This window comes from Salimicrobium salexigens (assembly GCF_900156705.1).
Taxonomy (GTDB): domain Bacteria; phylum Bacillota; class Bacilli; order Bacillales; family Halobacillaceae; genus Salimicrobium; species Salimicrobium album.
Map to the genome: position 1 here is coordinate 115343 of NZ_FTOK01000006.1, position 57671 is coordinate 173013.

Genomic DNA, 57671 nt, shown 5'->3' on the forward strand with positions numbered 1-57671 from the left:
CCGGTGAAGAGCTGGCGCGCTTCCACGTCAGGCGGGATCTGCGTCCGGGGGAAGGGTACTGGTTTAATTTCCATTATCATGTGAAAGAAGACGGGTATGAAAACCACCACCCGTTGGGAGAAATATACTGGGATAAAAACACACCACCGAAGTGGATGTCGTAGGAGGATGAGCATGAGTACATTTCAGAAAAAGCTTGAGCAGTATGCAGATGTTGCATTGCAAAAAGGTATCAACATACAGGAAGGACAGGGGATTATTATCAACGCCCCGATAGAGGCTGCCGATTTTGTGCACATATTAAGCGCAAAAGCATACGGACGCGGTGCGAAAGATGTACACGTCCAGTGGGGGGATAACGTCCTCACTTATATGAAAATGAAACATGCGGCAGACGAAGTGCTTGAGAACTTCCCGCGCTGGCGGGCCGAGGGTCTTGAAGAAATGGCGAAGGACGGATATTCGGTAGTGAACGTCTACGGACCTGATCCGGACCTTTTAAAAGATGTGGACTCGGAAAGAGTAGCGAAAGCCAATAAAGCGAGTGCCGAAGCGCTCACCACCTACAGGGATTATATTATGGAAGATAAAATAACCTGGACGATCGTAGCTTTCCCTCATCCGGACTGGGCAAAGAAACTTTTTCCGAATGAGCCGGTGGCATCAGCTCAGGATAAACTGTGGGAACAGATTTTCCATATTACCCGGATTGATAAAGAAGACCCGATGAAAGCCTGGGATGAGCACAATGAGAACCTGCGTAAAGCGAGAGAGCTGCTGAATGATAAACAGTTCAAAAAGCTTCACTATAAAGCGCCCGGGACGGAACTTACGATTGAGCTTCCGAAAAATCATATTTGGGCCGGCGGCGCTGCCGAATCTGTGAAAGGCGTGAAGTTCAACCCTAACATGCCGACAGAAGAGGTGTTTACGATGCCTCATAAATACGGAGTGAACGGAACGGTACGGAGCACGATGCCGTTTAATTACGACGGGAACCTGATCGAGAACTTCTCGCTTACATTCGAAGAAGGGAAGGTCGTAGATTATAAGGCGGAATCCGGGGAAGAGTCCCTGAAATATCTTCTTGAAACGGATGAAGGAGCGAAACGTCTCGGCGAAGTTGCTCTCGTCCCTGTCGAATCACCGATTTCCGAGTCCGGTCACGTCTTCTACAACACGCTGTTCGACGAGAATGCCTCCTGTCATATTGCTCTCGGAAAAGCTTATCCGACCAACGTGCAGAAAGGTTCGGAGATGAGTGCGGATGAGCGGGATAAAAACGGAGTGAACGACAGTCTCGTGCACGAAGACTTCATGATCGGTTCGGCTGAACTGGATATTGACGGAGAAAGAGAAGACGGTACGTTTGAACCGGTGTTCCGCAACGGCAGCTGGGCCGGGGATTTCAGGAAGTAAAAACGGCACCGGAATCGAACGTGTAAGTCATTGTAAAAGCCCCCTGACAACATCTTGTTGCAGGGGACTTTTTCGTATTTATGACTTTATTGAAACGTACGGATCTTTCGTCTCCGGGGAAGTTTCGCTTCAATCAGAGGCGACGCCGCTTTCATCATGAAAGTGGAAGAGAAGAGATAGACGATTCCGAGCGATACGAAAAAGACTCCGAATACGTCCAGCCAGTGAGTATATGTGAAAAATTCTGTTTCCCGGAAAAACTGGATGACGAATCCGTGCAGTAAATACACGTAAAGCGTCCGCTGACCGAGTTTCGTGAAAGAGAAATGGCGACTCGGAACCCAGGCCAGCACGGATACTGTCATGGCAGCAGCAAGTACGTAGACTCCGAGACGGACCCAGCCTCCGGATTCAGGACTGCCGAGAGTGGCATAGGATTTGGAACCGAGCAGCCAGTCGGAACTGAATTCCGGAAAAAGAACGATCAGCGTACCTATAATCCCCATGGTCACGAGTGAACCGGCACGCACGGAAGTGCTCTGCCATATTTTCACCTGCCGGGTAGTAAGCCAGTATCCCGCAAGAAAAAACGGGAAGAACACGAAGGTGCGCGACAGACTGTACGTATGGCCGATGTCGCTGAAATATCCGATGATCAGACCGAGCTCAAGCGAAATAAGTATACCGAGAAGTGGCGGCAGCTTTTTGAACCCGATGAGCAGAATATGCCAGCAGAACAGACTGATCAGGAACCAGAGAGACCAGTGCGGATGAAAGAACCCGTTGTACCACCCCTCGTCCCCGAGAGCGTAGTAATAGCCGCTGTACACGGCCTGAAAAAGAAAATAGGGAAGCAGCAGTTTCTTCATCATTTGCAGTATATATTTTTTGTCCCTCGACCCTTTGGCAAAAAACCCTGCAAGAAGAATGAAGGCAGGCATGTGGAAGATATAGATGAATGTGTAGAGAATATATACAAAGACGGAATCATTCGTCATCGGCTGTATCGCGTGTCCGAATACAACGAGTACGATCAGAAACAGTTTCGCATTATCGAAAAAAGCATCGCGTTCCATGTGCGTCTCCCGCCTTTTCTATAAGCATTAGTGTTATTTATATCGTACTACTTACCGGGGAGTTTGTGTATAAGTAAAAAAACAATGTTAGCAGAACGTAAAAGAGCTGTAACAGGAAGATATATCTTTATTATGAAAATAAGCAGAGACGACAGCCGGTCCGACTGTCATCTCTGCTTTTATTTAAAATATCAGATGGGCGATCAGTGCAATTACCGGCAGGGTGATAATCGTCCTCTCCAGATAAATGATGAACAGATCTTTGATACCCACGGGTACTTTCGATCCGAGGAGAAGCCCTCCGACTTCCGACATGTAAATCAGTTGTGTGACGGACAGGGCGGCAATGACGAAGCGGGTCATTTCACTTTCAATGGAAGCACCGATCAGTGCCGGCAGGAACATATCCGCGAACCCGATCAGAATGGTTTCGGATGCAGCCTGGGCCGACGGAATCTGCAGCAGTTCAAGAATCGGGATGAACGGTACACCGAGCCATGAAAACAGCGGTGTGAACTCCGCCAGTACCAGAGCTACCGTGCCGAGAGCCATAACGATGGGAGCCACGCCCATCCACATATCGAGGATGTTCTGCGCTCCGTTTTTAAGGAATCCGGTGACCCCCGGGGACTGGTTCCCCTGTTTGACCGCCTGCTTATAACCGTAGGCGAAGGCGTTCTCCGATTTTGGAACATCATCGCCGTTCCCCTGAGGTTCTTCCGTAACGAACGTGTCCGGTTTTCGGGAAAGCGGAGGTATACGCGGCATAATAAGTGCTGCCACTACCCCGGCGACAACTATCGTTCCGTAAAGAGGGAGAAACATGTGGCCGAGTCCGAGTTCTTCGATGACGACGATCGTAAACGTTATCGATACGACGGAAAAGGTGGTACCGATGACGGCAGCTTCACGTTTCGTGTAGTATCCTTCCTCGTATTGCTTACTCGTGAGAAGCACACCGATCGTCCCGTCACCAAGCCAGGAAGCAAGTGAATCGATCGAGGAACGCCCCGGAAGTGTGAAGAGCGGACGCATAATTTTCGTCAGCAGCACTCCGAAGAGTTCCAGCAGCCCGTAATTCAATAGCAGGGGCAGGAACAGTCCGGCAAAGAGGAATACTGTAAACAGCACGTGAAGAAGGGAATCGAGAAGCATGCCACCGGTATTTTCCGAAATGATCGCTTCCGGGCCGATCTGGAAATACACCATCAGGGCAAAAATCATTCCGAGAACCCGAACTCCTGTCCAGAAAGGGGTGACGTCCAGCAGTGAAGTGAAGAAAGGAGAGGACTTAACGTTTTTACGCCCTCCTGCTTTTACCCAGACGGTAAGTACAGCCGTAAGAGAAATGATGAACGTCATTATTAAAGATAAATAACCTGCCAGTGCCTCTTCAAGCCATCCGGCGAAAATAGCGACAAGTATGGTGAGGGATTCACCGGAGGGGGTGGGCACCATAAACAGAATCACACCGATAAGAGAAGGTATGATGAATTTTAAATGAGCAGATAAGGGGAAAGTGTGTTTATTCATGAGAGCGCTCCTAACTGAGTATAATTATGCAATAAAATAGATTTTAATACATAAACGTCATATTGCCAAGTATTTTATGACTGCTTTTATGTTATTCGACGGCTATGACGGGGAATCCTTCTTCGTAGACAGAATCTTTCGTAAAAAGGGAGAGAGTGACGTGGACTATAAACAGAAGCCTGCTATATATATTGAAAGAGACGTGGACATCAGCAGGGAGTACTTACATCGACTGGAGGAATACGTAAATATTACCGGGAATCGCCATGCCGACGGGAGCAGCTCCGCTTCTTTTCTGATTCATGCGAGCCTTGAAGATCTCGATGACTTCTGGACGAAAATGTTTACGCTGCATCGCCTGAGAAAAGTGTTCGAGCAGGAATCAAAACGGCGGCTGTTCGATTTTCAATCGGATCATAAATATTTACTGATGGCGTACTCCCCGGGTATACAGAAACAAATGGGTCGATTATTGGCCCGGGGAAGAGAGACCCCGTTCTTTGAGCTGGCCGAAGATTATCGCCAGCTTCTCGAGAAAGCTGTGGAGACTCCTCCGACCCGGGCGAGACACGTCAATGCCTGTGAACATATTGCGGGACACGTAAAGCGGCAGTTATCCGAAGAAGAAAAAGAACTGCTTCAGAGAAAACTGAAGCAGTTCGTGGATGGTGCGATTTCTTTGGATGAAGTAAGAGCATTACTGAAAGATTTCGGTCATAAATATGAAGATGACTACGTACTATCCCAGGCTTATCTCTACCCTCACCCTTTCGTTTTTGTGTAATGAGTGAGAATCCGGTCCACCTGGCTTCCGAAGGCCTCCCCGAACATATTCAGGTGAACGAACAGATAAAACAGCTGGTATAAAGGTTTCACGTCCTGATAATAGTCGGGGAGAGGGGTGTACGCGGCATACGCCTCATAAAAATCCCGGGAATATCCTCCGAACAGTTCGGTGAAAGCGAGATCCATCAGTCTGTCTCCGTATAGCACGGAAGGGTCTATCAGGTAAGGCGTGTCTTCGGGACCTGTCATCCAGTTGCCGCCCCAGAGATCACCGTGGAGAAGGGAACTTCCGGGGTCTTCGGGGATCCACGTGTCCAGATGCTCCAGAAGCTGATGGGCACGTTTTTCTCTGTCCGGCGGAAGTTTCCCTTTTTCTCCTGCCAGTTTAATCTGTGGAAGAAGCCGTTCGCTCCGGTAATACTCCAGCCAGGACGGATACATATGATTCTCCTGCAGAATTTCCCCGATGAACGTGGGCTGATCGAAACCGTAGGCACTGTTTTCCCTGGCATGCATACGGGAAAGCCGCTCCCCGAGTCGGCTTTCGGACAGCGGGGAGGGAGTGCCGGCCGGGATATATTCCAGAACGAGCCACGCTTCCTCATCGTTTCCTCCGTGATGATAAACTCGCGGAACGTCGATCGCGCCGGTCTGCCGGAGGAGCTCAAGACCTCTCGCTTCCGTCTGGAAGAACCGGGAAGAGGCTCCTTTATTTCTTTTCGCAAAATATTCCTGCGCTGTCGTCCGTACATAAAAAGCTTCATTGATGTCTCCGCCGCTTACCGGTTTTTGCTTTATAATCGGTGTGGTGTCTCCTGTAGATTTTAAAATATCTCCAAGATAGCTCATGCGTTCCCTCCTTTTCCGCCGAGATCAGTGGACAAGTTTCGGAGGCGGCTGTGTTTCGATCGTTTTGTTGTAGGCATAAATGGTATGCCATTCATAAAAACCGAACTGTCTGTACAAATTCTCGGCTCCGCTGTTAGCTTCCCGCACGGAAATCGTAATATAGGAAAAGTTTTCCCTCCGGAATCCGAGAGAAAGGGCATAGGTGAGCAGGGCACTGCCGACGCCCTCTCCCTGTTCTTCGGAAGCTACGTTTACGAAACAGATTTCCCCTTCTTCTTCGGGGAGTATGGTTTCCAGATACAGATAACCGGCGAGATCATCGCCGTCGAAATATCCGAGCAGGTGGTGGCCGTTTTCACGGGAAAATGTGAGCATTTCATCCGTCGTATAGTAGGCCCCGGCCGGATGAATCGAATCGAGCTCTTCGCGCCGGGATTCATCCAGCGGAGCGATTGGAGCATCCTCCGGTTCCCGGGTGAAGGATTCTTTATCAAGCCGGAGCGTCTTCTCTATATTATAAAGTTCAAATTCATAGTGTTCCGCGAAGGTGAGAAGTTCCGTGTTCACATCGAAACAGGCAAGCTTCGCCGCATCAAAATACATTTCGAGCGTAAGAGAAGCCTTCTGCCATAACCTCTCGATAATCAGAGTTTCCTGTTTTGTCGCGAATGGGCCGAGAAGTCTGCACACTCTCTGTTCGAAAAAAGGGAGTATGCCGAGGAAGCCGACGATTTCTTCCCCGTCCCATGCTACAAATGCGAAGGGATCGTTCAGCTGGGTAAGCCCCCAGATCTGTTCGAATATCTCTTTCGGATCCGAGGCCAGCCAGGCGACGAAGTGTTTATCATCCCCGTTCATCCGGTGCAGCCATTCGGATACCGGACGTAAGTCTTTCACTTCCAGTTCTTTTATCATCAAGGGAAATCCCGTCCTCTCTAAGTACGTTCTCCCACTATCATGGCAAAAATCATCTCAAATGAAAAGTAGAATCAATCATCCGGGCGTCCCCGCGAAAGGAGAATAGTTTTTCGTTCCTTTCACGTGCCGTTCACTGAGAAAACAGAGTGGCGAACGTAACGAAAAAAAGCTTCGTCCGACATAAAAAATCTGCTGAACATACCGGGCTTTACGAAAAAATAAAACCGGCCCTCCGAAAGGGCCGATTCTGCTTATTTCTGTTTGTTTTTTCCGTTGTTCCCGCTGTTACCATTATTCCCATTATTGCCTTTATTCCCGTTTTCTTTGTAGGAAATTTCATATTCGAAATTCACATACTCCGTGCTGTCCTGCGGCGCAGCGTAATGAGTGGTCATGTACGTTTTGCCGGGACGGAATACCTGCTGAAGTTCGAGGGCATCCTTGTCTGTAATATTGAACGGGTCGACGTGTACGACCTGATACTTTCCGTTATTCTTCTCTTTGAAGAAAGAAACGCCGTAGTTCACGTAGTTTTCGTTCAGTTCCGCCTGGGAAGTAAAGCCTTCCGTACTCTCCCCGGTGTAAGAGACTCCTGCTTCCGGAACTTCAATGTTGTCGAGATACCAGCCTTTTTCGGTGGAACCCCAGTCCGTAAGGTAACGGAAGGAAATCAGTACTTTCTCTCCGGCATATTCAGAGAGGTCGAATGTTTCGTTTTGGAAGGAATCATTGCTTCCGGTGAAACCTGGAACGTTTTCTTTGATCTTCGGATACCCCTGATCGGTTACGTTACTCGTCGTGTTCCCGTTGGAGAGGGACGTCCACGTATCGCCGTCGTCGGTGGATACCTGAACCATTCCGAAGTCCCAGTTCTCTTCAATCTGATAGTAGTGATCAAAAGAAAGAGTGGCTTCGTTAAGTCCTGAAAGGTCCGCTTCGAAAATCATCGCGTTATCCATTTCATCGCCTTTGGTACTGTAATATACATCATTGCCTTTATTCAGCGGGTCTTCTGTCGAGGTCCATTGGAAAGGAAGGAAATCGACGCCGTTGAAATCGAACGATTCCACATTTTCTCCCGGTTCAAAATTGAATTCTTTGAAGTCGGTCCCCCAGGCAGGTACGCCTTCTTTTTCATAGTCTTCGGCTTTTTCGAAGTTCACGGTTTTTTCGCGTGTCCCATCTTCTGTCGGAAGGTCACGCAGATCCACGTTTTCAAATCCGTATTTTCCGCCTTTGAACTTGTTGTCGTCCATGACGAGTGCGGAAGTGAAGTCCTGATATACTTCCTCGAACGACTTATTGATACCGAATTCTTCATATGCTCTTCTGTAGCTGTCGATGCTGTTGATATCGCTTGTAGCTACAGAACGGATGAATTCCTGACCGAACTGTTCGTAGTTGTAAAGAGTGAACAGCTGCACGAGACCGTAGTCCGCAATCGTTTCCGGCCCCGTTTTTGCATCTACGTGTTCATCCCAGGCAGTAAGAGAGTTCTCCGGATGATCGAGCAGGAAATTGATGGAGCCGGCATCTACGCCGTAGCCGCCCAGGTACTCGGAGAACGTGGACATCCCTTCGTTCACCCAGGACGTTTCGTCGCTGTCATTATCAGCGTGGATCAGGTGCTGAAGTTCGTGGATGGTGGTCGAGAAAAAAGATTCTTCCAGACGCTCGCCCCAGTCCCGGGAATCGATCGTTACGATGTTACGGTCCGTATACTGTTCGATCGTCTGCCAGAAAAAGCCTGCGACGAAGAACGGGTAGTCCGGATCGTTATAGTTGTCGTCTTTGATATTGTTCACGAGAATGGTGATTTTCTCATCATCTTCGGTCTCGTAATAACCTTCAGGGACGACGCCGAGATCCACCAGCTGGGCATTCGTCCCGTCGAGCGGATCCTGCTTACCGAAAAATTCGGTAGCTTTCGGATAAATATTCGTATCGAATTCTTTTGTAAGTTTATCTACCTGTTCCTGATTGATTTTATGTGCGTCACGCGGGTCACCTTCCGGGAAAGAAAGATCATCCGCTACCCACACTTCCACATGCTCGCCCGAACTGCGGAGAGTGAAATCCTTGAATCCGAGATCCCGGTCAAGAAACTTTTTCGTTCCTCCATCATATGTAAATCCGGAATCTCCACTTCCGTTTTCCGAACCTTCCTGTTCATTAAAGTTAACATTTTCTGCATTTTTTCTGATCGTTTCGATAGCTTTCTCATCGAAACCTTCCTGCTCGGATTTTTGCCTAAGCATGCTGTCGATGTGCATTTTGTCCGTGTAGCGTTCCTTGTTCCAGTTCGTGTAGTCTTCGGTGGAAGATGTTTCGGCACTTACTGTCGGAGCAGCGAGTACCATTGACAGTGCCCCGGCGGTCAGCCAGGTGGATAATTTCCTCATTTCCAGACCCCCTGTATCGATTTTGATTGCAAAACCTATTATGCACATAAATGATAAAATTTTCAAAATAATTAAAATAGTAAAAAAGTACAGGTGTGACAGTTTTTGTTCTTTTGGAAGAAGTATGCTCATTATTTCATTGTAAAAAGTTAGTTCTTTAGTTGTGTCAAAAGGTAAAAAAAGTAAATAAACGAGTCTTTAAGCTCAAATTCATGTTTTTTTATGGTTGAAAGAAAGCTGGAAAGGGAAAGGGTCATTACACTTGCAAGAGGGGGGAAGGCATTGGAGTCGAAGAAGTACATAGGGATTTATAGAATGTATATAATTATCTGGATGTCCATAAAGTTTTTGTGGAAAATATTCTGGTTCCAGAAACTGAACAGAATATGGGATCAGGAAACGGAAAGAAAGTGGGAAAAACTACTGAAAGAACTGGCTACCGAATACAGGCAGCGCGCCGTTTATCTGGGAGGACTGCTTATCAAGTTCGGCCAGTTCTTAAGTTCACGCGGTGACTTACTCCCTTCTTCTTTCATACGTGAACTCGAAGGTCTGGTCGATCGTGTCCAGCCCGTACCTTTTGAGTATTCGAAAGGGATTATAGAAGAGGACTGGCAGGAGTCCATGGACAAATATATCGCCTCCATCGATGAAGACCCCATCGCTTCCGCATCAATCGGGGAAGTGTATAAAGCTTATCTTCATGATGGCACCCCTGTGGCAGTCAAAGTTCAGCGATATCGTGTAAGAGAAATTTTCCAAACGGATTTCAAGGCGATGAGAGTGGTGTTCGGGATACTCAACCGCTTTACTATTTTCGGGAAGAAAGCGGATCTGCCTTCTCTATACAAAGAAGTCGTAGCTGTGATGAGCGACGAACTCGATTTCACGATGGAGCTGGAGAACGGGAATTACTTCCGGAAAAGGTTCGAGAATCATTCCAACGTGTACATACCGGAATATTTCACCGATCTTTCCACCGGCCGTGTGCTTGTGATGGAGTGGGTGGAAGGCACGAGGGTAACGGATATTTCCTTCATCAAAAGAAATGACCTGGACCGTGAGAAACTTGCCCGGACTATATTCGACCTTTGTGTGGAACAGTTCGTCAATGCCGGAATGTTTCATGCGGACCCGCATGCGGGAAATATAATGATTAAAGAGGACGGTACCGTAGTCGTTATCGATTTCGGTATGGTCGGAAAAGTGAAAAGGGAAGACGTCGATCACATCCGCTCTATGATCGAAGGATTCATTATCGATGATTATGACAGAGTGGTGGATTCGCTCAGAGAAATGAACTTTCTTCTCGATGATGCAGATACGGAAGCGATGAAGAAGATGATGCGCCGACTGGTGTCGATGTATTTGAGCGAAGATATGAGTAAGATGGATGCAACCGTCATGAACGATATTCTGGAAGATCTTCAGGATTTCGTTAAGGACCAGCCGATACAGCTCCCGGCCGACTACGCTTTTCTCGGAAGGGCGGCGTCCATGATTTTAGGGGTGCTTACGGCTGTATATCCGCAAATGGACCTCGTATCGTGGGGCAAACCGGTGATCAACGAATGGATGACGGGCAGTCAGTCCAAATTCGGGTTTTATAAAAATATAGTAAAAGAGACGGGTCAGCCTCTCCTATCCCTGCCCCGGGCACTCGTGGAGTTTCTCGAAGACGGGGATAAGGAGCGGGAATGGCAGCAGACGAAGCAGCAGCAGACGTTGTGGCATCATTTTTATTTTTTCTATGCTGCTGTCACTTTTTTAATCGGGAGTACCATCCTGGTCGCCTCCTTCTTTCTGCCAGCGAGTTTGGAGGAGATCCCGATCTGGGTGTTATATCTAATATCAGGCGTGAGTTTTGCCGGAACTTTTCTGTTTTCATGGAAACATGCAAGTATGATCAAAAATATTTCCTAGGAGGAGTGATAAAATGATGGACAAGTGGATGAAGCGTGGATTTTATCTCGGTGTCGGAGCAGCTATAAGCGGCAAGGAAAGGTTCGAGAAGTTGGTGCAGGACATGGTCGACAAAGGGGAAATGACCCCGAAAGAAGCGAAAGCGATGATGAATGAATGGGTGGAGAAAGGTCAGAACGCCGACATGGACTTCACGAACCAGACGCGGACTATGATGAAAGACCGGCTGAAGGAAATCGGTTTTGTTACGGAAGAAGACTACTATAAACTTGAAGCCCGGGTGGAACGTCTGGAGAAACTCCATCGCGAAAATGAGAACGACAAAGAAATATGAGCTGTGCGGAGCCGTGTTCCCGGGAAAAAAGGGAGGGCGGCTTTTTTAATGTCTTATATTTAATATTCATAACTTAACATGAATAAACCGAATAGTTGGAAAAAGGGTGAACCCGTGTCGTAACCGGGGGGGATATGTGGTATGATGGTGCATATTCAATGTGGAGGAGGTTTATTATGGCTCGTGAACAGTGGGGGACGAAACTCGGGTTTATGCTTGCAGCGATGGGTTCGGCTGTAGGTCTCGGAAATATATGGCGTTTTTCATTCGTAGCCGGAAACAACGGTGGCGGAGCGTTTCTGCTTTTATATCTTGTATTTGTATTTTTAATCGGAATTCCGCTTCTGTTGGCAGAAGTCAGTATCGGGAGGAAAGCGAAAAGTGATGTGATCGGCTCGTATCAGAAGCTTGCGCCCGGGACGCCGTGGTTTCTGACCGGGTTCTTCGGGGTCTTCAGCGCTTTTCTGATTTTGAGTTTTTATGCAGTAGTCGCCGGCTGGTCGCTCTACTACCTGTTTCACTACATCACAGGTGACTTCTTTCAGGCTCCTGCAGAGGGGGGATACGAAGGGGCTTTCGGCGGGTTCATTACGCAGGAGTGGCAGCCACTTTTCTGGTCCGCTCTATTTATGACTATGACCATCGTGATCGTATTCAGCGGAGTGAAGAAGGGGATAGAAACGGCGAATAAAGTATTCATGCCGCTTCTTGCTCTGCTGCTTCTGGCCCTTGCAGGGGTCAGCCTTTCGCTGGACGGGTCCATGGAAGGACTGAGTTTTCTGTTTCGACCGGACTGGTCGGCGCTGACCCAGCCTTCGATTTACGTGCAGGCGCTCGGTCAGGCCTTTTTCTCCCTGAGTCTTGGTATGGGGGCGCTGCTTACGTACGGCAGCTACCTGTCGGACGATAAACGGCTGCCGGGGGCTGCCGTCGGAATCGGTCTGATGGACACGTTTTTCGCCGTCATTTCAGGAATCGTCATTTTTCCGGCGGTGTTCGCCTTTAATATCGATCCATCATCAGGACCGCCGCTTGTGTTTATAACGCTTCCTTCCATCTTTGAACAGATGCCGCTTGGGGGGATAGCGGGGCTGCTGTTTTTCTTCGCTCTGTCGCTGGCAGCTCTCTCTTCGGCGATTTCCATACTCGAAGTGCCGACAGCTTACTTCATGCGCCTTTTCCGCTGGAGCAGAACGAAGGCAAGCGTCATTGTCGGGGTAATCATGTTCTTTCTCGGCATCTCCGTATCCCTCGGTTTCGGAATCTGGTCCGGGATAACGCCGATCGGAGAGAGGAACATCCTCGACTCGATGGACTACATCGCCTCCAATATCCTGCTCCCGCTCGGAGGACTTTCCATGGCGCTGTTTGTCGGCTGGTACTTTACGAAGGCTACAGCACTGAAAGCCGTGGACTTCGGTGATAATGTCATCGGGAACGTCTGGTATGGCCTTGTGAAGTATCTATTACCCGTTATGATCATCATTATTTTTATAAGCAGTGTTCTGTAACCTATGAGTCCGGAGCGAAACGGATCTTCATCAAATGAACAATGATTGATTTCAGGAAGAACAACACGGATAGATCTGCGTGTTGTTCTTTTTTGCCTGTCCGGTTTTATCCCCTGTTCCCTTTGAAAATATTATCGAATTTTTGTCATAGGTAATCCCGTGGCAATCGTGATAAACTGACAGATGGAAAGGATGTGTAGCTGATGAGCATCTCCATGCAACAATTACTGCAGCGAATGAATAAGGAAATAGAGGAAGCCATGCTCAGGCACGAAGACCCGGTCCGGGTCAGGGAACATGCCCGGGCTGTCCGGCTGCTGTGTGATCTGGTGCTCGAAGAGGAAAGGCAGGAGTCCGCCGGGGCACCGGAAACTGCGAAGAAGAACGATATGCAGCCGACGGCGGAAGAAATGAGGAAGATGATGGGGGAAGACCCGCCGGAGCGGAAAAGCACAAATGATAAACTGGATCACGACGGAGCGAACGGTTCGTCTATCTTTGATTTTTGATAAGGGGGAAGAATAATGAAACTGTTTTTATTGCTGGGAGTCATTAACGGCTTTCTTGCTGTGGCACTCGGAGCGTTCGGGGCACACGGGCTGGAAGGAAAAGTGTCCGAAAAAGGACTCGGTCAGTGGGAGAAAGCGGTGAACTATCAGATGTTCCACACGATGGCGCTGTTCATAACGGCGCTGCTGCTCGGTAAGGGTGCATCCGGAATGTTCACAGGAGCCGGGTGGCTGTTTTTTGCCGGCATTCTTCTGTTTTCCGGAAGTCTTTATGTATATGCCGTAAGCGGTGTGAAAACATTTGCCATGATCACTCCGTTCGGTGGAGTCGCTTTCCTTATCGGATGGGTACTGCTCGGTATTGGAGCGATGAAAGTTCTGTAGTGAGAAAATGTTGCAATTGAAAATCCCGGACTGACAGTGTCAGGCCGGGGTTTTGTTTTGCGGAAAAAAACGTTTTATGCTTCGAAGAACGTCTCCGCTTTTTCTTTTGTAAGGAGGTTGCCGATGAAAAAGGAACCGAAGTCACCATAACGGGAAGTCACTTCGTCAAAGCGCATCTCATAGACGAGCTTTTTGAATTGAAGAACGTCGTGCGCAAATAGGGTCACGCCCCATTCCCAGTCGTCAAAACCGATCGATCCGCTGATGAACTGACGGATTTTACCGGCGTACTGACGCCCGGTCATGCCGTGCTCGTACATCAGTTTCGCCCGCTCGTCCTTCTCGAGAACGTACCAGTTGTCATTCCCCTGACGACGCTTATCCATAGGGTAGAAGCAGACGTGTTCCCATTTCGGAAGTTTCGGCTTCAGACGGCCTTCGATTTCCGGATCTTCCGGATTCTGGTCGCCTCCCATGTAGTTGGAGAGTTCGATGACCGACACGTAAGAGTAGGCCGGCGTCATGAATTCCGCCAGTTTGGATTTATTGAAAGCCGTCTCGATTTCGTTGAGTTCTTCCATAGTCGGGCGCAGAATCATCATCATGAGATCAGCTTTCTGGCCGACAATCGTATAGATAGCGTGACTTCCTTCGCGGTTGTCTTCTTTCGTCTCAAAGGTCTCCATCAGCGCCTGAAATTCCTGAATCGCCTGCTGGCGCTCTTCGGCACTCGCGTACTTCCAGGAAGTCCAGTCCATCGTACGGAAATCGTGAAGGACGTACCACCCGTCCATTGTTATAACCGGTTCTGGCATAGTCGAATCGCTCCTTTATGGTTGATATAATTATGTCCTTATTCAATATAACATACGAGTGCCGGAGGGGCATGTGAAGTACTTTCCTGTAAACGATTTTTCCGATTTCTGTCACATATTCGAAAGAAGATTAGGGAACAGTGAAAATAAAGAGTTGTTACTGACGGCCGTTTGCGTGTATCGCTTTTCTTTTAAGCTGGCACGTTTTATCATATGATACAGACATCAAAACAGGAGGGGTACACATGAGTGATCTTTTTGACACACTGAAAGGCAAAATAGAAGGCCAAGGAAAGCGGATCGTCTTTCCGGAGGCCGAGGATGAAAGAATTCTGGCGGCTGCAGGCAGGCTCGGAGCGGAAGGATATGTCCGTCCTGTATTAGTCGGAAATGAAGATGAAGTGAAACAGAAGGCGGAAACGAACGGAGTCGATCTCAGCAGCGTGGATATCGTGGATCCGGAAACTTATGGAAATATGGATGATATGGTCCGGCGTTTTGTGGACCGGCGAAAAGGTAAGGCGAGCGAAGAGGAAGCCCGCGACATTCTGAAAGACGGTAACTACTTCGGTACCATGCTCGTATATATGAACGAAGCGGACGGACTGGTAAGCGGAGCAGTACACTCCACAGGAGATACGGTGCGCCCGGCTCTTCAGATTATAAAAACGAAAGAAGGCATCAACAAGACGTCCGGAGTATTCGTCATGGTCCGGGACGAGGAAAAATACATTTTCGCGGACTGTGCCATCAATATCTCCCCGGACAGTCAGGATCTGGCCGAAATCGCGATGGCCAGCGCAGACACTGCCGCCCTTTTCGATATCGACCCTCGTATAGCTATGCTCAGTTTCTCCACGAAAGGTTCGGCCGTCTCTCCGGAAACCGAAAAAGTGGGAGAAGCTCTCGAGATTGTGAAAGAGCAACGGAGCGACCTTCTGATTGACGGGGAATTTCAGTTTGACGCCGCTTTCGTTCCTTCCGTCGCTGAAAAGAAAGCGCCGGATTCTCCACTTGAAGGAAAAGCGAACACGTTCATCTTCCCGAGCCTCGAAGCGGGAAATATCGGCTATAAAATAGCCCAGCGTCTCGGTGGTTTTGATGCTGTCGGACCCGTGCTTCAGGGACTCAATCAGCCTGTGAACGATTTGTCGAGAGGCTGTAATGCGGATGATGTGTACAAGCTTGCCATCATAACAGCCGCCCAGTCTGTAGAGTAATATACAAAAAGCGTGGTGCCGATAGCGGGCACCGCGCTTTTTTAGCAGCTCAGGATTTCTGGTCTTTTTACACTCTTTTGTTTCTGGACACCATCTGTTCTGTCCGTTTACTGAGCCACTCTACTTCCTGGTCCGTAAGCGGGTAGGAAATGACGCTGTCACTGTAATGACGGAGACGGTCTTTGATCCGTTCCGTGATCGATTCTATGGTAACCGTTTCTTCCAGCAGTTCGTTGAGCGAAGCCATGACGGACGGATCGATATCGGGAAAAGAGAATTTTGTCTCCTCCCCTTTTTTCGCTGTGTCGTAAAAGTTCCGGATCAGCTCTGCCCGCTGCTGTCCGCTTCCTGTCACATCAAGGTAGATCTGTACGGCGAATCCGCCTTTTACACGGCGCTGGGATATACCTGCAAACTTCCGCCCGTCTATACTCAAGTCATAGTCGCCCGGACAGTAGGAGCGGGAAATCTCATATACATCGATGTCGGCATCGATAAGAGAGCGGATGAATTCGACCATAACGTCGTACCCGCCATGAATATCGACTCCTTTCGTCTCCGGAAAGATGAGGGAAAGGTTGAGTACTCCTTCGTCCAGTACGACGGCGAGACCTCCGGAGTTTCGGACGACGACGCTGTACCCTTCTTCTTCCAGGTAGTCGATACCTTCGGAGATGTAGGGAAGGCGCGCGTCGGGTATGCCGAGGACGACGGTTTTCGGGTGTACCCACAGACGGGCAGTGGCCGGGCTCGTCCCTGCCCCGACAGATGTCGCCAGCGCATCATCATAGGCGAAGGACGGCAGGGCGGATGTATGAAGTTCCGGGTCGCTGTGGTCCACGAGCCTGTATTCCGGTTGCTGCAGTATGGATGAAATCATTGGTCGGTCTCCTTTTGCATTCAGACTGCCACCATTATAGCAAATTTTTTTTGTGTTTGTAGAACGGGAGGAAAAGCGGATTTCACGGCTCTCCCGTATTGTCAAGACGTTTCTTTCCGGCCCGCAAAAGGCTATACTGGACAAAAAAGGAATGGAGCAGACACATGGCTTATCGTGATGAAAAATTAGACGAAGAGAAAGTATTCAAAGATCCGGTCCATCGCTACGTCCACGTCAGGGACCGTGTAATCTGGGATCTGATCGGTACCCGGGAATTCCAGCGGCTGCGCCGCGTTAAGCAGCTCGGAACCACGTACCTTACGTTCCACGGAGCGGAACACAGCCGCTTCAGCCACTCTCTCGGGGTATATGAAATCGTCCGGCGCATCCTTGAGAACTTCCGTGATCACAAAGACTGGAATGAAGACGAGCGCCTGCTTTCCCTATGTGCGGCCCTGCTGCATGACCTCGGCCACGGCCCTTTTTCCCACTCGTTCGAGAAAGCTTTCAGGCTCGATCACGAAGATTACACGCAGTCGATTCTGCTCGGTGATACGGAAGTGAACCGGGTGCTGTCCGGAGTGGAAGAAGGGTTCCCGAAGAAAGTGGCGGATGTAATCAACAAGACGTACACGGATAAGCTCGTCGTCAGCCTCATTTCCAGCCAGATCGACGCCGATCGCATGGATTACCTCCAGCGTGATGCTTATTTCACCGGGGTCAGCTACGGTCATTTCGATATGGAAAGAATACTCCGCGTCATGCGCCCGCTCGAGGATCAGGTGGCGATCAAGGAAAGCGGTATGCATGCGGTGGAGGACTACATAATGAGCCGCTATCAGATGTACTGGCAAATTTATTTCCACCCCGTGACCCGCAGTGCGGAAGTGATCCTGTCGAAGATTCTGAAGCGTGCCAAGGAGCTGTATAAAAACGGCTACGAGTTTGAGCTTAAACCGGTACACTTCTTCTCCTTTTTTGAAGAGGCGCCTTCTCTCGAAGAATATCTGGATCTGGATGAGAACGTAGTGATGTACTACTTCCAGATGTGGATCAGGGAGAAAGACCCGATTCTGAGCGATTTGTGTGAACGGTTCGTAAACAGGAAGCTGTTCAAATATATTGAATTCAACCCGAATCTGCAGATGAACGCCTGGCGGGAACTGTACGATTTATTTGAAGAGGCGGGAGTCGATCCGCGCTTTTATCTTGAAGTGGATTCAAGCTCCGATCTTCCTTACGATTTCTATCGTCCGGGAGAAGAAGGAGAAAGACTGCCGATTCATCTTCTGCAGCCGGACGGGGGACTGAAGGAACTGTCCCGGCTCTCCGAAATCGTCGAATCGATTTCCGGAAAGAAACGGACGGACCATAAACTCTATTTTCCGGCGGATACGGTTGAGCAGATCAGTGATGAGAAAACGAAGCAGCGGATTAAAGGAATTCTGTATGGCAGGGAGGAACAGTAATGCTCGAGAAACATGCGAGACTAATGCACTTTTTTAACAGTTGTGAGGAAGTAGTGGGACGAAAACGTCTTCAGAAAATGATATTCATTATGAAAAAATGCGGGGTTCCTTTTGAAGAAAAGTATGAGTTCCATTTTTACGGTCCTTATTCGGAGGAACTGACGCTTCGTATAGAAGAAATGTGCAACCTCGGTTTCATTTCGGAAGCGATGGAGGAAAAGCGGAATTATTACCAGTACCGCTATAACCTTACGGACTCCGGACACGATTTTCTGGAACATGCGGATATTGAACGTCCGGAACTCGGGGGATATATCAGTGCAATGAATGAAAAAAGTTCCAGGTTCCTTGAACTGGTGTCGACGATGCTCTTTTTTGAACACTTGCCGAAAGAGGAAATTGAAGAGAAGGTATATACGGTGAAAAGCAGACAGAATTACAAACAGGAAGAACTGGAGGCAGCGTGGGCTTTCATCCGGGAATTGCGTCCTGTTTCCTGATACCCCCGTGCACAAAAACGAGTAGTGTGATAAGATAGGAACAAATGTTCGTGTTGGAGGGATGATGATGAATCAGGAACCGAAAGATCGCGGCTCCATCAAATGGACTTCACTCATGCTGCCGGAGCACATCGAGATGCTCCGTAATCTCTGGAAAGAGGACGAGCGGGTTGAACAGGGGCATATGGAAGAACAGCAGGCGGCCGGAATCGATTTTTTATTGCAGCACGCAATGAACGGGCAGGTTCCTGTCTGTATTGAAATGGACGGGGATGTGCATGAAGTGGTGCCGCTTCGTTTCCACAGACGAAGCGGGGAGCTGGAGTGCCGTGATATCCACGGCGGCCGGCTGCTGCGACTCAGTCGCGATGAAGTTACCGACGTATCGATGTGAACAGGAAAGTACGGTCCGGGAGCTTTTATCGGCCGCCTGTGTCACAAAATGTTCACTTTTCCAGGCCCTCCCGACTTGAAAAATATCACCCGCAGTAATATATTTGAAGTAGCATGGAAAATGCTTTTACTAAGACAGAAAGAGGACCGGCTGAATCGTCAGCCGGTCTTTTTTCTATTCGAATGACGAAACGCAAGTGCTTCAGAGGGCGCACAAGCGTAAACCGGGGGCTTTGGCGGAACCGATAACTCGTGCTAAAATAGGTGGGATGAAAGTGAAATGATCCGGATGCACCCCGTCGCTTCGTTCAAAAGCCGGGGGCAGAGAAAGGGAAGGCTTTATGAATAAAAAACTGTTATGGATACCTGTAGTTTATGCGATTGTTATGGGAACGCTTCTGGTGGCGACCATCGGATATTCTTTTACACCTGTTCCTTACGAACATTCGATAGAAAACAATACGTGGAAAGTTGAGTACAAAGGGGAAACGTGGGAGACGAGTGCAGAAGAGCACGTGAACGAAGCACTCCGGGCTTCTGTCATCAGCAACAGGGAAAAGGAGCAGTGGACCCGGGACATCGTGGCCGTCGGAGCACTGCTGCCGTTTATTCTCTTCGCTTTTCATAAAAATTACCGTCCCTTCCGCAATAGAGTGCCCTACAAGTGGTATGCAGGCCTCATAGCGGGTGCGGTGGTACTGTACAGTATCTTCAGCATTACGACGCACGTGGATATCCATGCGGAACTGCAGGAGACGATCGACTATTTACGGGAAACAACTTGAGTTTTTACTGCACTCTTCTTATAATGGATTAGTTATAAACGGGACGAAAAAAGGAGCGATTACAGCATGACAAACGTAGCTGTTACGTTAGAAACGCACATCCGGGACGGTTCGGACTCCGAGCAGATGTCCCTGTCGGAAAAGGGGCGCTTTTTCAGAAAAGGGAATATGGACGTAGTGACTTTCAGGGAACACCCGGAAGGAAGAGAGCCGGTGGATACGATGGTGACCATCAAACCGGGTCATGTAAGCATTAAACGCTCCGGTGGCGTGGAAATGCGCCAGTTGTTCGAGGTCAACACGGAAACCGAGAACACGTACGTACATGAATACGGAAAACTTTTCATGAGCACCTGGACGGAACAGCTGGAATACCGTCCCCCGGGCGACTCAGGAAACGGTGAGCTGTTCATTGTCTATAAGATGACGGTCAATGAAGATGTCACACAGAATCACCAGCTGAAATTAACGCTTAAGGAGGAAACGGAATGAACATTGCAGAAAAGACGGAAGCAAAGATCAAAGAAGAGATCGTCCGCGCCGTGGAAGCAGCGGGGCTTGCTTCTTCCGAAGAAATCCCCGACGTGGTGCTCGAGCAGCCGAAAGATAAACAGCACGGGGATTATGCCACGAATATGGCTATGCAAATGGCGAGGATCGCAAAAAAGAATCCGAGAGAGATCGCAGGGGACATCGTAGAGGCTTTCGATAAGTCGAAAGCTTCGATAGAGGAGATGGAAATCGCCGGTCCCGGGTTCATCAACTTCCGCATGAACAATACGTATCTCGCAGAACTCGTTCCATCTATCCTCGAAGAAAAAGAAAGCTACGGTAAAAGCGGAGAAGCCCGCAGGGAGCGTATACAGGTGGAGTTCGTATCTGCGAATCCGACAGGAACGCTGCACCTGGGTCACGCCCGTGGAGCAGCCATTGGAGATGCGCTTTGTAATATCCTTGAAGCGGCCGGGTACGACGTGGAGAGGGAATACTACATCAATGATGCAGGGAATCAGATTTCAAAACTCGCAGAATCTGTAGAAGCCCGCTACATGCAGGCGCTCGGAGAAGAATACGCGATGCCTGAAGACGGTTATCACGGAGCTGACATCATTGAGCTCGGGAAGCAGCTTGCCGCAGAAGAAGGTGCCAGGTGGACGGAGGTCTCCGGAGAAGAGAGACACCGTCATTTCCGTGAATCCGGCCTCCGGTACGCACTCTCCCGTATAGAGAAGGACCTTGGTGATTTCCGCGTCACTTTCGACGAATGGTTCTCCGAGACGTCCCTGTACGAGGAGAACAAAATCGAAGCGGCTGTCGAAGAACTGAGAGCGCGGGATCTCGTGTATGAGCAGGAAGGGGCGACGTGGTTCAGAACTACGGAGTACGGAGACGACAAAGACCGTGTCCTCGTGAAAAACGACGGCACCTATACGTATCTGGCTCCGGACATTGCTTATCACAAAAATAAGCTTGACCGCGGTTTTGACACCCTCATCAATATTTGGGGCGCCGACCACCACGGGTATATCCCGCGGATGAGAGCGGCCGTCCAGGCGCTCGGCTATGCCAAAGAGACGCTTGAGGTCGAAATCATCCAGATGGTCAACCTGTTTGAAAACGGGGAAAAAGTGAAGATGAGCAAACGTACCGGCAAGGCCGTTACGCTGCGCGAACTGATGGATGAAGTCGGAGTGGACGCCATGCGCTATTTCTTCGCAATGCGTTCGAGTGATTCACACCTCGACTTCGACATGGATCTGGCCCGTTCCGAGTCCAACGAAAACCCGGTCTACTATATACAGTACGCGCACGCACGTATCGCAACGATGCTGAAACAGTCCGAGGAGAAGAATCTTCGCTCCGATGAGTTCGACGGTACGCTGCTCACTTCGGAGAAGGAGATCGATCTTCTGAAGCGTCTCGGGGAATTCCCGCAGATCGTGGAAGATGCTGCAGTGAACCGGACGCCTCACCGCGTCACTCAGTACGCGTTCGATCTTGCATCGAACCTCCACAGCTTCTATAATGCGGAAAAAGTTCTGGATGCCGGACATCCTGTGCGTACGGCTTCCCGAATCAAGCTGATGGAAGCTGTAAAGCAGACGCTTAGAAACGCTCTTGCTCTCGTCGGCGTCGAAGCCCCCGAAAAAATGTAGGCACAACCGCCAGCCTTCTGTCCGGGCGTAAATGATAATATATAAAAAAAGAGTGATGTTCTTCGATTTATAGAAGAACATCACTCTTTTTGTTTTTTACAGAAAGAAGGTCAAAGCATCCAGCGAAACGGTTTGACGAGCTGCGTTTTCACTTTCGTGGCTACAGAAGGGTTAGCAGCCTGTTCCTTACCGTATACGAGAGAGTTTTCTGTATCTTTGAAGTACTCGGAACGCAGATGCCGGACGAAACTTTCTTCGAAAATGGAGATAGTCACTTCCTTATTCAGAAACATACTCCGCTTATCGAAATTCGCCGTACCGATATCGGCGGCTTCTTCGTCAACAAGAACGAGCTTCGCATGATAGAAGCCTGCGTTGTAGTGGTAGACGTTGGCTCCGCTAAGGACAAGTTTCTGAAGAGACGGGAAACCGGCCTCTTTTACGAAAGCGTGATCGCGTTTCAGCGGAAGCAGAATATGGACGTCCACCCCGCGCTCCAGCGCCTTGAGCAGTTCCCGGTGAATCCTTTTGGTCGGGATGAAGTAGGGGCTGCCGATGAGAATTTCCCTCCGGGCCCGCCTGATCATCGTAAGGAAAGTATTCTCTACTCCTATTCCGTCGAACGCTACAAGCTGGAAGGGGTGTTTTCCTCCTTCCCGGTAAGCGACGGAAGGAAGAGCCCCCCCGGTATTGTACGTCCAGTCACTCGCGATGATCCGGTGCAGATCGCGGACAATCGAACCTGTCAGCCGCAAATGATAGTCGCGCCAGTCGATGAACTGGGAACTTTTTCCGATATACTCCCGGCCGACGTTGAAACCGCCCACGTAGCCGATCACTCCGTCGATGACCACCATTTTCCGGTGGTTCCGCCGGTTGAACGTATAGAAGAAAAAAGGGAACTTCGGCGTTTCAGCGAAGGCTACGTCCACGCCCGCTTTCTTCAAAGATCGGTATTCCCGGCGAAGCGGCGCGCTTACGAGCCGGTCAACGAGAAGGTTGACCCTTACACCTTCCTCCGCTTTCATTTTGAGGAGTGTCATAAACTTGCGGCTGATGATATCCCGGCGTACGAGATAGTAGTATACGTCAATCTGTTCCTGGGCCTGGGAAATCTCTTCGAACAGATCCTCAAAAAGCGGAGTACCGTTTTTGTAGAAGCGGTAGTTCCCTCTCGTCTGTTCGAACGCAAGCGTACGGTTATGTTTGCGCTGACTTCTCCTACCGAGGATCAGATCGAGCACGATCCATAGTAAAAGTGAAATGATAATTTTAATAGTGCGCAACTCTCCACCTCCAAAAATCCATACCTTGATTGTAACTGAAATTATAGAGATATACACGTATCTTCATTCACAAATACAGGAAGAAAAAAAGCGAAACATGTTGACTGAATGCTCATTCAGTTTTATAGTAGAGTTAACTGGAACATGAAAGGGGTTTCAATACAGAAAATAGGAAAGAGGGGGAAAAGGATGGATCCTTTACTGTTGGTGAACTGGTTGTTTTTTCTCGGAATAACGATTTATGCGCTTTATCTGTTCGCGCGTATCGTTCAGACGAGAATTGCTTATATCCGTATGGGGAAGAAGTTTGAATTCGACGGAAAGATCAAACGTCGTCTTCAAAAGATAGGTATTTACGTTTTCGGTCAGAAAAAATTGCTCAAAGATAAGAAATCCGGAGCAATTCACGTCATGATGTTTTATGGATTTATACTTGTACAGTTCGGAGCGATCGATTTTATTTGGAAGGGGCTGGCGCCTGATTCACACTTGCCGCTGGGTCCGTTGTATCCTGCCTTTACGTTTTTCCAGGAACTCGTAACACTCACTATCATCGTTGCCGTCGTCTGGGCTTTCTACCGTCGTTACATAGAGAAGCTCGTCCGCCTGAAGCGCGGCTGGAAAGCCGGTCTTGTACTTATTTTCATCGGAACACTGATGGTGACGGTACTGGCCGGAAACGGTATGAACATTATCTGGCATGGCCATGAAGCAAGCGTCTGGGAACCGGTGGCCAGTGCTATCGCACTCGGATTCGGATGGCTCCCGGAAACAGCGGCAGCCGCAGTATTTTTCGTTATGTGGTGGATTCACCTGATTACGCTGCTCAGCTTTCTTGTATATGTACCTCAGTCGAAACACGCTCACCTTATTGCAGCTCCGGTCAACGTCTTCCTCAGTCGTGAGGATGCACCTGGGAAATTGAAGCCGATCAATTTCGACATTGATGATGAAACGGACGAGGAAGATGTGTCCTTCGGTGTCGGAAAAGTGGAAGAATTCAACCAGCTTCAGATGATCGATCTGTATGCGTGTGTGGAATGCGGGCGCTGTACGAACGTCTGTCCCGCTTCCGTATCCGGGAAGATGCTGTCTCCGATGGACCTTCTCGTTAAGATCCGTGACCACCTGACCGAAAAAGGGGCAGCGGTCACAGGGCGCGAAGCGTGGGTGCCATCCTACGCATTCTCCGGAACCGAAGGTAATATGCTCGCGTCGATGGCCCGCAATGAACAGAACGATGCTGTCGACCGCGTGAACGAAACGAACCTGATCGGGGACGTCATCACCGAAGAAGAACTTTGGGCATGTACGACGTGCCGGAACTGTGAAGACGCCTGTCCGGTCATGAACGAACACGTCGATAAAATCATCGACCTGCGCCGCTATCTCGTAATGACCGAAGGGAAAATGGATCAGGATGGTCAGCGTGCTCTTATGAATATCGAGCGTCAGGGGAACCCGTGGGGACTTTCCAAGAAAGAACGCGAAAACTGGCGTGACCTTGATGAAGAAGCATACATTCCGACGGTGAAGGAATTGAAGAAAGAAGGCGAAGAATTCGAGTATCTGTTCTGGGTAAGCTCTATGGGATCATATGATAACCGCAGTCAGAAAATAGCTATGGACTTCGCTAAACTTATGAACAAAGCGGGCATCAAATTCGCTATTCTCGGAAACAAGGAACAGAACTCCGGAGATACGGCCCGCCGCATGGGGAACGAATTCCTGTTCCAGGAACTTGCGGAGAAGAACATCAAAGAATTCGAAAAGAACGACGTGAAGAAGATCGTCACGATCGATCCTCACGCCTACAACATTTTCAAAAACGAGTACCCGGACTTCGGTTTCGAAGCGGAAGTGTATCACCACACGGAACTGCTTGCAGAGTGGCTTGAAGAAGGCCGCCTGAAACCGGAAGCACCGGTCAATGAAAGAATTACGTATCACGACAGCTGTTACCTCGGTCGATACAACGAGGTGTATGAACCGCCTCGTGAAGTACTTGAAATGATTCCGGGTGTAGAAGTTGTGGAGATGCAGCGTAATCGTTCCAACGGCATGTGCTGTGGAGCGGGTGGTGGAATGATGTGGATGGAAGAGAAGACCGGAAACCGCGTCAACGAAGCCCGTACCGAACAGGCACTTGAAGTGGAACCGACTATGATCTCCAGTGGCTGTCCGTTCTGCCTGACTATGCTCTCCGATGGTACGAAAGCGAAGGAAGTCGAAGAAACAGTCAGCACGATGGACATCGCGGAAATACTTGCAAAATCCATCTTTGAAAAAGATAAAGCGGGGGCTTCCGCTTAGAAACACCGGAATAAGCAGGCCGGCCATCCGGAAGAGGTTTTCCTTCCGGTGGTCCGGAAGGCTTATAACGTGAGTTTCTGGAAGCCCGTGAGCTGGCATGAAAAAGATAAAGCGGGGGCTTCCGCTTAGAAACACCGGAATAAGCAGGCCGGCCATCCGGAAGAGGTTTTCCTTCCGGTGGTCCGGAGGGCTTATAACGTGAGTTTCTGGAAGCCCGTGAGCTGGCATGAAAAAGATAAAGCGGGAGCTTCCGCTTGGAAACACTAAAGCGAAAAATGTCCGATCCGTAAAATAAAAATCAAAAAATTGTGGAAAGTGTACAGAAAGTTTTGTACACTTTCCTTATGAGAGGAAATTGAGCGAGCGTTCAATAGGATTATTTGAAAGCGTTACCACTACAGAGGAGGAATTATTAATGGTAAAAACAGTGATTGTTGATGGAGCACGTACCGCGTTTGGCAAACTCGGAGGAAGTCTCTCTTCTTTATCTGCTTCGGATCTTGGCGGAAAAGTCATTGCGGAAGCTATGCAGCGTGCCGGCGTAGAAGGTAAGGATATTGGAGAAGTCATTATGGGAAGCGTACTTCAGGGCGGACAGGGACAGCTGCCTTCAAGACAGGCGGCCCGGAATGCGAATATACCGTGGCATGTGAAGACGGAAACCGTCAACAAAGTTTGTGCTTCCGGTATGCGCAGTGTAACGATGGGTGATCAGTTCATCCGTCTCGGAGAAGAGGAGATCATCGTCGCGGGCGGCATGGAAAGTATGAGCAGTGCTCCGTATTTCCTTCCAAAAGCGAGGTTCGGCTATCGTATGGGCGATGGTGCCGTGAAAGATATGATGCTTCACGACGGTCTTACCTGCTCTTTCGAGGGCATCCACATGGGAAGCTACGGCAACCGTACGGCTAATAAGCACGACATTTCCAGAGAAGCCCAGGACGAATGGGCGGCGCGCAGTCACGAACTTGCCGGTAAAGCGATCGAATCCGGCGTGATGAAAGAAGAGATTGTGCCGGTTGAAGTACCGCAGCGAAAAGGTGATCCGATCAGTATCGATACCGATGAAGCACCGAGACTGGATACGACAGCGGAGAAACTTAAGAAGCTGAAACCTGCTTTCGACCCGGATGGCAGTATTACGGCAGGTAACGCACCTGGTGTGAATGACGGAGCCTGCGCAATGGTACTGATGAGTGATGAGAAAGCGAAGCAGCAGAACGTTAAGCCGCTTGCCACAATCATCGCCCACGATGAAATTGCAGTGGAAGCTCAGGATTTTCCTGAAACACCGGGACTCGTCATTAACAAAATTCTTGAAAAAACAGGCAAAAAAATGGAAGATATCGATCTGTTTGAAGTGAACGAAGCTTTTGCGGTCGTGTCACTGGCCGGCGGTAAGATTGCAGGACTTGATACGGATAAAGTGAACGTCAACGGCGGTGCCGTGGCGCTTGGTCACCCGATCGGTGCAAGTGGTGCCAGAATCATTCTTACACTTGCCTACGAACTTCGTCGTCGCGGCGGCGGTACCGGAATCGCTGCTATCTGCTCCGGCGGAGGCCAGGGTGATGCGGTTATGATCGAAGTGGAGGGAGCTTAATCATGAAGAATATTTTCGTTATAGGTGCCGGTCAGATGGGCGCCGGAATTGCACAGGTATTTGCTTCGCACAATTTCTCCGTGAAGTTGTTTGATGTAAACGAAGAAGCGTTGAAAAAAGGGATCGAAGGAATCTATAAGCGTCTTGACCGTGCTGTCGAAAAGGAACGTATGACAAAGGAAGGCGCGGAGCAGGCGAAAGCTCACCTCGAGACCGCTTCCGGTATGGAAGACGCTGCCCATTGTGACTTTGCAATCGAAGCCGTAGTAGAGCGGATGGATGTGAAGGAAAAAGTATTCCGTCAGCTCGATGACATTATGCCGGACCATGCCATTCTTGCGACGAACACCTCGTCTCTTCCGATCACGGACGTGGCGGCGGTAACGAATCGTCCGTCACAGGTTATAGGTATGCACTTCATGAACCCCGTACCGGTGATGAAACTGGTGGAAATTATCCGTGCGATTCAGACGAGTGATGAGACGTTCGAACGGGTGGAACAGCTGGCGGAACAGCTGGCCAAAACACCGGTGGACGTGAGCGATTACCCGGGATTCGTGGCCAACCGGGTTCTTATGCCGATGATCAACGAAGCGGTTTTCACTATTTACGAAGGTGTGGCTTCAAAAGAAGACGTGGATACCGTTATGAAGCTCGGCATGAACCATCCGATGGGACCGCTCCAGCTGGCGGATTTTATAGGCCTTGATACTTGTCTGTCCATTATGGAAATACTTTACGACGGATTCGGCGATTCGAAATATCGTCCATGTCCGTTACTCAAGAAATATGTAGCAGCCGGCTGGCTCGGGAAGAAATCCGGGCGCGGTTTTTACGTTTATGAATAGGAGAGAACCGAATGTTTTTAACTGATGAACAGCAGATGATGAAGAAAATGGTCCGGGACTTCGCTGAGAACGAAGTCGCCCCGGCCATAGAACGCATGGAAGCGGAAGACCGCTTTCCGATAGAAGTAGTGAAAAAGATGGGAGAACTCGGCCTGATGGGCATACCGATCCCTGAAGAATATGGCGGCTCCGAGATGGATTTCACCTCGTACATTATCGCCATCAATGAACTGTCGAAGGTTAGCGCGACAGTCGGGGTGATTCTGTCCGTTCACACTTCAGTGGGCACGAACCCGATTCTTTACTTCGGAACGGAAGAACAGAAGAAGAAATACATTCCGAAACTGGCAAGCGGGGAGTATCTGGGAGCTTTTGCCCTCACGGAACCAGGCGCAGGGTCAGACGCTGCCAGTCTGAAAACGAAAGCGGTCAGAGACGGGGATTCCTACATCCTGAACGGCTCTAAAGCGTACATCACTAATGCCGAGGCGGCAGATACTTTCATCGTATTCGCCCGTACCAACCCGGAAGAATCGAGGAGCAAAGGCATCAGCGCTTTTATTGTGGAAAAAGACACTCCCGGTTTCACTGTCGGAAAAGTGGAAAGAAAAATGGGGCTGCACGGATCAAGCACGTGTGCCATCAACTTCGAGCAGTGCCGGATACCGAAAGAGAACCTGCTCGGGGAAGAAGGGAAAGGGTTCGACGTTGCGATGGCCAACCTTAATACCGGAAGAATCGGCATCGCGGCTCAGGCACTCGGGATAGCGCAGGCTTCTCTGGAACATGCGGTAGGTTACGCGAAAGAACGGGAACAGTTCGGCAAACCGATTGCCAAACACCAGGGTCTCTCTTTCAAACTTTCGGATATGGCTACGGATGTCGAAGCCGCCAAATTGCTGGTGTATGAAGCGGCCCGTCTGCAGCAGGCACAGCAGCCATGCGGCAAAGAAGTGTCGATGGCAAAACTTTATGCTTCCCGTGCTGCGGTTAATACTAGTATTGAAGCTGTCCAGGTATACGGCGGCTACGGTTATACGGAAGACTACCCGGTAGAACGGTTTTTCCGTGATGCCAAAGTTTGTGAGGTTTATGAAGGTACAAGTGAAATTCAGCGGATGGTCATTGGAACGCACTTGATGAAATAATAAGCAGTCGAACTGAAGAAAGGGGAACAGGTATGAACTTTCAATTGACAGAAGAACAGCAGATGCTCAAAAAAATGGTACGTGACTTCGCGGAGAATGAAGTAGAGCCGACAGCGGCGGAACGGGACGAAGAGGAAAGGTTTGACCGCAATATTTTCGATCAGATGTCCGAGCTCGGTCTTACAGGCATTCCGTGGCCGGAGGAATACGGCGGAATCGGATCCGATTTCGTAAGCTACGCGATTGCGGTGGAAGAACTCTCCCGCGTCTGTGCATCGACCGGTGTGACGCTTTCTGCCCACATCTCCCTTGCCAGCTGGCCGATTTACACGTTCGGAAACAAGGAACAGAAAGAAAACTTCCTGACACGTCTTGCCACAGGGGAAGCTCTTGGAGCCTATGCATTGTCCGAGCCGGGCGCAGGAAGTGACGTCTCCTCCATGCGTACTCAGGCGAAAAAAGACGGAGACGATTATATTCTGAACGGTAACAAAGTGTGGATCACGAACGGCGGCGTGGCGGACATTTACCTCGTTTTCGCCAAAACGGATCAGGATGCCGGCCATAAAGGCATCAGCGCTTTCATCGTGGAGAAAGGGACGGATGGTTTCACGTTCGGTAAGAAAGAGAAGAAACTCGGCATCCGTTCTTCCCCGACGACGGAACTTATTTTCGAAAACTGCCGCATACCGAAAGAGAACCTCCTCGGAGAAGAAGGGGAAGGATTCAAAATCGCTATGCAGACTCTCGATGGAGGACGGAATGGTATCGCTGCCCAGGCTGTAGGAATCGCCCAGGGTGCTCTCGATAAATCCATCGGCTATGCCAAAGAACGGGAACAGTTCGGCAAACCGATCGCCAAACATCAGGGTCTCTCCTTCAAACTGGCGGACATGGCGACAGACGTGGAAGCGGCCCGTCTGCTTACTTACCAGGCAGCTTTTCTCGAGTCGGAAGGAAAGCCGTACGCAAAAGCTTCCGCAATGGCGAAACTGTTCGCCGGTGACGCTGCAATGGAAGTAACGACAGAAGCCGTCCAGGTCTACGGCGGGTACGGGTATACAAAAGACTATCCGGTAGAGCGCTACATGCGTGACGCGAAGATCACTCAGATCTATGAAGGTACCAACGAAATCCAGCGTCTCGTAATCGGACGTATGGTCACCAGCTGATAGCGTAAGTTGTGCGCTCCCGTCTTCGCGGGGGCGACTGCTTTCGTTCAGTAAAAGGTCTTTCGGTACCGTAAACCGATTATAAGAAGTAAAAGTACCGGAATACAGAAAGGACGATTCGATGCATTCGCTGGCTGAAAGAATTCATAACGGAGATCGTCGGGCACTCGCAAGAGCCATTACGCTGGCAGAACGGGAAGACGAAGAAAAACTCACGCTGATGAGTGATATATTCTCCATTAAAAAACAGGCTCACTATATCGGTATTACAGGCTCTCCCGGCGCCGGTAAAAGCACGCTTATCAACGAGCTCCTTCATCTTCTCCGGGAACGGCATCTCAGTGTGGCGGTCATTGCCATCGATCCGACTAGTCCGTTCAGCGGAGGCTCGATTTTAGGGGATCGGACGAGGATGCACCAGCATTTCGTCGACCCCGGCATCTTCATCCGCAGTATGGCCACGAGAGGAAGTCTCGGCGGGCTTGCCAGGGCGACGAAAGACGCGATCCGTATGTGCGATGCTGCCGGTTTTGACATCGTACTTGTGGAAACAGTCGGAGTCGGACAGTCGGAGCTCGACGTGATGAAAGTGGTGGATACGACCGGGCTTGTACTTACGCCGAACAGCGGAGATATTCTTCAGATTTTCAAAGCCGGTATTATGGAAATCGCCGATCTGTTCGTTATCAACAAGGCGGACCTGCCGGACGTCGAGAAACTGAAACTTACACTCGAAGACTACATGATGATCGCCGATCCGAAAGGGTGGCAGCCGCCGATCGTCAAAACGGTATCGACGAAAAAGCAGGGTATTTTGAAAATGTGGGAGAAAATGAAGAAACACCGCATTTACCTCGAAGAAACGGCTTCCGGTCAGGAGAAAAAGCGGATGCAGCGGGAAATGGAAGTGTACGAGCTCATCCGTGAAGAAATATGGCGGGACGTCAGGCGCTGGATTGAATCCGGCGACCGCAGCAAAAATCTCGAGCTTGAGGATTATGATCCTTATGCACTCGCGAAACAGTGGTTCGGTGAATGGAAGCAGGAGGGGAAAGCCGATGGCGGGAAGTAAACAGGTTCCATCTTCCATTAAGAACAGGGCTCTCGTGGAGAAGAGGCGCCAGGAAATGATCCGCGGTGCTGTCTCTCTTTTCCGGGATAAAGGGTTCCACAAAACGACGACGCGTGAAATCGCGAAAGCGAGCGGTTTCAGTATCGGTACGCTTTACGAGTATATAAGGACGAAAGAAGATGTGCTGTTCCTTGTATGTGATTCCATCTACGAACAGGTGAATGAACGGATGAAAGAAGTGGTGGACACCTCCGTGCCGGACGGTGCTCCTCTTGAAGAAGCGGTCCGCTCCTATTTCCGTCTGATGGATGATCTGCAGGAGGAAGTAATCGTTCTTTACCAGGAAGTGAAGGCACTGCCGAAAGAGGCGAAAGATTATATCCTTGAGAAGGAACAGGAAATGGTGGCTATGCTGGAGGAATTACTGGCGTGCAGCCTTCCGGGAGCATCACGCGGTAAAATATCGGTCATTGCCAACAACGTGTTCGTGGAAGGTCAGATGTGGGGGTTCCGCAGATGGATTCTTCAGAGGTCCTTCACACTGGAAGAGTACATCGATCATCAGGTCAGTCTTTTGCTTGAAGGAGTTGCAACTTACAGATAGCCATAAAGGAGGAATTTATTGTGGAAGTATATAAACCGAAACATGCGGTGCGATTTGTAACCGCTTCCAGTCTGTTCGACGGTCACGACGCTTCAATCAACATTATGAGACGTATTCTGCAGGCGACAGGTGCCGAGGTTATTCATCTCGGGCACAACCGCTCTGTGGAAGACGTAGTCAACGCTGCCATACAGGAAGATGCCCAGGGGATTGCCATCTCCTCCTATCAGGGCGGTCATATGGAATACTTCAAATACATGATCGATCTACTGAACGAAAAAGGTGCAGAGCACGTCCAGACGTTCGGAGGAGGCGGGGGAGTCATTCTGCCCCGGGAAATCAAGGAGCTCCATGAATACGGAGTGACGCACATCTTCTCTCCGGAGTTCGGACGGGAACACGGCCTGCAGGGTATGATCAACAGCATGGTCGAAAAAGCCGACTTCCTTCCGCCGGTGAAAGATAACATGGATCTGGAAGCCGGGGACCCGGTTACGATCGCAAGAATGATCACGCAGGCGGAGAACGCAGATGAGAAAAAACTTGAAAGCTACCGGAAGCAGTGGCAGACGGATAAAGACGTACCCGTGCTCGGTATCACCGGTACCGGCGGGGCAGGGAAAAGTTCCCTGACGGACGAACTGATACGCCGCTTCCTGAATGAAGTACCGGATAAAAAAGTGGGGATTCTCTCGGTGGATCCGACGAAGAAGAAAACCGGCGGTGCTCTCCTCGGGGACAGAATCCGTATGAACGCCATCTTCCACCCGAACGTATACATGAGATCTCTTGCGACGAGAGAAGCGCGTACGGAGATATCGACAGCGGTGACGGACGCGGTACAGATTCTGAAAAGAGCAGGCTACGACTTCATCATCATCGAAACGAGCGGAATCGGTCAGGGGGATGCCGAAATTACGGAGATCACCGACCTTTCCATGTACGTCATGACCGCCGAGTTCGGGGCGCCGTCCCAGCTCGAGAAGATCGACATGATCGACTACGCCGACTTCATCACTATCAACAAATTCGAACAGAAAGGTTCGGAGGATGCGCTGAAACAGGTGAGAAAGCAGTATGAACGCAGTCACATGCTGTTCCACGAAGATCATGAATCGTTCCCTGTCTACGGCACCATCGCCAGCCAGTTCAACGACCCGGGGACGAACACCCTTTTCGCTGCCCTTCTTGATGAAATAAATGAGCGGTACGGCTGGGATACGGAAACGTCGCTTGAACGGGTATCCAAAGTCGAAAAGCAGAACGTTATCATTCCGAACGACCGGAAGCAGTACCTCCGGGATATCGCGAAAGAAGTGCGCGGCTATCATGAATTCACGGAAGATCAGGCAGAAAAAGCCCGCCAGTGGTACCAGCTCGAAGGCACGGAGAAAATCGTCGGCGAGAATGAAACCATCACGGGAGCGAAGAAAAAAGTAGTGAAAGAAATCAACGGCGAAGTGAAAGAAAAGCTCGAACATTGGGATACGCTCCATGAGAACTACTCAGGAGAAACGTTCACATACAAAGTGCGGGACAAGGAATTTACGATGGATCTGACGACAGAAAGCATATCCGGAACGAAAATTCCGAAAGTGGCCCTTCCGAAGTATGCGGACTGGGGCGACCGTCTCGAGTGGCTTCGGAAAGAGAACGTTCCGGGAGCTTTCCCGTTCACGGCCGGTGTATTTCCTTTCAAACGGAAAGGGGAAGACCCGACGAGACAGTTCGCCGGGGAAGGGACGCCGGAGAAAACCAACCGCCGGTTCCATTACCTCTCCGAAAACGAAGAAGCGAAAAGACTCAGTACCGCTTTCGACTCCGTAACCCTTTACGGGGAAGACCCGGGCGAGCGTCCGGACATCTACGGAAAAGTCGGGGAGAGCGGTGTGAACATCAGTACGCTCGAAGACATGAAGAAACTGTATGAAGGATTCGATCTCGTCGATCCGAAAACTTCCGTATCCATGACGATCAACGGACCGGCTCCGATCATCCTTGCCATGTATTTCAACACGGCTATCGATAAGGAACTTCGGAAATTTGAAGAGAAAGAGGGCAGGAAACCGTCTGCCGAGGAAGCGAAGCAGATCCGTGAAGACACAATCCACGTGGTGCGCGGAACGGTCCAGGCTGACATTTTGAAAGAGGACCAGGGACAGAACACATGTATCTTCTCGACAGAGTTCGCCCTCCGTATGATGGGAGATATCCAGCAGTACTTCATCGACCACGACGTGCGCAACTACTACTCCGTGTCGATTTCCGGGTATCACATCGCGGAAGCGGGAGCGAACCCGATTACGCAGCTCGCTTTCACGCTTGCAAACGGGTTCACCTACGTGGAGTACTATTTGAGCCGCGGTATGGACGTCGACAAGTTCGCACCGAACCTGTCTTTCTTCTTCTCGAACGGTCTGGATCCCGAATACAGCGTACTCGGGCGCGTCGCACGCCGCATCTGGGCAATCGTGATGAAGAATAAGTACGGAGCGAACGAGCGCAGTCAGAAGCTGAAGTATCACGTTCAGACATCCGGCCGTTCCCTGCACGCTCAGGAAATCCAGTTCAACGATATCCGTACGACGCTGCAGGCTCTGCTGGCTATCCAGGACAACTGTAACTCGCTTCATACAAACTCCTACGACGAGGCGATTACGACGCCGACGCAGGAATCCGTACGCCGGGCTATGGCGATCCAGATGATCATCAACAAGGAATACGGTCTTACGAAGAACGAAAACTCCCTGCAGGGGTCCTTCGTAATCAGAGAACTCACCGATCTCGTCGAAGAAGCGGTCATGCAGGAGTTCGAAAATATGAACGACCGCGGCGGAGTACTCGGGGCTATGGAGCGCCAGTATCAGCGTGGTAAGATTCAGGAAGAGTCCCTGTATTATGAAAGTAAGAAACATTCCGGTGAAATGCCGATCATCGGGGTGAATACGTATCTTAACCCTAATCCGCAGTCGGAAGAGGATATTGATTCGATGGAACTTGCCCGTGCCTCCACAGAAGAAAAAGAACACCAGATCAAAGAGCTTCGTAACTTCCAGAAGTCCAACGAAGATAAGGCAGAGGAAGCACTGAACAGACTGAAAGAAACGGCCAGTTCAGGCGGAAACGTGTTTGCCGAACTGATGGAAACCGTCCGCGTTGCAAGTCTCGGCCAGATTACCCACGCTCTTTACGAAGTGGGCGGTCAGTACCGCAGAAATATGTAAAAAACGGCAGGCGGGGAATGACGTAATTTTCATCCCCTATCCTTTTATGACAGCTTAAAAACAGAAATCCGAACATCAATGTTCGGATTTCTGTGTGTATCATGCAGTTTCTGTTGTCAGTGACCGCCGCCGGTGCTGTCATCATCGTGGGCCTGGTTGATGGAGACGACTTCGGGCTCTTTCTGCCCGTACCATTCATACGTGATTTCATATTTCTCCTCAGGTTCGATGAGCATCCACTGGCTGGAATCGGACAATTTGATATCTTTACCATCCGCGACGATATAATATTCGTCCTTTTCGTGATATTTTTCCGAGATGGTGGCTTCTTTAACATGTTCCTCATGAATGAGCCCGTAATTCATATAAAGCCAGGAAGGCACGAAAATCAGAATCAGGGCGATAATGACCCAGGTCACAGGGTGCAGTTCTTTAAGCTTCATCGGTCTCTCTCCTTCGTTCGATAGCTGTTTATATTGTACGGGAAAACGGGAGGGGATTCCAAAGAAATTTTCTGTTATTGATTTTTTTCTCCGTTCTTTTTATAATAAAGGGTATGGTTACAGTGAGAAACGTGTGTAATTGACGAAAAAAGCGAAAGTCTGTCCGGTCTCCTCCGCTTATGGAAGGGTAGGGACGGTCGGAACAGAATTGAGAAAAAGGAGTGCTGACGTTGAGTTTTGAAGAAATGACCCAACAACAGATAGACGAAACCTCTATGCTTGAAATGGCTTATACCATTCTGGAAGACGAGCATCAGACGTACGATTTCAACGAACTGTTCAAACAGATCGCCGACAGGAAGAAGTATACGAAAGCGCAGAAAGAAGAGGCCATCGCCCAGTTCTACACGGATATGAATCTTGACGGCCGTTTTACGACGACCGGTACGAACCACTGGGGACTTCGTAAGTGGTACCCGATTGAACAGATGGAAGAAGATATCGCCAACCTTCCGAAAATGCGCAAGAAGAAAAAGAAGAAGAAAAAAAAGAAGCCTTCCAAGCTGCTTGAAGATGAACTCGGCATTTCGGATTACGATGCCGACGAAGAAGACGAGAATACAGAGGAACTTGACCTGAAGGACGAAGAACTGGATCTCGAAGACGACGATGACTTCGAGGGCGATTATGAAGAGGACGACCTTGACGACGAAGAGGAAGAAATGGTAGATGAAGACACCAGCTTTATCGGCGACGAGGACGAAGAAGAAAAAGAAGAAAAGTAATTTTTTCCTGTTCTTGACTTTACAGGTGAACCTTTTTATAATTCTATGTGGGCTCTTAAAAAAGGACGACCTTAACAGAAGCTCCCCAATTACGATTGGGGAGCTTTTCTTTTTTGCAGGAGGTCCGGGACGTACCGGTTCCGGATTCCAGCAGGGAAGTATAACGGATTTTCTTCGGTGACGGGCGGTGCAACAGCCGCCCTTTCTATATTTATTCTGAAACAGAAGAAGTCATTACTAACAAACAAGGAAAGAGGGATGAACGTGACAAAGTACATTTTTGTTACCGGCGGTGTTGTATCTTCATTAGGAAAAGGAATTACGGCGGCATCACTGGGCCGTCTACTGAAAAACCGGGGGCTGAGCGTAACGATCCAGAAGTTCGACCCGTACCTGAACGTGGACCCGGGAACGATGAGTCCTTACCAGCACGGAGAAGTATTCGTAACGGACGACGGGGCGGAGACGGATCTTGACCTTGGTCATTACGAACGTTTCATCGATATCAATCTGAATAAGTTCTCAAACGTAACGACCGGTAAAGTCTACTCGAACGTGATCAAAAAAGAACGTCGCGGCGACTATCTGGGCGGTACGGTTCAGGTGATTCCGCATATTACGAACGAAATCAAGGAAAGGGTATATCGTGCCGGACACGAATCGAACGCAGATGTCGTCATCACGGAAATCGGTGGTACGGTCGGAGACATCGAGTCCCTTCCTTTCCTGGAAGCGATCCGTCAGATCAAAAGTGACATCGGCCGCGATAACGTCATGTATCTTCACTGTACTCTCGTTCCCTACATCCGGGCCGCGGGCGAACTGAAAACGAAGCCTACGCAGCACAGCGTGAAAGAACTGCGCTCCCTCGGCATACAGCCGGATGTGATCGTACTGCGTTCCGAAACGGAAATTTCCGATGATATGAAAGAGAAGATTTCCCTTTTCTGCGACCTGAAAAAAGAGGCCGTCATCGAAATGGTGGACGCGGAAACACTTTATGACGTTCCGCTTACGCTTCAGGAACAGAAGCTCGATCAGCTTACATGCGACCACTTCGGGCTGAACTGTCAGGCGGCTGACATGACGGAGTGGAATGAGCTTGTGGAGCGGGTCAAGCATCTGGAAGAGAAGCGTACGATTGCTCTTGTCGGGAAATACGTAGAGCTTCCGGACGCCTATATTTCCGTAGTGGAAGCACTGAAACACGCAGGCTACCAGCAGAACGCCGATGTGGAAGTGAAGTGGGTGAACGCTGAAGAAGTCACTGAGGACAATATCGGGGAACTCGTGGCGGATACCGACGGCATACTTGTGCCCGGCGGATTCGGCCACCGCGGCATCGAAGGGAAAATCGAAGCGATTCGCTACGCACGTGAAAATAAAGTACCATTCCTTGGCATCTGCCTCGGCATGCAGCTGGCAACGGTGGAATTCGCCCGTAACGTGCTGGGCTATAAGAACGCACACTCGGCGGAAATCGATCCGTCGACGAAAGACCCGATCATCGATCTGCTTCCGGAACAGAAAGATGTGGAAGATCTCGGCGGAACACTGCGCCTCGGTATCTATCCATCCCGTATTAAAGAAGATACGAAAGCGATGGAAGCATACGGGGAGGAAGTGATTTACGAACGTCACCGTCACCGCTTCGAGTTCAATAATCACTACCGTGAGGAGATGGAAGAGAAAGGATTCCTTTTCTCAGGCACCAGCCCGGACGGACGCCTTGTGGAAATCATCGAGGTCAAAGACCATCCGTGGTTCGTAGCCAGTCAGTTCCATCCGGAATTCAAATCCCGTCCGACACGCGCCCAGGAACTGTTCACCGGTTTCATCGGAGCGACGTTCAACGGGTAACATATAGTCAGGACACCGTCCCTTACTAAAGGGGCCGGTGTCTTTTTTTTATATTCGGGAGCTTTGGGAGAAATGAAAAAATTCTGATATGTAAGCGCTGATATACACGCGAGCTGTTGCACCTTTATAAACGTACTGGTATTCTTAGAAGTATCAGTTCAAGCCCTGCCGGGGTGACGGAACGACAGTCTCTCCGCCGGTTTGGCAGGTGGAACAAAAGAGTGTTCCATATTTTGAAAACGCAATCACACTTATAAGGGGGAAATCAGTTATGAAATTTTTCATTGATACTGCAAACATAGACGAAATAAGGGAAGCGAATGCCCTCGGGCTGCTTTCGGGTGTGACCACCAACCCTTCCCTGGTAGCGAAAGAAGGTGTTTCCTTCCACGATCGTCTCCGTGAGATCACTTCGGAGGTGGACGGGTCTGTCAGTGCGGAAGTCGTTTCTGAGGACGTGGACGGTATGATGAAAGAAGCCAAGGAACTGGCTGCAATCGCCCCGAACATTACGGTGAAAGTTCCGATGACGATGGAGGGACTGAAAGCGGTGAAGCAACTTTCAGACCTGAACGTAAAAACGAACGTCACTCTCGTTTTCTCTGTGAATCAGGCGCTTCTTGCAGCGCGTGCCGGCGCTTCCTACGTGTCCCCATTCCTCGGTCGTCTGGATGATATCGGCCACAATGGTATGGATCTGATTGCGCAGATTGCTGAAGTTTTTGACCGTCACGCCATCGACACGGAGATTATCGCAGCTTCCGTTCGCCACCCGATGCACGTCCACGAAGCAGCTTTGAACGGGGCGCATATTTCGACGATTCCTTTCAAAGTCCTTCATCAGCTCGTGAAACATCCGCTCACCGATCAGGGGATCGAGAAATTTCTGAACGACTGGAACAGTGCTCAAAATAAATAAGTTGCACAGGAATGTGTAAAGTGAGGAGTCCGATATGCATAAACTAATGATAGAAGGCGGCAGGCCTCTGGAGGGGACCCTTCGTGTCAGCGGAGCGAAGAACAGTGCCGTAGCTCTGCTTCCGGCAGCCATCCTGGCTGAATCACCGGTGACCATCGAAGGCCTGCCGGATATTTCGGACCTTGAGACGCTGAGCGGACTGCTCCGGGAGATCGGCGGGGAAGTGACCGAAGAGGGAAGAACCATTCACATCGACCCTTCCGGAATGGCTCCTCTCGCACTTCCGAATGGCCGGGTGAAGAAATTGCGGGCTTCCTATTATTTCATGGGAGCAATGCTCGGACGTTTCAACAAAGCCGTACTCGGGATGCCCGGAGGCTGCCATCTGGGTCCCCGTCCGATCGACCAGCACATTAAAGGTTTCGAAGCACTTGGAGCGGAAGTCACGAATGAACAGGGCTCCATCTGTATCCGGGCCGAGAAACTGAAGGGTGCACGGATTTACCTGGATATGGCCAGCGTCGGTGCCACGATCAATATTATGCTTGCAGCCGTAAGGGCCGAAGGGAAGACGCTCATCGAAAATGCGGCGAAAGAACCTGAGATCATTGACGTCGCCACCCTTCTGTCCAGCATGGGAGCGAATATCAAAGGGGCGGGGACCGACGTGGTCCGTATCGAAGGTGTCGAACATCTTTCCGGCTGCCGGCACACGATCATTCCGGACCGCATTGAAGCAGGGACGTACGCGATTCTCGCATCGGCTCAGGGGAACGGGGTCATCCTTGATAACGTCATCCCCCAGCACCTCGACTCCCTGCTGGCTAAACTGAGGGAGACGGGGGTGACGATTGAAGAGAAGGATGATCAGCTGTACATACGTCCGCCTGAAACATATAAGAGTGTGGATGTGAAAACGTTCGTATATCCCGGCTTTCCGACCGACCTGCAGCAGCCGTTCACTTCACTTCTGACGAAAGCCGAAGGCAGTGCGGTGGTAACTGATACTATTTACCCGTCCCGGTTCAAACATATCGATGAATTGAGACGGATGAACGCCAAAGTGAAAGAGTATGAAGGGTATGCAATTGTGGAAGGTCCGGTCCCTCTTCAGGGGGCCCGGGTCCGGGCTTCCGATCTTCGTGCCGGAGCGGCGCTCGTTATCGCCGGCCTGATGGCTGACGGGGTGACAGAGATTCGCGGCGTCGAACACATCGAGCGCGGTTACGAAAATATGGTGGAGAAACTGAACAGTATAGGTGCCAATATGTGGTACGAAGAAATCAGCGAAACGAAGCAGGAGCAGTTCCAGAAGTACTGACGAAACTCAAGAGGGGTACGCTTACCCTTTTGAGTTTTTTATTATGAAAAGCATTTTTCCACCCCGATTTTTTAAGAAGTGCGTCAAACCTCCTATTGAAGTGAAGATGTGATAAGATGTAAACTGAATATGTTTTAAAGACACCTGCCTCGGTAAGCTTCAGAACAATCACTCCAGCACCTTCTCTATATTTCTTCAACATTCATAAGCTGTCGAGACATTGTACGGATTCAAAAATTAATTAAAGTGGTGATTTTGTGGCGGAATTGAACATTTCCAGCTTGGAAACATTGAAATTGAAAGAACTCTATGACAAGGCACGTGAATACAAAGTGTCCTATTACTCCAAACTGACAAAGCGTGAACTTATATTTGCCATCCTGAAAGCACAGGCCGAAAAGGACGGCTATCTATTCATGGACGGCATTCTCGAAATCATCCCTTCGGAAGGTTTCGGTTTCCTGCGGCCAATCAACTACTCCCCGAGTGCGGAGGACATCTATATTTCGGCTTCCCAGATAAGAAGATTCGATTTAAGGAACGGGGACAAAGTCTCCGGTAAAGTCCGCCCGCCGAAGGAGAACGAACGGTACTACGGCCTGCTGCACGTGGACGCAGTGAACGGGGAAGACCCGGACTCCGCCAAGCAGCGGGTACACTTTCCGGCGTTGACCCCGCTCTATCCGGATCGTCACATGAATCTCGAAGTGGCGCAAAATCAGCTGGCAACGAGGATCATGGATGTAATGGCTCCTGTCGGGTACGGCCAGCGCGGGCTTATCGTCGCTCCGCCGAAAGCCGGGAAAACGATGCTTCTGAAGCAGATGGCGAACAGTATAGCCAAAAACCATCCCGACTCGAAACTGATCATTCTTCTCGTCGACGAGCGTCCGGAAGAAGTGACGGATATCGAACGTTCGGTAGCTCCGGATGTGGATGTAGTCTCCTCCACGTTCGATGAAGTGCCGGAGAACCATATCAAAGTTTCGGAACTGGTCCTCGAGCGGTCGATGCGTCTCGTGGAACATAAACGGGACGTGATTGTACTGATGGACAGTATCACTCGTCTTGCCAGAGCTTACAACCTGGTGATTCCGCCGAGCGGGCGCACGCTTTCAGGTGGTATCGATCCTGCTTCTTTCCACCGTCCGAAAAGGTTCTTCGGAGCCGCGCGTAACATCGAAGAAGGCGGCAGTCTCACCATTCTTGCTACGGCTCTGGTGGATACCGGTTCGAAGATGGACGACGTCATTTATGAAGAATTCAAGGGCACCGGTAATATGGAACTTCATCTCGACCGCAATCTGGCGGAGCGAAGGATCTTCCCGTCGATCGATCTGAAACGGTCCGGCACGCGAAAAGAGGAACTGCTTCTTTCGAAAGAACAGCTGGAGAAAATGTGGGCGATCCGTCAGGCGATGACGAGCTCCCACGATTTCTACGAACGCTTCCTGCGCCGCATGAAGAAATCGAAAGACAACCGTGAATTCTTCGACGTGATGGATAAGGAGATGAATCAGACATCTAAAAAGTAAAGCCTGCAATCACAGGTTGCATTACAGACAGCGACCTGCTATAATCACTCTATGTGAGTTTCAGTCAAGGGACAGATTACACCCGAAACGGCTCTTACAATAACTCTGTGCTGAAAAAGGGCTCAGGGCAAAAAGGAGTGGAAGAGTAATGAAAAAAGACATTCATCCAGAATACCAGAAAGTTGTATTCCTAGACACAAGCTCTGATTACAAGATTCTTACAGGATCTACTCAGACTTCCGATGAGACGATCGAATGGGAAGACGGTAACTCGTACCCGTTGATCCGTGTAGAGATCAGCTCTGCATCTCATCCGTTCTACACAGGTAAACAGAAAGCGGACAAAGCTGGTGGCCGTGTAGACCGTTTCAAGAAAAAATACAACCTTTCCTGATCGTTTTGGGAAGTTTACAGAGAACAGGCAGATGTCGCTTCCGGCATATGCCTGTTTTTTTATTGGCGGAGGACCGGTGAAGGTGTTTTTCGTGCCTTTGAGCTTAAAAAAACGGAGCCGAAGGGAAGGATTAGGCAGAAATCGTGACCTTCGGCTCCATTTTTCAGTACCCATTGTAACGATTCGGGGAGGATCGTTACCTTCAGGTCGCACCGGACCGTGCTGAAGCGAAGGAAAAAATTTTGAGAGAAACGGGGACATCTGCACGACCGTTATTTTTGTGTATAATGGGAGAAGCGCTTAGAAAAAAGGGGAGTCTGCACATGGCACAACTGTATTTTAAATACGGGGCAATGAACAGCGGAAAATCAATCGAAATCATAAAAGTCGCCCATAACTACGAAGAGCAGAATAAACCGGTGCTCATATTCACACCGGGGCTCGACGACCGGGATGAAATCGGATACGTTTCTTCGCGGATCGGTCTGCGCCGGAAAGCTTATCCGATTTTCGAAGAAACCGATCTGTACGAAACGGTGAAGCAGGAAGAGGAACAGCCGTACTGTGTCCTCGTCGATGAGGCACAGTTCCTGGATAAAGAACACGTACTGCAGCTTACGAAAATAGTGGACCGGCTGAACATCCCGGTCATGGGATTCGGTCTCAAAAACGATTTTCAGAACGAGCTGTTTGACGGAAGTAAGTATTTCCTTTTGTATGCAGATAAAATCGAAGAAATGAAAACGATCTGCTGGTTCTGTGAGAAGAAAGCGGTGATGAACCTGCGGGTGAATGAAGCCGGAAAGCCGGTCTACTCCGGAGAACAGATCCAGATCGGCGGAAATGATGCGTACTACCCGGTCTGTCGTAAATGTCACGGGAATCCCCCACTGTAAAGGACGGGGGCGCGGTTGTATCCGGGGTCTCCCTATAATATAATGACAATCGGTAGAGAAAAGTAGAGGTGAAGAAAATGATCGAACGGTTACAGACATTGGAAGATCGATACGATAAACTGAACGAGCTGCTGAGTGACCCGGAAGTCATCAGCGATACGAAGAAGCTGCGTGAGTACTCGAAGGAGCAGTCCGATCTTTCGGACACGGTCCGCTTCTATCAGGAATACAAAAGTGTGACTTCACAGATAGACGAAACGAAAGAGATGCTTGAAGACGAAACGGATGAGGAAATGAAAGAGATGGCGAAAGAAGAGTTGAGCGAACTCACTTCCCGCAAAGAAGAACTCGAGGAAGAACTGCGCGTTCTTATGCTGCCGAAAGACCCGAACGACAGCAAAAACGTTATTCTTGAAGTACGTGGAGCAGCCGGCGGTGATGAAGCTGCTCTGTTCGCGGGTGATTTGTACCGTATGTATACACGCTACGCAGAAGGAAAAGGGTGGAAAACGGAAGTCATCGATTCCACGGCGAGTGAAGTCGGAGGCTACAAAGAAATTACGTTTATGATCAAGGGAGAAGGAGCGTTCTCCCGCTTCAAGTATGAAAGCGGAGCACACCGCGTACAGCGTGTGCCGGAAACCGAATCCGGAGGCCGCATTCATACGTCGACCGCGACCGTCGTCTGTCTGCCGGAAGCGGAAGATGTCGAAGTGGATATCCACGAAAAAGATATACGCGTGGACACGTTCGCATCAAGCGGTCCGGGCGGTCAGAGTGTCAACACGACGATGTCCGCCGTACGTCTTACCCACGAACCGACGGGTATCATAGCCTCCTGTCAGGACGGAAAGTCCCAGATTAAGAACAAGGAAAAAGCGATGCAGATTCTGCGGGCCCGTATTTACGACAAGTACGAGCGGGAAGCACAGGAAGAGTATGATGAAAGCCGTAAATCGGCTGTCGGTACAGGAGACCGTTCTGAACGGATCCGTACGTACAACTTCCCGCAGACGCGTGTCACCGACCACCGCATCGGTCTCACGCTGCAGAAGCTCGACCAGGTGCTTCAGGGGAACCTCGATCAGATCATCGAACCGCTGCTCATGGAAGAACAGGCGAAGAAGCTTGAAGAGATCGGGCAATAATATGGATACGATGACGATCAGAGAAGCTCTTCACCGGGCTTCTTCTTTTTTACGGGAGTACGGACGAGAGGAGAGAGTAGGGGAACTCCTGCTCGAGTTTTATACGGGGCTCGAAGGTCCGGCTCTTCATCTTGAAGGCGACCGCCCACTCTCCTCAGAAGAGCAGCACTCCTTCATGGAAGCAGTCAGAACCCACGCTCTGACCGGTAAACCGTACCAGCATATCACCGGGGAAGCCCACTTTTATGGCCGGCACTTCACGGTCACCCCTGACGTTCTCATTCCGCGTCAGGAAACGGAGGAGCTGATGGATCTTGTCAGATCCTGTGCAGGGACGGGTGAGCGGATCGCTGATATCGGCACGGGGAGCGGTGTGCTCGCCGTTACGCTTGCTCTGGAAACGGAAGCGGAAGTGTCCGCAACCGATATCTCGCCCGCCGCGCTCGAAATCGCCCGTCAGAATTCGGAGCGTCTCCGGGCAGAGGTCCGCTTCTTTGAAGGGAGTTTTCTTACTCCGCTTGAAGGAGAACATGTGGATATTCTCGTTTCCAATCCGCCTTATATCTCCTGGAGAGAAAAAGAAGAACTGGATACGACGGTCAGGGATTACGATCCGGAACTCGCCCTGTTTGCGGAAGAAGACGGTCTGGCGGCATACGCAGCGATGTGCCGGGAGCTGAAGGAACGCCTCCAAAAACCGCGGCTGGCAGCTTTCGAAATCGGACATACTCAAGGGGAGGCGGTAGCCCGGCTTCTCGGAGAAGCGCTGCCCGGGTACCGTTTACATGTTCATAAAGACCTGAACGGAAAAGATCGCTTCGTCACCGCCTGTCACTAGTTCCCTGAGCCTCTGTCCCTTTTCGGACAGGGGCTTTTTTTTACGGAAGGCATTTCCTCCGGATTGTATTCTGTGGATAAGTGGATAAACCTCCGGTGTTATTTGTGGATAGTGTGTATAAAAAGTTGATAACGTTATTATTATTTGATTTATAGTTGTGTATAACTTCGTTTATTGTGGAAAAAGCTGTGGATGAACGCTATACCACCCGGCGTGCTCATGCTTGCCTGTATCTTCAGCTTTGTCCATAATGGATAGTAGAGAAAACCGGAATAAAGGGGATTAAAAAATGCGTACGAAGATATGGACGATGGAGGAAGGATTGAGCGGAGCGGTAGAGGCTCTGCGCCAGAAAGAAACGGTAGCCTTTCCGACGGAAACGGTGTACGGCCTCGGGGCGGATGCTACGAGTGAAGAAGCGGTAAGTAAAATATTCAAAGCCAAAGGCCGTCCTGCGGACAACCCGCTCATTGTCCACATCGGTGAGCGCAGCCAGCTGAGTGCAATCGCTTCTTCCTGGTCGGAGACGGCCGAGAAGTGCATGGATGCGTTCTGGCCGGGTCCGCTTACTGTCATTGTTCCCTCGAATCATGAGGCGGCACCGAACGTCACGTCGAACCTTGATACGATAGGGGTGCGTATGCCGGATCACCCGGTCGCACTGGAACTGCTGTCGAAAGCAGGAGTGCCTATAGCTGCTCCGAGCGCCAACAGTTCAGGGAAGCCTTCTCCTACGACGGCAGGGCACGTGTATGAAGATTTGAACGGCAAAATCACGGGCATTGTCGATGGTGGTCCGACGGGAGTCGGGGTGGAGTCGACAGTTGTGGACTGTACTTCGGAGGTCCCTGTGATTTTACGTCCGGGCGGAATAACGAAAGAAGATCTGGAGCGAGTATTCGGTGAGGTGCAGGTGGATCCTGCTCTGGAAGGAGCCGGGGACCGGCCGAAATCTCCAGGCATGAAGTATCGTCACTATGCGCCGGATGTACCGCTGTGGCTCGTGGAAGGGGATGACGGGAGGTTCGTCACTGCCCTGAAGTATTACAAAGAGGAAGGGAAAAAGATAGGTGTCATCGCAAGCCGGGAACTGGCACGGAAACTGGATCATGAACCACTCGTGGAGTGCGGCTCCCGGGAGGACATGGGAGAAGTGGCCGGAGGGCTGTACAGCGCGCTCCGCTCTTTTTCCGATACGGAGATCGACCTTATTTTATGTGAAACGTTCAAAGAAGCGGGGATGGGCACGGCAGTCATGAACCGTCTACGGAAAGCGGCGGACCACACTGTCGTGTGAGGAAGCCGTAACCGCGCAGCCGGAATTTACGAGGAACGGGAGGAGAAATATGATGAATATCTTGTTTGTTTGTACAGGTAATACGTGCAGAAGTCCGATGGCTGAGGCCATTCTGAAAAATAAAACCTCAGGACACGACGTCCGTTCCGCCGGAATGTTCGCCGGCCACGGTTCCCCTGTGTCCCGGGGAGCCATGCAGGTGATGGAAGAAGAAGGAGTAAGTACCGATGGCAATTCCCAGCCTGTATCGCCGGAGCTCCTTTCCTGGGCGGATCTCGTTCTTACGATGACGGAGGGCCACAAACAGACGATCGCCATGCAGTATCAGGGGTATGAAGATAAACTGTTCACCCTGAAGGAATACGTTCTCGTGCCCGAAGAGAAATGGGACCGTCTGAAATCACTGTACAGTCGGGTGGAAGAGAAAAGAAATCAGCTTCGGCAGGAAGAAACAGAAGATGTAAGTGAAAAATGGCAGGAAGCATGTCGTGAAGAGCTCGAAGAAATCGAGGAACTGGAAGATTCTTTTCCGGATGTGAACGTGTCGGATCCGTTCGGGGCGGATGTGGAAATGTACAGGGAAACCTACCGCGAACTGGAGAAGTATATCGATCTGCTTATTGATAAGACCGGCGATAAATAAAGTTCCGGAGAGAGCCGTTCAGGCGGCATGATGCCAAAACCCGAACATTGCCGAAAACAGAAATTAGTAATACAATAAAGGAAAGTTTTATAGAGAAGCTCATGCTTCTCTTTTTTTGAAGAAGGAACAATACACTTTCGCGTGGAGAGGGAGGGACAGCTTTATGAATATACAACAGGATATAACCGCCCTTCTGCAGCAGCTCTCGGACACCGGATATATGACCGGAGGCACGCTCGTGGTCGGATGTTCCACAAGCGAAGTCCACGGCCGTAAAATAGGCACGTCCGGCAGCGGGGAAGTCGCCCGGGACCTGTACACGGAATTTTTACGTTTCAGGGAAAGAACCGGAATGTCGCTTGCCTTTCAGTGCTGTGAGCATCTGAACCGCGCTCTCGTCGTTGAAAGGCAGACGGCTGAGCGCTGCGGGGGCCGTATCGTCGCTGCTGTACCGGTACCGAAAGCAGGAGGGGCGATGGCGGCGCATGCTTACCGCGAGATGCAGGACCCTGTCCTGGTTGAGAGTATGGAAGCGGAAGCCGGTGTGGATATCGGTGAAACGATGATCGGCATGCATTTGAAACATGTCGCCGTACCGCTCCGCCTCGATCAGACCTCAGTAGGAGAAGCGAGGGCCCGGGCTGCCAGAACGAGACCGCCTATGATAGGCGGACCGCGTGCGGAGTACGAATGAAACGAGGCATCGCCAGGAAGAGAAAATAACGAGGGAAAGACGAAAGGGGAATACGAATCGATGAAACAACTGAAATCGCAAGACCCGGAACTGTTTGCATCTATCCAGAAGGAACACCACCGTCAGGACTATAATATCGAACTGATTGCATCCGAAAACTTCACTTCCGAAGCGGTTATGGAAGCGATGGGCTCTGTAATGACGAACAAATATGCCGAAGGATACCCGGGTAAACGCTACTACGGCGGCTGCGAATTCGTCGATGAAGCGGAAAACCTGGCCCGGGACCGGGCGAAAGAGATTTTTAACGCAGAACACGCGAACGTCCAGTCCCACTCCGGTTCCCAGGCGAACATGGCAGTTTATTTCACCGTTTTGAATCCCGGGGATACCGTGCTCGGAATGAATCTGAACCACGGCGGTCATCTGACGCACGGCAGCCCGGTGAACTTCAGCGGCTCCCTCTACAACTTCGAAGAGTACGGGGTGGATAAGGAATCGGAACTGATCGATTATGACGCCGTTCTCGAAAGGGCGAAAGAAGTTCAGCCGAAACTTATCGTTGCAGGAGCAAGTGCCTATCCCCGCGACATCGACTTCGCCCGTTTCCGTGAAATCGCGGACGAAGTAGGCGCGTACCTGCTCGTGGACATGGCACACGTAGCCGGACTTGTGGCAACCGGGCATCATTCCGATCCCGTTCCGCATGCTCACTTTGTAACGACGACTACACATAAAACTCTTCGCGGTCCACGTGGAGGGATGATCCTCTGCAAGGAGGAATTCGCGAAGAAACTCGACAAAAACGTTTTTCCCGGCATGCAGGGCGGCCCGCTGATGCACATCATCGCTGCGAAAGCCGTCGCATTCAAAGAAATTCTCGACAGTTCCTTCAAGGACTACTCGAGCCAGATCATCAGTAATGCGAAGAAACTCGGAGAAGCACTGCAGCAGAATGATATCCGTCTCGTCTCCGGCGGTACGGAGAATCATCTCCTTCTTCTTGACCTGCGCAATAAAGGCCTGACAGGAAAAGTGGCCGAAAAGGCGCTGGACGAAGTAGGTATCACTACGAACAAGAATACGATTCCATTCGATCCGGAAAGCCCGTTCGTGACAAGCGGTATCCGTGTCGGTACGGCAGCCGTAACGACGCGCGGTTTCAAAGAGGAAGAGATGAAGGAGATCGGGGATCTGATCGCATTCACCCTCGATCACCATGAAGAGCCCGGGAAACTGAAAGAAGCGAAGGAACGTGTACGTGCGCTTACGTCCCGCTTCCCGCTTTACCCCTCCCTGGAAAGTGCGGATGAATAATACGAATAAACGAAAAGTCGCTCGTCTGAGAGCGGCTTTTTGTGTGGAAAATCGTAAGTTCTGTAAGCACTTAGACATGGTTATGTTACGAATTTTTAAACCTTTTGTCCCTCGTTGCAAAACAGCTTATTATTCAGTACAATAAGACAGATATGAATAAAATTAACGAAGGAGAGTGCTTCGATGAGTAACGTTTACGTACTGGACCATCCGCTGATCCAGCATAAACTGACGTACATAAGGAAAAAAGAGACGGGAACGAAAGATTTCCGGGAGCTTGTGGACGAAGTGGCTACACTGATGGCGTTTGAAATTACCCGGGATCTTCCGGTCGAGGAAGTGGATATCCAGACCCCGGTCGTCGATGATGCAAAAGCGAAAGTCCTGTCCGGAAAGAAAGTCGGTCTGGTACCTATTCTGCGTGCCGGTCTCGGCATGGTCGACGGGATGGTAAATATGATTCCGGCAGCTAAAATCGGCCACGTGGGGCTTTATCGTGATCCGGAAACGTTGAAACCGGTAGAGTACTACGTGAAAATGCCGAGTGATATCAGCGAACGCGAACTCATCGTTCTCGACCCGATGCTTGCTACCGGCGGTTCGGCAATCGAAGCTATTCACTCCCTGAAAAAACGCGGGGCGAAACAGATCCGTCTCATGTGTCTCGTGGCAGCTCCGGAAGGCGTGAGGCTGATGCAGGAAGCCCACCCTGACGTGGATATCTATTTAGCGGCTCTCGATGAGAAGCTTGATGAAAAAGGATACATCGTACCCGGTCTCGGGGACGCAGGCGACCGTCTGTACGGAACGAAGTAGGAAGTGGCTATGTCACGTCCGATTAAAGTGCTGACAGTGTTCGGAACGAGACCGGAGGCTATTAAAATGGCTCCTCTCGTTCTTGAATTGAAAAAGCGGAGCAATGATTTCGAAACGTCAGTGGCCGTCACGGCCCAGCACCGGGAAATGCTCGACCAGGTACTCTCGATCTTCGATATCAGACCCGACTACGATTTGAACGTCATGAAAAAGAAACAGACGCTTGCCCACGTTACCACCGGTGCGATGGAGGGGCTGGATGAAGTGATGAAGGAGGCAGCTCCGGATATCATACTTGTCCACGGGGATACGACGACGACGTTTGTCGCCTCCCTGACCGGATTTTACAATCAGATTCCGGTGGCCCACGTGGAGGCGGGACTCCGGACGTGGGATAAAAAGACTCCTTTCCCTGAGGAGATGAACCGTCAGCTGACCGGGGTGCTCGCCGATCTCCACTTTGCCCCCACCAATCAGGCAAGGGACAATCTGCTTCTTGAAAACAAAAGGGAAGATCAGATTTTCGTCACCGGAAACACGGCGATTGATTCCCTTAAAACGACGGTGGATGAGGCGTATTCCAGTAAAGTGTTCGATTCGCTGGAAGGACGTCGCCTCGTACTTATGACTGCCCACCGGCGCGAGAATCTCGGTATGAATATGAAAAGAATGTTCAGGGCTGTGAAGCGGATCGTTGAGACTCATAAGGACGTGGTAGTCGTATACCCGGTTCACCTGAATCCGGAAGTACAGGAAACCGCAGAAGATATTCTCGGAGGCTGGGAGAGGATCAAGCTGATCTCTCCGCTCGACGTCATCGATTTTCATAATTTCGCCTCCCGGGCCCACCTTATTCTTACCGATTCCGGCGGCGTGCAGGAGGAAGCACCTTCTCTCGGCGTCCCTGTACTGGTTCTCCGTGACACTACGGAACGTCCGGAGGGGATAGATGCGGGCACGATAAAACTGGCCGGGACGGACGAGGAAAACATATTCAGACTGGCCGATGAGTTACTTTCGGACCCGGAGGCCCATGCAAAAATGTCAGGAGCCTCCAATCCGTACGGGGATGGCCAGGCGTCTGCCCGTATCGCGGAAGGACTCCGGTATTTCTTCGGAAAGACCGACAGAAAACCGGCCCCGTTCGAAATCGAATGAAAGCCGTCTGACCCCGGGACAGGTTCGGGTGTTTATCTCCGATCCCCCCTGTTGCAGGAGGGATCACCCCTTATGGAACAAACGTTTGCACACCCTTTTAAATTTCCTTGCTGAAATGTGGCAGAAATGTGAAAAAAACCGGGTTTATTGTTTACACTTTTATTCCACAAATTATTGACACTACAACAGTGCTAATGTAATCTTACATAGTGTGGAATGATAAGGTTTTCATGCAAAGAAAAGCTTGCACACAAAGGGAACGGGTGAGACGGTGTATGGGAAAATCGAACGGTTCGTTCCGGACAATCGGTCTTGTCAGCGCCATATCATCACAGCTGGCAGGAGGCATCCTCGTCGGTATCTATGCCGGCAAATGGGTGGACGGACAGTTCGGGAGTGACCCGCTGTTTCTGATTCTCGGTCTCCTGACCGGTCTTTCAGCAGGTACATACGGAACGATTCATTTAGTAAGGAAGTACACGGGGGACGATTAACTTGAAAGACTTTGATGTTATGGCGACCCGTCAACGTAAATGGATGTTCTACCTTCTCGCACTATTGGTTCTCGCCTATGGACTTACTCCATGGAAAGCATTTTTCCTCGGGACACTTCTCGGCACCGTACTCAGCTTCTACAATCTGTGGTTGATGCAGCGCAAGATGAAGCAGCTCGGGGAAACAGTAGCCGCCAATAAGTCGATGAAGGGGATCGGCACGTTCACGAGACTTGCGAGCGGAGCGCTCGCCGTCGTTGTCGCCCTTCAATTCGAAGAATACTTCCATTTAATTGGCGTAGTATCGGGCCTGATGACAGCTACGGTTGTCATTTTTATAGATGCCTTCATTAATTCTAGCAAGGATAGTAAGATGGAAGAGAGGTGAAGAGATTGGATCACGAAGCACCAATGTGGAATGAAGCGTTTGGCATACCATGGTTAACTTTTAACCTGTCGAACGTCCTCATGATGTTTGTCGCGTCTCTCATAGTCTTTATTGTGTGCGTTGCAGCAACAAGGAATCTGCAGCGACACCCGAAAGGCATGCAGAATGTGATTGAGTGGACCGTCGATTTTATAAAGAATATCATCGGCACCAACATGGACTGGCGAACAGGAAAGATGTTTCTGCCGCTTGGTTTAACGTTATTCCTCTACATATTTGTCTCAAACATGCTGGGGGTTATCGTTACCGGAACTGTCGGACACACGTTATGGTGGAAGTCACCGACTGCAGATCCTCTGATAACGATGACATTAGCTGTCATGGTAGTGGTGCTTACCCACTACTACGGGATCAAACTGAAGGGATCCAAAGAGTACGCAAAGGATTATGTACGTCCGTTGCCGTTCCTCCTGCCCTTCAATATCATTGAAGAATTTTCGAACACTTTGACGCTCGGTCTGCGTCTTTACGGGAACATTTACGCAGGCGAGATTCTTATCAGCCTGCTTCTGGGACTGGCATCAAGCGGTTTCTTCGGTTTCCTTGGAGCGTCAGTGCCGATGGTCGCCTGGATGGGTTTCAGTACATTCATCGGTTTTATCCAGGCATTCATTTTCGTTATGTTGACGATGGTTTATATGTCTCACAAAGTGAGCGAAGACCATTAACATATTTTTTTGAAACAACTAATCATTAATAAAATATTTGGGGAGGATTTACATTATGAATCTTTTAGCAGCAGCTATCGCAGTAGGACTGGCAGCACTTGGTGCCGGTATTGGTAACGGTTTGATCGTAAGTCGTACGGTAGAAGGAATTGCACGTCAGCCGGAGCTTCGCAGTGCCCTTCAGACAACAATGTTCATTGGTGTGGCTCTGGTTGAAGCGGTTCCGATCATCGGTGTTGTAATCGCGTTTATCGTAATCGGCGGCTAATGTCGTACATCTGAACAGGGCGGAGTCTATCTTCGCCTTTCTTATATCTGTTTGGTACCCGGTAAGAACATGTAGGAAACGATATATTTCTGGCACTAGCGCTTGTACCTGACGCCTTTTTAAGCCGACGGTTAATCGGGGAACGGGCCGGGTGTCGGCGCTATTCTTATGTATGTTTAGGTATGTTGAGGAAAGAAAGGAGTGAGAGCTGTGTACGGGTTGACTGATAACCTGATTGTTCAGGCAAGTGGTTTTGCATTCGGAGATGCGATTATCCAGTTATTCTTCTTCATCATTTTGCTGGCACTGTTGCGCAAATTTGCGTGGGGCCCGCTCATGAATATGATGAAAGAACGGGAAGATTACGTTTCCGGTGAGATAGAAACAGCGGAGAAAAGCCGTGAAGAAGCAGCACGCCTTCAGCGTGAAGCCTCCGAAGAATTGAAACAGACGCGTCAGGATGCACAGAAGATCATCGAAGATGCGCGTCAGACGGCTACAAAACAGGAGAAAGATATTATCGCTTCTGCAAGAAACGAGTCCGACCGTATGAAAGAATCGGCACGACAGGAAATCGAGCAGGAGAAAGAAAAAGCTGTACAGCAGCTTAAAGATCAAGTCGCTTCCATGTCCGTCATGATTGCATCGAAAGTTATCGAAAAAGAACTGTCCGAAGAGGATCAGAAACAGCTTATCGAACAATACGTGAATGAACAGGGAGAAGAGCGATGAGCGAGACAGTCGTAGCAAAAAGATACGCAGATGCCCTCTTTGAGCTCGGACAGGAAAAATCGAAACTTGATGTTTTTCAGGAAGAAATGAACATATTGAAAAAAGTGGCGCGCGAGAACCCTTCGTTAGAAAATGTTCTCAAGCATCCACGCATTCCGGCCGACCGTAAGAAGGAAGTCATGACGAACAGCTTCAAAGGTTTCTCCGAAGAAGTGCTTCACACGCTTCACCTTCTTATCGACCGTCACCGTACGGACCTTATGGTTCCGCTTGCGGACCGTTTCCTTGCCAGGGTGAACGATTACCAGGGCGTGCAGGAAGCTGTCGTTTACACAGTAAGGGAAATGTCGGAGGATGAGAAACAGCGTTTGTCCAGAACGTTTGCACCGAAAGTAGGAAAGGATTCCCTTATTATCGATAACCGCGTGGATCCGGATCTTCTCGGTGGAATGCGTATACGTATCGGGAACCGGATTTTCGACGGATCCCTCCGTGGCAAACTCGATCAAATGGAACGTAAGCTGCTCTCAGCGAACAATAGAGGATAGGGGTGAAACCGCATGAGCATCAATGCTGAAGAAATCAGTAGTCTGATTAAACAACAGATTGAAAATTATGAAGCAGACATGGAAGTTACCGATGTCGGTACCGTCATTGAAGTCGGAGACGGCATCGCCCGTGCTCATGGCTTGGATAACGTCATGGCCGGGGAACTCGTTGAATTCTCAAACGGTGTTATGGGACTTGCACAGAACCTGGAAGAAAGTAACGTCGGTCTCGTTATATTGGGACCGTTCACAGATATCAAAGAAGGCGACGAAGTCCGTCGTACCGGCCGCATCATGCAGGTACCGGTAGGCGAGGAACTTCTTGGCCGCGTCGTCAACCCGCTCGGACAGCCGGTTGACGGCCTCGGGAACATCGAAACGACGAAAACCCGTCCGATCGAATCTCCGGCTCCAGGCGTTATGGACCGTAAGTCCGTGGAAGAGCCGCTTCAGACCGGTATTAAGGCGATCGACGCACTTGTACCGATCGGCCGTGGCCAGCGTGAGCTGATCATCGGAGACCGTCAGACCGGTAAAACGTCTGTAGCACTGGATACGATTCTGAACCAGCACGACCAGGACATGATCTGTATCTACGTCGCCATCGGTCAGAAAGAATCGACTGTCCGCAGTACTGTAGAAACACTCCGCCGTCGCGGAGCACTTGATTATACGATCGTCGTGACCGCCAGTGCTTCCCAGCCGGCACCACTTCTTTACCTGGCGCCATACTCCGGTGTATCCATGGGAGAAGAATTCATGCATAACGGAAAACACGTACTCGTCGTGTACGATGACCTGTCGAAACAGGCGTCCGCTTATCGTGAACTCTCCCTTCTCCTTCGTCGTCCGCCAGGCCGTGAAGCATTCCCGGGAGACGTATTCTACCTTCACTCCCGTCTTCTTGAGCGTGCGGCAAAACTGAGTGACGCCAAAGGCGGAGGCTCGCTTACCGCACTTCCATTCGTCGAAACACAGGCCGGAGACATTTCCGCCTACATTCCGACGAACGTCATCTCGATTACGGATGGTCAGATCTTCCTGCAGTCCGACCTGTTCTTCTCCGGTGTACGACCGGCGATCAACCCGGGTCTATCCGTATCCCGTGTAGGTGGTTCCGCCCAGCTTAAAGCTATGAAGAAAGTGGCCGGTACACTTCGTCTGGATCTTGCTTCCTTCCGTGAGCTTGAGGCATTCGCCCAGTTCGGTTCGGATCTGGACAAAGCGACACAGGCGAAACTGAATCGCGGGGCACGCACGGTGGAAGTTCTGAAACAGGGACTGCACCAGCCTATATCCGTCGAGAAACAGGTAATGATCATTTATGCTCTTACAAAAGGGTACATTGATGACATTCCGACTGAAGAAGTAACCCGTTTCGAGCGTGAGTTCCACGACTGGCTCGATAACAACCGTAAAGATCTTCTTCAAAAAATCCGCGAAACAGGCAAACTTCAGGACGATGAAGTGATGGCCGAAGCGGTTACTGAATTCAAGAAAACCTTCGTAGTTGCCGAATAAACAGTAAGGATTCAGAAAACCTTCGTCTTAAAAAAGGAAGGAAGACCGCAACAGACTTCCTTCCTGCACGGACGGACAGACAGAGTTTTTAAGAAAGGGTGGTGAATCAGCTTGGCATCCCTTAGAGAGATTAAAGGTCGTATTAGTTCCACGAAAAAAACGAAACAGATCACGAAAGCGATGCAGATGGTTTCAGCTTCCAAACTGAACCGTGCGGAAGAGAACGCAAAATCCTTCGTACCGTACAGTGAGAAAATCCAGGAAGTCGTCGCCAGTATCGCTCAAGGGGGAGGAGATGCATCCCACCCGATGCTTGAGGAGCGGGAAGTGAAACGTAGAGGCTACGTTATCGTCACTTCGGACCGCGGTCTTGCAGGAGCATACAACGCAAGTATTCTGCGGAAAGCTTATCAGGACATCTGGAACAATCATACCTCTGCCGACGAGTACAGAATCATAGCCATCGGCCGGATCGGCCGGGACTTTTTCCGGAAACGGAATATGGCAGTGGATAAAGAAATCACCGGTGTGGCCGACCAGCCTGACTTTGAAGATATCAAAGAACTGGCCTCCGAAACGGTCGATCTTTTCACCGAAGAAGACATCGATGAACTTTACGTCTACTACAGCCACTACGTCAGTGCGATTACCCAGGAAGTGAAGAAGACGAAAGTACTTCCGCTCAACGATATCTCTGCTGAGCAGGCAACGAAATCATCGTCTGCTTCCTACGAATATGAACCGAACCAGGAAGAAATTTTGTCAGTGCTTCTGCCGCAGTATGCGGAAAGTCTGATTTACGGAGCACTTATAGACAGTAAGGCCAGTGAACATGCTGCACGTATGACGGCAATGAAAAGTGCGACCGACAACGCCGACGATCTTATCGACGACTTGTCACTCACGTACAACCGTGCCCGTCAGGCAGCAATCACACAGGAAATCACCGAAATTGTCGGTGGTGCATCCGCCCTCGAATAGTAAGACGGGGGAGAAGTTAAGTTAGGAGGGAATAGCAGATGAGTGTTGGACGCATAACACAGGTTATGGGACCGGTCGTAGACGTCACTTTCGACGATGGCCAACTCCCTGATATTAACAACGCTCTCGTTGTGGAACGGGATGGCAGCGAAGATTTGACATTCGAAGTAGCTCTTCACCTCGGTGACAATGCTGTTCGTACCATTTCCATGGGCTCGACAGACGGAGTGCAGCGAGGACTTGAAGTGAAAGATACAGGCGGTGCAATCAACGTACCAGTAGGGGACGTAACGCTTGGCCGCGTATTCAACGTACTTGGTAACAACATCGACCTCGACGAACCGCTTGCGAGTGACGTTCGCCGGGAACCGATTCACAGACTGGCGCCTACGTTTGAACATCTGGCGACAGAAACAGAGATTCTTGAAACGGGTATTAAAGTCGTAGACCTGCTCGCCCCTTACGTAAAAGGTGGTAAAATCGGTCTCTTCGGCGGTGCCGGTGTAGGGAAAACAGTACTTATCCAGGAACTGATCAACAACATCGCACAGGAGCACGGAGGTATTTCCGTATTCGCAGGTGTAGGGGAGCGTACCCGTGAAGGGAACGACCTTTACTACGAAATGAAAGACTCCGGTGTTATCTCGAAGACAGCGATGGTGTTCGGACAGATGAACGAACCGCCTGGCGCCCGTATGCGTGTCGCGCTTACAGGACTTACGATGGCTGAGCACTTCCGTGATGAACAGGGGCAGGACGTACTGCTGTTTATTGATAACATTTTCCGTTTTACCCAAGGAGGTCTGGAAGTTTCC

The 57671-nt window shown here is 50.1% G+C and carries 56 protein-coding genes (2 of these 56 running past the window's edge); 47 read left to right on the forward strand and 9 right to left on the reverse strand.

The features are described 5' to 3' along the window. Window positions 1–164: the end of a YpjP family protein gene (locus tag BW931_RS08720; RefSeq protein ID WP_076571625.1), read on the forward strand. Its footprint begins 376 nt before the window's first position; 164 of the gene's 540 nt are visible here — the last part of the coding sequence; its start codon lies off the left edge, out of view; its stop codon occupies window positions 162–164. Window positions 165–174: 10 nt separating this feature from the next. Then, a complete protein-coding gene (locus BW931_RS08725; RefSeq protein ID WP_076571627.1) occupies window positions 175–1419 on the forward strand; it encodes an aminopeptidase in 1245 nt (414 codons plus the stop codon). An 86-nt stretch (window positions 1420–1505) separates the two neighbouring features. On the opposite strand, the gene BW931_RS08730 is transcribed toward BW931_RS08725, so the two are convergent. Together BW931_RS08730 and BW931_RS08735 are read right to left on the reverse strand one after the other, a co-directional pair. After that, the gene (locus tag BW931_RS08730) at window positions 1506–2495 is read right to left on the reverse strand and encodes an acyltransferase family protein (RefSeq protein ID WP_076571629.1); all 990 of its coding nucleotides are present in this window, start codon (window positions 2493–2495) and stop codon (window positions 1506–1508) included. A gap of 183 nt (window positions 2496–2678) precedes the next feature. Then, a complete protein-coding gene (locus BW931_RS08735) occupies window positions 2679–4028 on the reverse strand; it encodes a YjiH family protein (RefSeq protein ID WP_076571631.1) in 1350 nt (449 codons plus the stop codon). Window positions 4029–4104: 76 nt separating this feature from the next. On the opposite strand from BW931_RS08735, the gene BW931_RS08740 reads away from it, so the two are divergent. After that, window positions 4105–4812 (forward strand): DUF1722 domain-containing protein, encoded by a 708-nt coding sequence (locus BW931_RS08740; RefSeq protein ID WP_084193893.1) that lies wholly within the window; start codon window positions 4105–4107, stop codon window positions 4810–4812. On the opposite strand, the gene BW931_RS08745 is transcribed toward BW931_RS08740, so the two are convergent. The 3 genes from BW931_RS08745 to BW931_RS08755 all read right to left on the reverse strand — a co-directional run bounded on the left by BW931_RS08745 (window position 4791) and on the right by BW931_RS08755 (window position 8983). Next, entirely contained in the window at window positions 4791–5663 is an 873-nt protein-coding gene (locus BW931_RS08745; protein WP_076571635.1) for a fructosamine kinase family protein, read from the reverse strand. The two genes, BW931_RS08740 and BW931_RS08745, sit on opposite strands and share 22 nt — an antisense overlap. Before the next feature lie 24 nt (window positions 5664–5687). Next, a complete protein-coding gene (locus tag BW931_RS08750) occupies window positions 5688–6578 on the reverse strand; it encodes a GNAT family N-acetyltransferase (RefSeq protein WP_076571637.1) in 891 nt (296 codons plus the stop codon). Window positions 6579–6832: 254 nt separating this feature from the next. Next, window positions 6833–8983 (reverse strand): immune inhibitor A domain-containing protein, encoded by a 2151-nt coding sequence (locus BW931_RS08755; RefSeq protein ID WP_076571639.1) that lies wholly within the window; start codon window positions 8981–8983, stop codon window positions 6833–6835. A gap of 315 nt (window positions 8984–9298) precedes the next feature. On the opposite strand from BW931_RS08755, the gene BW931_RS08760 reads away from it, so the two are divergent. The 5 genes from BW931_RS08760 (at window position 9299) to BW931_RS08780 (ending at window position 13644) form a co-directional block, all read left to right on the forward strand. Next, on the forward strand, window positions 9299–10906 hold the full coding sequence (locus tag BW931_RS08760) for an ABC1 kinase family protein (RefSeq protein ID WP_234972609.1): 1608 nt from the start codon (window positions 9299–9301) through the stop codon (window positions 10904–10906). A 13-nt stretch (window positions 10907–10919) separates the two neighbouring features. Then, window positions 10920–11240 carry a phasin family protein gene (locus BW931_RS08765; protein WP_076571643.1) on the forward strand — a complete coding sequence of 107 codons (321 nt, stop codon included), beginning with the start codon at window positions 10920–10922 and terminating at the stop codon, window positions 11238–11240. Window positions 11241–11416: 176 nt separating this feature from the next. Next, entirely contained in the window at window positions 11417–12751 is a 1335-nt protein-coding gene (locus tag BW931_RS08770; protein WP_076571645.1) for a sodium-dependent transporter, read from the forward strand. A 203-nt stretch (window positions 12752–12954) separates the two neighbouring features. Then, on the forward strand, window positions 12955–13260 hold the full coding sequence (locus BW931_RS08775) for a YwdI family protein (protein ID WP_008591528.1): 306 nt from the start codon (window positions 12955–12957) through the stop codon (window positions 13258–13260). A 15-nt stretch (window positions 13261–13275) separates the two neighbouring features. After that, window positions 13276–13644, forward strand: a complete 369-nt coding sequence (locus BW931_RS08780) for a DUF423 domain-containing protein (protein WP_008591531.1) — start codon at window positions 13276–13278, stop codon at window positions 13642–13644. Between the two features lie 74 nt (window positions 13645–13718). Here BW931_RS08780 and hemQ read toward each other — a convergent pair whose 3' ends face one another. Next, entirely contained in the window at window positions 13719–14459 is a 741-nt protein-coding gene (hemQ, locus tag BW931_RS08785; RefSeq protein ID WP_008591533.1) for a hydrogen peroxide-dependent heme synthase, read from the reverse strand. Between the two features lie 245 nt (window positions 14460–14704). Here hemQ and pta point away from each other — a divergent pair, with 245 nt between their 5' ends. Beyond that, window positions 14705–15679: a phosphate acetyltransferase gene (gene pta, locus BW931_RS08790; protein WP_076571647.1), complete on the forward strand. Its 975-nt coding sequence runs from the start codon at window positions 14705–14707 to the stop codon at window positions 15677–15679. Between the two features lie 67 nt (window positions 15680–15746). Here pta and BW931_RS08795 read toward each other — a convergent pair whose 3' ends face one another. Then, window positions 15747–16559, reverse strand: coding sequence for a lipoate--protein ligase family protein (locus BW931_RS08795; RefSeq protein ID WP_008591536.1), 813 nt, complete (start codon window positions 16557–16559; stop codon window positions 15747–15749). A gap of 164 nt (window positions 16560–16723) precedes the next feature. Between BW931_RS08795 and BW931_RS08800 the strand changes: the two genes are divergently transcribed. From BW931_RS08800 to argS, 6 genes are all read left to right on the forward strand, one after another. After that, the gene (locus BW931_RS08800; protein ID WP_008591538.1) at window positions 16724–18028 is read left to right on the forward strand and encodes an HD domain-containing protein; all 1305 of its coding nucleotides are present in this window, start codon (window positions 16724–16726) and stop codon (window positions 18026–18028) included. After that, window positions 18028–18528 (forward strand): YwgA family protein, encoded by a 501-nt coding sequence (locus BW931_RS08805; protein ID WP_076571649.1) that lies wholly within the window; start codon window positions 18028–18030, stop codon window positions 18526–18528. Before BW931_RS08800 ends, BW931_RS08805 begins: the two co-directional genes overlap by 1 nt. A 67-nt stretch (window positions 18529–18595) precedes the next feature. After that, window positions 18596–18922 (forward strand): YolD-like family protein, encoded by a 327-nt coding sequence (locus tag BW931_RS08810; protein ID WP_008591543.1) that lies wholly within the window; start codon window positions 18596–18598, stop codon window positions 18920–18922. A gap of 340 nt (window positions 18923–19262) precedes the next feature. Continuing rightward, the gene (locus BW931_RS08815; RefSeq protein WP_008591545.1) at window positions 19263–19706 is read left to right on the forward strand and encodes a hypothetical protein; all 444 of its coding nucleotides are present in this window, start codon (window positions 19263–19265) and stop codon (window positions 19704–19706) included. Window positions 19707–19772: 66 nt separating this feature from the next. Further along, window positions 19773–20198: a YwiB family protein gene (locus BW931_RS08820; RefSeq protein WP_008591547.1), complete on the forward strand. Its 426-nt coding sequence runs from the start codon at window positions 19773–19775 to the stop codon at window positions 20196–20198. After that, window positions 20195–21862 carry an arginine--tRNA ligase gene (argS, locus tag BW931_RS08825; RefSeq protein ID WP_076571651.1) on the forward strand — a complete coding sequence of 556 codons (1668 nt, stop codon included), beginning with the start codon at window positions 20195–20197 and terminating at the stop codon, window positions 21860–21862. Before BW931_RS08820 ends, argS begins: the two co-directional genes overlap by 4 nt. 110 nt (window positions 21863–21972) lie before the next feature. On the opposite strand, the gene cls is transcribed toward argS, so the two are convergent. After that, a complete protein-coding gene (gene cls, locus BW931_RS08830; RefSeq protein WP_008590516.1) occupies window positions 21973–23148 on the reverse strand; it encodes a cardiolipin synthase in 1176 nt (391 codons plus the stop codon). 189 nt (window positions 23149–23337) lie between these two features. Between cls and BW931_RS08835 the strand changes: the two genes are divergently transcribed. From BW931_RS08835 to icmF, 8 genes are all read left to right on the forward strand, one after another. Continuing rightward, window positions 23338–25461, forward strand: coding sequence for a (Fe-S)-binding protein (locus BW931_RS08835; RefSeq protein ID WP_076571653.1), 2124 nt, complete (start codon window positions 23338–23340; stop codon window positions 25459–25461). Between the two features lie 415 nt (window positions 25462–25876). Further along, window positions 25877–27064, forward strand: coding sequence for an acetyl-CoA C-acetyltransferase (locus BW931_RS08840; protein ID WP_076571655.1), 1188 nt, complete (start codon window positions 25877–25879; stop codon window positions 27062–27064). 2 nt (window positions 27065–27066) lie between these two features. Continuing rightward, window positions 27067–27912 carry a 3-hydroxybutyryl-CoA dehydrogenase gene (locus tag BW931_RS08845; RefSeq protein ID WP_008590512.1) on the forward strand — a complete coding sequence of 282 codons (846 nt, stop codon included), beginning with the start codon at window positions 27067–27069 and terminating at the stop codon, window positions 27910–27912. A gap of 11 nt (window positions 27913–27923) precedes the next feature. After that, window positions 27924–29060: an acyl-CoA dehydrogenase gene (locus tag BW931_RS08850; protein ID WP_076571657.1), complete on the forward strand. Its 1137-nt coding sequence runs from the start codon at window positions 27924–27926 to the stop codon at window positions 29058–29060. Between the two features lie 32 nt (window positions 29061–29092). Beyond that, the gene (locus BW931_RS08855) at window positions 29093–30232 is read left to right on the forward strand and encodes an acyl-CoA dehydrogenase (RefSeq protein WP_008590510.1); all 1140 of its coding nucleotides are present in this window, start codon (window positions 29093–29095) and stop codon (window positions 30230–30232) included. 121 nt (window positions 30233–30353) lie between these two features. Beyond that, on the forward strand, window positions 30354–31304 hold the full coding sequence (gene meaB, locus BW931_RS08860; protein ID WP_076571659.1) for a methylmalonyl Co-A mutase-associated GTPase MeaB: 951 nt from the start codon (window positions 30354–30356) through the stop codon (window positions 31302–31304). Beyond that, window positions 31291–31908: a TetR/AcrR family transcriptional regulator gene (locus BW931_RS08865; RefSeq protein WP_008590508.1), complete on the forward strand. Its 618-nt coding sequence runs from the start codon at window positions 31291–31293 to the stop codon at window positions 31906–31908. The genes meaB and BW931_RS08865 overlap by 14 nt, the downstream gene beginning before the upstream one ends. 20 nt (window positions 31909–31928) lie before the next feature. Next, window positions 31929–35132, forward strand: coding sequence for a fused isobutyryl-CoA mutase/GTPase IcmF (gene icmF / locus BW931_RS08870; protein ID WP_076571661.1), 3204 nt, complete (start codon window positions 31929–31931; stop codon window positions 35130–35132). A gap of 116 nt (window positions 35133–35248) precedes the next feature. Here icmF and BW931_RS08875 read toward each other — a convergent pair whose 3' ends face one another. Further along, the gene (locus BW931_RS08875) at window positions 35249–35575 is read right to left on the reverse strand and encodes a hypothetical protein (protein ID WP_076571663.1); all 327 of its coding nucleotides are present in this window, start codon (window positions 35573–35575) and stop codon (window positions 35249–35251) included. A gap of 230 nt (window positions 35576–35805) precedes the next feature. On the opposite strand from BW931_RS08875, the gene rpoE reads away from it, so the two are divergent. From rpoE to atpD, 24 genes are all read left to right on the forward strand, one after another. After that, window positions 35806–36360, forward strand: a complete 555-nt coding sequence (gene rpoE / locus BW931_RS08880; RefSeq protein ID WP_076571665.1) for a DNA-directed RNA polymerase subunit delta — start codon at window positions 35806–35808, stop codon at window positions 36358–36360. Window positions 36361–36624: 264 nt separating this feature from the next. Further along, complete coding sequence (locus BW931_RS08885) at window positions 36625–38220, forward strand: CTP synthase (protein WP_008590500.1); 1596 nt, start codon at window positions 36625–36627, stop codon at window positions 38218–38220. Between the two features lie 271 nt (window positions 38221–38491). After that, window positions 38492–39139: a fructose-6-phosphate aldolase gene (fsa, locus tag BW931_RS08890; protein ID WP_008590497.1), complete on the forward strand. Its 648-nt coding sequence runs from the start codon at window positions 38492–38494 to the stop codon at window positions 39137–39139. A 34-nt stretch (window positions 39140–39173) separates the two neighbouring features. Beyond that, window positions 39174–40460 carry a UDP-N-acetylglucosamine 1-carboxyvinyltransferase gene (locus BW931_RS08895; RefSeq protein WP_008590495.1) on the forward strand — a complete coding sequence of 429 codons (1287 nt, stop codon included), beginning with the start codon at window positions 39174–39176 and terminating at the stop codon, window positions 40458–40460. Window positions 40461–40717: 257 nt separating this feature from the next. Then, entirely contained in the window at window positions 40718–41995 is a 1278-nt protein-coding gene (gene rho, locus BW931_RS08900) for a transcription termination factor Rho (protein WP_008590492.1), read from the forward strand. Between the two features lie 148 nt (window positions 41996–42143). Beyond that, a complete protein-coding gene (locus BW931_RS08905) occupies window positions 42144–42389 on the forward strand; it encodes a type B 50S ribosomal protein L31 (protein WP_008590489.1) in 246 nt (81 codons plus the stop codon). Window positions 42390–42712: 323 nt separating this feature from the next. After that, window positions 42713–43285, forward strand: a complete 573-nt coding sequence (locus tag BW931_RS08910; RefSeq protein ID WP_008590487.1) for a thymidine kinase — start codon at window positions 42713–42715, stop codon at window positions 43283–43285. A gap of 77 nt (window positions 43286–43362) precedes the next feature. Then, a complete protein-coding gene (gene prfA / locus BW931_RS08915; RefSeq protein ID WP_076571667.1) occupies window positions 43363–44433 on the forward strand; it encodes a peptide chain release factor 1 in 1071 nt (356 codons plus the stop codon). A gap of 1 nt (window position 44434) precedes the next feature. Further along, window positions 44435–45271, forward strand: coding sequence for a peptide chain release factor N(5)-glutamine methyltransferase (gene prmC, locus BW931_RS08920; protein WP_084193895.1), 837 nt, complete (start codon window positions 44435–44437; stop codon window positions 45269–45271). Window positions 45272–45560: 289 nt separating this feature from the next. Beyond that, window positions 45561–46568, forward strand: coding sequence for an L-threonylcarbamoyladenylate synthase (locus BW931_RS08925; RefSeq protein WP_076571669.1), 1008 nt, complete (start codon window positions 45561–45563; stop codon window positions 46566–46568). A gap of 49 nt (window positions 46569–46617) precedes the next feature. After that, window positions 46618–47211, forward strand: coding sequence for a low molecular weight protein arginine phosphatase (locus tag BW931_RS08930; RefSeq protein WP_234972610.1), 594 nt, complete (start codon window positions 46618–46620; stop codon window positions 47209–47211). A gap of 163 nt (window positions 47212–47374) precedes the next feature. Then, window positions 47375–47905 (forward strand): TIGR01440 family protein, encoded by a 531-nt coding sequence (locus tag BW931_RS08935; protein ID WP_076571671.1) that lies wholly within the window; start codon window positions 47375–47377, stop codon window positions 47903–47905. Window positions 47906–47965: 60 nt separating this feature from the next. Next, entirely contained in the window at window positions 47966–49222 is a 1257-nt protein-coding gene (locus BW931_RS08940; protein WP_008590476.1) for a serine hydroxymethyltransferase, read from the forward strand. A gap of 183 nt (window positions 49223–49405) precedes the next feature. Further along, the gene (upp, locus tag BW931_RS08945; RefSeq protein ID WP_008590474.1) at window positions 49406–50038 is read left to right on the forward strand and encodes a uracil phosphoribosyltransferase; all 633 of its coding nucleotides are present in this window, start codon (window positions 49406–49408) and stop codon (window positions 50036–50038) included. 9 nt (window positions 50039–50047) lie between these two features. Then, entirely contained in the window at window positions 50048–51196 is a 1149-nt protein-coding gene (wecB, locus tag BW931_RS08950; protein ID WP_076571674.1) for a non-hydrolyzing UDP-N-acetylglucosamine 2-epimerase, read from the forward strand. A 275-nt stretch (window positions 51197–51471) separates the two neighbouring features. After that, complete coding sequence (locus tag BW931_RS08955; RefSeq protein ID WP_008590469.1) at window positions 51472–51690, forward strand: AtpZ/AtpI family protein; 219 nt, start codon at window positions 51472–51474, stop codon at window positions 51688–51690. Window position 51691: 1 nt separating this feature from the next. Then, a complete protein-coding gene (locus BW931_RS08960) occupies window positions 51692–52078 on the forward strand; it encodes an ATP synthase subunit I (RefSeq protein ID WP_008590468.1) in 387 nt (128 codons plus the stop codon). Window positions 52079–52083: 5 nt separating this feature from the next. Continuing rightward, complete coding sequence (atpB, locus tag BW931_RS08965) at window positions 52084–52806, forward strand: F0F1 ATP synthase subunit A (RefSeq protein WP_008590467.1); 723 nt, start codon at window positions 52084–52086, stop codon at window positions 52804–52806. 55 nt (window positions 52807–52861) lie between these two features. Beyond that, the gene (atpE, locus tag BW931_RS08970) at window positions 52862–53074 is read left to right on the forward strand and encodes a F0F1 ATP synthase subunit C (protein ID WP_008590466.1); all 213 of its coding nucleotides are present in this window, start codon (window positions 52862–52864) and stop codon (window positions 53072–53074) included. A 210-nt stretch (window positions 53075–53284) separates the two neighbouring features. Continuing rightward, window positions 53285–53806 carry a F0F1 ATP synthase subunit B gene (gene atpF / locus BW931_RS08975; protein WP_076571677.1) on the forward strand — a complete coding sequence of 174 codons (522 nt, stop codon included), beginning with the start codon at window positions 53285–53287 and terminating at the stop codon, window positions 53804–53806. After that, window positions 53803–54354: a F0F1 ATP synthase subunit delta gene (locus tag BW931_RS08980; RefSeq protein ID WP_008590463.1), complete on the forward strand. Its 552-nt coding sequence runs from the start codon at window positions 53803–53805 to the stop codon at window positions 54352–54354. The genes atpF and BW931_RS08980 overlap by 4 nt, the downstream gene beginning before the upstream one ends. A gap of 12 nt (window positions 54355–54366) precedes the next feature. After that, a complete protein-coding gene (atpA, locus tag BW931_RS08985; RefSeq protein ID WP_076571680.1) occupies window positions 54367–55875 on the forward strand; it encodes a F0F1 ATP synthase subunit alpha in 1509 nt (502 codons plus the stop codon). Window positions 55876–55986: 111 nt separating this feature from the next. Continuing rightward, a complete protein-coding gene (locus BW931_RS08990) occupies window positions 55987–56856 on the forward strand; it encodes a F0F1 ATP synthase subunit gamma (protein WP_008590460.1) in 870 nt (289 codons plus the stop codon). A gap of 38 nt (window positions 56857–56894) precedes the next feature. Beyond that, window positions 56895–57671, forward strand: partial view of a F0F1 ATP synthase subunit beta gene (gene atpD / locus BW931_RS08995; protein ID WP_076571683.1) — the 5' portion only. 618 nt of this gene lie beyond the right edge of the window; only the first 777 of its 1395 coding nucleotides appear in the window; it begins with the start codon at window positions 56895–56897; its stop codon lies off the right edge, out of view.

What these genes read in the sequence shown, in the direction of transcription:
- BW931_RS08725 (WP_076571627.1), top strand. Translation starts at nt 175, where the DNA reads ATGAGTACATTTCAGAAAAAGCTTGAGCAGTATGCAGATGTTGCATTG.
- BW931_RS08730 (WP_076571629.1), bottom strand. Translation starts at nt 2,495, where the DNA reads ATGGAACGCGATGCTTTTTTCGATAATGCGAAACTGTTTCTGATCGTA.
- BW931_RS08735 (WP_076571631.1), bottom strand. Translation starts at nt 4,028, where the DNA reads ATGAATAAACACACTTTCCCCTTATCTGCTCATTTAAAATTCATCATA.
- BW931_RS08740 (WP_084193893.1), top strand. Translation starts at nt 4,105, where the DNA reads ATGACTGCTTTTATGTTATTCGACGGCTATGACGGGGAATCCTTCTTC.
- BW931_RS08745 (WP_076571635.1), bottom strand. Translation starts at nt 5,663, where the DNA reads ATGAGCTATCTTGGAGATATTTTAAAATCTACAGGAGACACCACACCG.
- BW931_RS08750 (WP_076571637.1), bottom strand. Translation starts at nt 6,578, where the DNA reads ATGATAAAAGAACTGGAAGTGAAAGACTTACGTCCGGTATCCGAATGG.
- BW931_RS08755 (WP_076571639.1), bottom strand. Translation starts at nt 8,983, where the DNA reads ATGAGGAAATTATCCACCTGGCTGACCGCCGGGGCACTGTCAATGGTA.
- BW931_RS08760 (WP_234972609.1), top strand. Translation starts at nt 9,299, where the DNA reads ATGTATATAATTATCTGGATGTCCATAAAGTTTTTGTGGAAAATATTC.
- BW931_RS08765 (WP_076571643.1), top strand. Translation starts at nt 10,920, where the DNA reads ATGATGGACAAGTGGATGAAGCGTGGATTTTATCTCGGTGTCGGAGCA.
- BW931_RS08770 (WP_076571645.1), top strand. Translation starts at nt 11,417, where the DNA reads ATGGCTCGTGAACAGTGGGGGACGAAACTCGGGTTTATGCTTGCAGCG.
- BW931_RS08775 (WP_008591528.1), top strand. Translation starts at nt 12,955, where the DNA reads ATGAGCATCTCCATGCAACAATTACTGCAGCGAATGAATAAGGAAATA.
- BW931_RS08780 (WP_008591531.1), top strand. Translation starts at nt 13,276, where the DNA reads ATGAAACTGTTTTTATTGCTGGGAGTCATTAACGGCTTTCTTGCTGTG.
- hemQ (WP_008591533.1), bottom strand. Translation starts at nt 14,459, where the DNA reads ATGCCAGAACCGGTTATAACAATGGACGGGTGGTACGTCCTTCACGAT.
- pta (WP_076571647.1), top strand. Translation starts at nt 14,705, where the DNA reads ATGAGTGATCTTTTTGACACACTGAAAGGCAAAATAGAAGGCCAAGGA.
- BW931_RS08795 (WP_008591536.1), bottom strand. Translation starts at nt 16,559, where the DNA reads ATGATTTCATCCATACTGCAGCAACCGGAATACAGGCTCGTGGACCAC.
- BW931_RS08800 (WP_008591538.1), top strand. Translation starts at nt 16,724, where the DNA reads ATGGCTTATCGTGATGAAAAATTAGACGAAGAGAAAGTATTCAAAGAT.
- BW931_RS08805 (WP_076571649.1), top strand. Translation starts at nt 18,028, where the DNA reads ATGCTCGAGAAACATGCGAGACTAATGCACTTTTTTAACAGTTGTGAG.
- BW931_RS08810 (WP_008591543.1), top strand. Translation starts at nt 18,596, where the DNA reads ATGAATCAGGAACCGAAAGATCGCGGCTCCATCAAATGGACTTCACTC.
- BW931_RS08815 (WP_008591545.1), top strand. Translation starts at nt 19,263, where the DNA reads ATGAATAAAAAACTGTTATGGATACCTGTAGTTTATGCGATTGTTATG.
- BW931_RS08820 (WP_008591547.1), top strand. Translation starts at nt 19,773, where the DNA reads ATGACAAACGTAGCTGTTACGTTAGAAACGCACATCCGGGACGGTTCG.
- argS (WP_076571651.1), top strand. Translation starts at nt 20,195, where the DNA reads ATGAACATTGCAGAAAAGACGGAAGCAAAGATCAAAGAAGAGATCGTC.
- BW931_RS08835 (WP_076571653.1), top strand. Translation starts at nt 23,338, where the DNA reads ATGGATCCTTTACTGTTGGTGAACTGGTTGTTTTTTCTCGGAATAACG.
- BW931_RS08840 (WP_076571655.1), top strand. Translation starts at nt 25,877, where the DNA reads ATGGTAAAAACAGTGATTGTTGATGGAGCACGTACCGCGTTTGGCAAA.
- BW931_RS08845 (WP_008590512.1), top strand. Translation starts at nt 27,067, where the DNA reads ATGAAGAATATTTTCGTTATAGGTGCCGGTCAGATGGGCGCCGGAATT.
- BW931_RS08850 (WP_076571657.1), top strand. Translation starts at nt 27,924, where the DNA reads ATGTTTTTAACTGATGAACAGCAGATGATGAAGAAAATGGTCCGGGAC.
- BW931_RS08855 (WP_008590510.1), top strand. Translation starts at nt 29,093, where the DNA reads ATGAACTTTCAATTGACAGAAGAACAGCAGATGCTCAAAAAAATGGTA.
- meaB (WP_076571659.1), top strand. Translation starts at nt 30,354, where the DNA reads ATGCATTCGCTGGCTGAAAGAATTCATAACGGAGATCGTCGGGCACTC.
- BW931_RS08865 (WP_008590508.1), top strand. Translation starts at nt 31,291, where the DNA reads ATGGCGGGAAGTAAACAGGTTCCATCTTCCATTAAGAACAGGGCTCTC.
- BW931_RS08875 (WP_076571663.1), bottom strand. Translation starts at nt 35,575, where the DNA reads ATGAAGCTTAAAGAACTGCACCCTGTGACCTGGGTCATTATCGCCCTG.
- fsa (WP_008590497.1), top strand. Translation starts at nt 38,492, where the DNA reads ATGAAATTTTTCATTGATACTGCAAACATAGACGAAATAAGGGAAGCG.
- BW931_RS08895 (WP_008590495.1), top strand. Translation starts at nt 39,174, where the DNA reads ATGCATAAACTAATGATAGAAGGCGGCAGGCCTCTGGAGGGGACCCTT.
- BW931_RS08905 (WP_008590489.1), top strand. Translation starts at nt 42,144, where the DNA reads ATGAAAAAAGACATTCATCCAGAATACCAGAAAGTTGTATTCCTAGAC.
- BW931_RS08910 (WP_008590487.1), top strand. Translation starts at nt 42,713, where the DNA reads ATGGCACAACTGTATTTTAAATACGGGGCAATGAACAGCGGAAAATCA.
- prfA (WP_076571667.1), top strand. Translation starts at nt 43,363, where the DNA reads ATGATCGAACGGTTACAGACATTGGAAGATCGATACGATAAACTGAAC.
- prmC (WP_084193895.1), top strand. Translation starts at nt 44,435, where the DNA reads ATGGATACGATGACGATCAGAGAAGCTCTTCACCGGGCTTCTTCTTTT.
- BW931_RS08925 (WP_076571669.1), top strand. Translation starts at nt 45,561, where the DNA reads ATGCGTACGAAGATATGGACGATGGAGGAAGGATTGAGCGGAGCGGTA.
- BW931_RS08930 (WP_234972610.1), top strand. Translation starts at nt 46,618, where the DNA reads ATGATGAATATCTTGTTTGTTTGTACAGGTAATACGTGCAGAAGTCCG.
- BW931_RS08935 (WP_076571671.1), top strand. Translation starts at nt 47,375, where the DNA reads ATGAATATACAACAGGATATAACCGCCCTTCTGCAGCAGCTCTCGGAC.
- BW931_RS08940 (WP_008590476.1), top strand. Translation starts at nt 47,966, where the DNA reads ATGAAACAACTGAAATCGCAAGACCCGGAACTGTTTGCATCTATCCAG.
- upp (WP_008590474.1), top strand. Translation starts at nt 49,406, where the DNA reads ATGAGTAACGTTTACGTACTGGACCATCCGCTGATCCAGCATAAACTG.
- wecB (WP_076571674.1), top strand. Translation starts at nt 50,048, where the DNA reads ATGTCACGTCCGATTAAAGTGCTGACAGTGTTCGGAACGAGACCGGAG.
- BW931_RS08955 (WP_008590469.1), top strand. Translation starts at nt 51,472, where the DNA reads ATGGGAAAATCGAACGGTTCGTTCCGGACAATCGGTCTTGTCAGCGCC.
- atpE (WP_008590466.1), top strand. Translation starts at nt 52,862, where the DNA reads ATGAATCTTTTAGCAGCAGCTATCGCAGTAGGACTGGCAGCACTTGGT.
- BW931_RS08980 (WP_008590463.1), top strand. Translation starts at nt 53,803, where the DNA reads ATGAGCGAGACAGTCGTAGCAAAAAGATACGCAGATGCCCTCTTTGAG.
- atpA (WP_076571680.1), top strand. Translation starts at nt 54,367, where the DNA reads ATGAGCATCAATGCTGAAGAAATCAGTAGTCTGATTAAACAACAGATT.